This is a genomic window from Kitasatospora sp. NPDC001261 (genome assembly GCF_042896795.1).
Lineage (GTDB): Bacteria > Actinomycetota > Actinomycetes > Streptomycetales > Streptomycetaceae > Kitasatospora.
Genome location: NZ_JBIAXP010000015.1, coordinates 1 through 55,537, shown reverse-complemented (window position 1 = coordinate 55,537; position 55,537 = coordinate 1). Strand labels below are relative to the sequence as shown.

Genomic DNA, 55,537 nt, shown 5'->3' with positions numbered 1-55,537 from the left:
GCCGCCGCTCCGCCTCGCGCAGCTGCTCGGGCGTGGCGAAGCCCTCCGGCAGCCACTCCTCGGAGAGCACCACCCGGGCGGCGAGGTGGGCGACGTAGGCGTGCCGGACGGCGTCCACCGAGTCGAAGCCGGGCTCGCCGGCCAGCCACTCGTCCGGGACGAGCGCCGCCACCTCCTCCAGCAGCGGCACGGTGACCAGCGGCCCGAGCTCCTCGTCGGCCAGCCGGACGTCCGGGGCCGAGCCGCCGAGCGCGTGGGCGCTGAGGTCGTACCGCTTGCCGACCGAGGCCTCGGCCCCCGCCCAGCGGTGGTGGAAGATCAGCGCGGCGCCGTTGTCGATCAGCCAGAGCCGCCCGTGCCAGACCACCAGGTTGGGGTTGTGCACGGTGCGGTCGACGTTGCCGGTCAGGGCGTCCAGCCAGACCGCCCGGCCGGCCTCGGCCGAGTCCACGGTGATCATCCCCGGCCGGAAGTCCCGCGCGCCGGGCAGCAGGTCCATCCCGAGGTTGACCCCGGCGCTGGCCTTGAGCATGTCCTGGATCTCGGCGTCCGGTTCGTCCGCGGCGACGGCCGGGTCGAAGTCCACCAGCCGCAGCTCCGGCACCCGCAGGCCCAGCCGCCGGGCCAGCTCACCGACGATGACCTCGGCGATCAGCGCCTTGCGGCCCTGCGCGGCCCCGGTGAACTTGACCACGTACGTGCCTAGGTCGTCGGTCTCCACCACGCCCGGAACGGAGCCGCCGGCCCGCAGCGGGTCGACGTAGCGCACAGCAGTCACCAGATCGAGCACACCGGCCACCCTATCCCGCCGCGTCGCGGGCGGGACCCTGTGATTGGCTTGCCGGACAGAGCGGTTCCCACCACATGAGGAGAGCAAGGTCATGGGACAGGTGCAGGCCACCACCGAGCGGGTCTACGACGCCGCGCCCGAGCGGGTGTACGAGGCGCTGGCCGACTACCAGGTGACCCGCCCGAAGCTGCTGCCCGCGCAGTACAGCGAGTACGAGGTGCGGGTCGGCGGCACCGGTGCCGGCACCCAGGTGCACTGGAAGCTCCAGGCCACCGAGAAGCGGGTGCGCGACTGCCTCTTCACCGTCTCCGCGCCCGAGCCCGACCAGCTGGTCGAGAAGGACGCCAACTCCAGCATGGTGATCGCCTGGACCGTCTCGGCCGTCGGCGAGGGCCGCGCCAAGGTCACCGTGACCGCCACCTGGCAGGGCGCCAGCGGCATCGGCGGCTTCTTCGAGCGCACCTTCGCCCCGAAGGGCCTGAACCGGATCCACGACCAGGTGCTGGCCAACCTGGCCACCGAGGTCCGCTGAGGCCCACCGAGGTTCACGTGGGGCCGCCGGGGCCACCGCGGTCCGCCGGCCCCGCGGATTCGCCAACCGCGCGATTCGCGCGCGTAGATCCATCGAACCGCTCGAATCGCCCGGGGATTCGAGCGGTTCGGTCTCCCGTACGAGCCGAAAGCCGTACGGGTGGCCGAACCGCCACCTGCGGGTGACGGGGGCCGCCCGGCACCGGTGGGCCACCCTAGGCTCGCCGCCGTGCATATGACGATCCTTCACATTTCCCAACCGGTGGACGGCGGGGTCGCCCGCGTCGTCGCCGATCTGGTCCGGGGCCAGCGGGAGGCCGGCCACCGGGTGCTGGTCGCCTGCCCGCGCGGTGGGCGGCTGGCCGCGGAGGCCGCCGCGGTGGGCGCGCTGGTCCAGGACTGGCCGGCCCGGCGCCCGCCCGGCCCGGGCACCCCCGCCGAGGCCTGGCGGCTGCGCCGGATCGTCCGGGCGGCCGCCCCCGACGTGGTCCACCTGCACAGCGCCAAGGCCGGGTTGGCCGGGCGGCTCGCGGTGCACGGCACGGTGCCGACCGTCTTCCAGCCGCACGCCTGGTCCTTCGCCGCCGTCGACGGCGCGCTGGCCGCCGCCACGCTGCGCTGGGAGCGCTTCGCCACCCGCTGGTCGCACCGGCTGCTGTGCGTCAGCGTCCAGGAGCGGGCCGACGGCGTGGCGGCCGGGCTGCACGCCGACTGGGCGGTGGTGCCCAACGGCGTGGACGTGCGCCACTACGCGCCCGCCGACCGCCGCGCCGCCCGGATCGCGCTCGGTCTGGACCTGGAGGCCCCGCTCGCGGTGTGCGTCGGGCGGCTGTGCCGGCAGAAGGGCCAGGACGTGCTGCTGGCCGCCTGGCCGGAGGTGCTGCGCCGGGTGCCGAGGGCCCGGCTGGCCCTGGTCGGCGGCGGGCCGGAGGAGCAGCGGGTCGCGGAGCTGGTCCGGCAGACCGCCGAGCCCGCCCGGATCCGGCTGGTCGGGGACGTGCCGGACCCGCGCCCGTGGCTGGCGGCGGCCGACCTGGTGGTGCTGCCCTCACGCTGGGAGGGGATGGCGCTGGCCCCGCTGGAGGCGATGGCGGCCGCCCGTCCGGTGCTGCTGACCGACGTGCCCGGTGCCCGGGAGTGCCTGCCGCCGTCCGAGCTGGCGCACGCGGTGGTTCCGCCCGAGGACGCGCGGGCCCTCGCCACCCGTATGGGGGACGCGCTGTCAGATCCGATCGAATGCGAGCGGCGCGGTGCCCGGTTGCGCGAGCACGTGGTGGGCCGGCACGACGTGCGCACCGTGGTCGAACAGGTTGACGTCCTCTACCGCCACCTGCTGGGCGCGGGACCGGCGGCGGGGCGGCGCCGGGCCCGTGTCCCAGAGCGGATCTGATCGTTTCACATGCCGTGAATGCCCGCCGTTTCCGGCGTTGTCGTATTCGCACCCTCGGCCGGATAGGGAGGCGAGGCGTCAAATCCGAAATACCTATTAATGGGCGGCTGGAATGAATCGGCAAGTCAACTTCCGGCCTGTACCGCCCGGTTCTGTATTGTCGGATTTTGCCTGCTTCGTTCGGATTTCATGTCGGGAATTCACGGCTGGGCCCCTCGCGACCGACTTCTTCGTGACCAGTTCCTTTGCGATCGGCCCCGCCGCCGGACATCCGGAAGCCGCGAGCGGCAGCAGGTGCTGTCAGGACCGCGCCCACCGGGCCGGGACGGCCGCCCCGCGCCAACCGGTGCCGGGGCACCGTCACCCCGGGCACACAGCAGGGGAGATCGTGCGCTGATGACCATTGACCACGAGAGTGTGCCGCGATCGAGCGGACCCCTGTCCGGCCCCCGCCGGCCCGGCACCGGGCTGCTCGACCGGCCGGCGGGGGCGGCGCACCTCCGGACGGTCCCGCCGCAGCACCGGTCCCGTGGGACGGTCCGCTCCCGGCTGGCCCTGTCACTCGCCCTGGTCCAGGCCGACGTCATCGCGCTGTGCTCCGCCGGCGGCATCGCCAACCGCGCCTTCGACCCGGCCGCCCCGCTCGACCCGCTGCTCGGCGTCCCCGCCGTCCTGCCACTGCTGCTCCTGCTCAACCTGGCCGGCGGCCTCTACCGCCCCCGGCTCACCCTGTCCGTCCTGGACGAACTGCCCGCGCTGTCCGCCCGGGCCGTGGTCGCCACCGCCTTCGCCGTCACCCTGTCCGGCGGCCTCGGCGGCCACTGGCCCGACTGCGGCCCGGCCAGCCCGGCCCGGCTCACCGTCCTGCTCGGCGCCCAGCTGCTGATCGTGGCCGTCGGCCGCGCCGTCCTCTACCACCTGGTCCGGCGGATCCGCCGCAGCCGCCCCAGCCCCGTCCTGGTGCTCGGCGCCGGCCGGCTCGGCCGCCGGGTCGCCGCCGCCCTCCGCGCGCACGGCGAGTACGGGATGCGCCCGGTCGGCTTCCTCGACGCGGACCCGCCGCTGCTGCCCGGCGACACCGACCTGCCCGTGCTCGGCGGCCGCGAGGCACTGGAGCGCGAGGTGCGCCGGCACGGCGTCCAGCACGTGATCGCCACCGCCGGCGCCGCCGACGAGGCCGAGACCGCCGCCACCCTGCGCGACGCCGCCCGGCTCGGCTGCCAGGTCTGGCTGGTGCCCGCGCTGCGCGAGTACGGCTCGCTGCCCGCCGCCCCGATCACCGGCGGCGACCACCTGTGGGGCTTCCCCTGCCTGCGGCTCGGCAGCCCCGCGATGCGCCGCCCCGGCTGGGCCGCCAAGCGCGCCCTGGACGTCACCGCCGCCGCGGTCGGCCTGCTGCTGCTCGCCCCCGTCCTGGTGCTCTGCGCCCTCGCCGTCCGCTTCGACACCGGCCCCGGCGTGCTCTTCCGCCAGCAGCGCACCGGCCTGGACGGCCGGGTCTTCACCGTCCTCAAGTTCCGCACCCTGCGCCCGAGCAACGAGCACGAGTCCGCCACCCGCTGGAACATCTCCCAGGACCACCGGATGGGCGCCGTCGGCCGGCTGCTGCGCAAGAGCTCGCTGGACGAGCTGCCCCAGCTGTGGAACGTCCTGCGCGGCGACATGAGCCTGGTCGGCCCCCGCCCCGAACGGCCGTACTTCGTCATGCGGTTCGGCCAGGCCTACCCCGAGTACGCGGACCGCCACCGCGTCCCGGTCGGCCTCACCGGCCTGGCCCAGGTCAACGGCCTGCGCGGGGACACCTCCATCGAGGACCGGGCCCGCTTCGACAACCGCTACATCGAGAGCTGGAGCCTCTGGCAGGACGTCAAGATCCTGTGCCGCACCGCGGCCCTGATGCTCCACCCGGACGGGAGCTGACCCCTTCGTGGCCCTGACCCTCCCCGCCTTCCCCCGCCCGGCCTTACGGGCGGCCCTACCCGCGCTCACCGAGCGCACCAGCCCGCTGGCCGCCGCCACCGTCCTGCTGGTCTGCGTGCCCACCGGGGAGAAGGACGTCGCCGCCGCCGTCCATGTCACCGCCGCCGACCTCGCCTCGCTGGCCCTGGTGGCCCTCACCGCGCTCAACCTGCTGCGCGGGCGGCTGCCCGCGGTCAGCCGCACCACCTGCGCGCTGTTCGGCGGGATCGTGGTCGCCGCCGCCGTCGCCACCCTCGGCTCGACCGACCCGGCCGCCAGCGTCACCGGCTTCGTCCGGCTCGCCCAGGTGTTCGTCCTGGTCCCCGCCGCCGTCCTCTGCGCCCTGCGCGACCGCACCGACCAGCGCCTGGTGCTCGGCTCCTTCGTCCTCGCCGCGCTGATCCAGGGCGTGGTCGGCGCGAAGCAGTACCTCACCCACACCGGCGCCTCCTACACCGGCCAGCCGATCCGGGCCGTCGGCACCTTCGGCGCGCTCGACATCATGGCGATGTCCAGCGTGGTCAGCTTCGGCCTGCTCGCCGCCCTCGCCCTGGCCCTCGGCGAGCGGGGATCCGGGGGAAACGCCCGGCTGCGCCGCGCGATGTTCGCCGCCGCCGCCTTCCTCGCCTTCCCGCTGGCCGTCTCCTTCAGCCGCGGCAGCTGGATCGCCACCGGCCTCGCCGCCACCGTCCTGCTGCTGCGCGTCGACGCCCGGCTGCTGGTGCGCGGCGCCGTCCTCGGCCTGGCCGCCGCGGTCGTCCTGGTCGGCGGCCTCGGCCTCGGCGGCTCCGGCGTCACCAAGCGGCTCAGCTCGATCGGCTCCGTCTCCGCCGCCCCCGACCAGTCCGTCTCCGACCGGTACGACCTGTGGTCCACCGCCGGACGGATCTGGCAGGACCACCCCGTGCACGGCGCCGGCCCCAAGGCCTTCCAGCAGCTGCGCGACAGCCACGCCCCGCTGCGGCTGTCCTCCGGCAGCGACGCCGCCGACGCCACCATCGGCTTCCAGCGCGAACCCCTGCTCTCCCCGCACAACATGTACTTCCTGGTGCTCAGCGAGCAGGGCCTGATCGGCATCACCACCTACGCCGCGCTCTTCCTCGCCCTGCTGATCGGCTGCCTGCGCCACCGCCGCGGCCCCGGCCTCGCCGCCCTCGCCCTGCTCACCTGGGTCCTGGTCGACTTCCTGTACTCCGACATCGGCGGCACCACCACCGTGCTGACCTCCGTCGTCCTCGGGCTCGCCGCCCGCGCGGCCGCACAGCACCCCGGGCACCCCGCCGCCGGTCCGGCGACCACCGGAGCGGCCCGGTGACCACCGACCGGCCCGCCGCCGTCGCCTCCCCCCTCCCCGCCCCCCGCGGCGCCCCCGGCGGGGACCCGTCCGCCGGGCCCCACCCGGCCCCCCGGCGCGGCTTCCTCGCCAAGGCCTTCGGCATCACCGCCGTGCTCAGCGCCGCCGGCTCCGGCCTCGGCCTGCTGCGCGACCTCCTGCTGGCCCGCTACTTCGGCGCCAACCAGGGCACCGACGCCTTCCTGGTCGCCTGGACCGTCCCGGAGACCGCCGCGCCGCTGCTGATCGAGGACGCCATGTCCTTCCTCATGGTGCCCGCGTTCGCCCTCGCCCTGGTGCTGCGCGAGGAGGACCCGGACGCCCCCGACCCGGTCCGCCAACTGGTCCGTGCCACCCTGCCCTGGCTGCTGCTCGCGCTCAGCGGCCTCGCCCTGGCCGTCGCCCTGGGCGCCCCGGAACTGGTCGACCTGCTCGCCCCCGGCCTCACCGACCCCGGCCTGGCCGTCACCTGCACCCGGATCACCGCGGTCACCGTGCTGCCCTTCGGGGTGGCCGGCTACCTGGCCGCCGCGCTGCGCGCCCACCACCGCTTCACCGCCCCGGCCGGCATCTACGTCGCCTACAACCTCGGCATCCTCGCCGTCCTGCTCTGCCTCCACTCCTACCTCGGCGTGCGGTCCGCCGCCCTCGGCGTCGCGGGCGGCAGCCTGCTGATGGCCGGTCTGCTGGTCGGCCCGTTCCTGCGCCGGCTGCGCCAGGGCCCGCCCGGCACCGGCCGGGGCCGCCGCTCGCGCCGGGCCCTGGTGCTGATGCCGCTCGCCCTGCTGCCGGTGGCCGCCTTCACGCTCACCCGGCAGTCCCAGGTCTTCGTCGAGCGCTACCTCGGCTCGGCCCTGCCGCCCGGCACCATCTCGCACCTCAACTACGCCGCCAAGGTCTCCCAGCTCGCCATGACGGCGGGCCTGCTGATCTGCACCGTCACCTTCCCGCTGGTCGCCCGGGCGCTGGCCGCCGGGGACCTCACCGCCGCCCGCGACCGGGTGGAGAAGGACCTCGGCCAGGCGGCGGCCGTCGTCCTGTTCGGCACCGCCTTCCTGATGGCCTGCGCCCCCTCGGTGGTCTCGCTGCTGTTCGAGCGCGGCGCCTTCGGCCCGCACGACACCGCCGCCACCGCCGACGTCATCCGGGTGTACAGCTTCGGCCTGCCCGCCCAGGCGCTGATCGGCGTGATGGTCCGCCCGTACTTCTCGCTGCGCCCGGTGGTCCGCCGGGCCGACGACCCGGGCGCCGAGGACGGCCGCCGGCTGCTGGACTGGTACCCGGCCGCCGCGATGGTGCTCGGCCTCGGCGTCACCGTCGCCACCGGCCTGCTCGCCACGCCCCGTTTCGGCGCCCTGGGACTGGCCGCCGGCAACGCGGCCGGGATCACCGCCGCCGCCGCACTGCTGCTGCACGGCCTGGTGCTGCGCGGCATCCCGCTGCGGCTGCACCGGGTGCTCGGCGGCCACGGCCGGCTGGTGGCCGCCGCCGCCGGGGCCACCGTGCTCGGCACCGCCGCCGCCGGGCTGGCCGCCGACCCCCTGCTGTCGACCCTCCTCGGGGGCCTCACCGTGGCGCTGGCCTTCGCGGCCCTCGGCACCGGGCTCGGCGCCCGCGAGGTGCGCGGCCCGGTCCTCGCCCTCGCCCGGGCCCTGGGGCCCGTCCGGAACCCGCCAACCGCGGCCGAAGAAGGGAAGCGTCCCGATGGACAATGAACGGGGAACCGTCCGTTCGGCCCGGGCGGGCCTCCAGAGCGCACCGCCGGACCGGGCACGACCGCCCAGGAGCCGCCACCCGCTCGGCGCACCGCCGGTCCCCGGCTCCGCCTCGCCGTGGATCCTGATGTACCACTCGGTGGCGGTCGAGCAGGAGGACCCCTACCGGCTCACCGTCAGCCCCGAGCGGTTCGCCGAACAGATCGGCTGGCTGTACCGGAGCGGCCGGCGCGGCGTCTCCGTCCGCGAGCTGATGCGGGCCCACGCCCTCGGCCGGGACGACAGGCTGGTCGGCCTGACCTTCGACGACGGCTACGCCGACATCGCCCGGTACGCGGTGCCGACCCTCCAGGCGTACGGCTTCACCGCCACCGCGTACGTGGTCGCCGACCTGCTCGGCCGGGACAACGGCTGGGACACCGAGGGCCCGCGCAAGCGGCTGCTCACCGTCCAGGAGGTCACCGGGCTCGCCGGCGCCGGCTGGGAGATCGGCTCGCACGGCCTCGGCCACCGGGCGCTGCCCGGCCTGCCGCCCGAGGCCCTCGCCGTCCAGGCCCGGGAGAGCCGGCGGCTGCTGGAGGAGGCCGTCGGCGGCCCGGTCACCGGCTTCTGCTACCCGTACGGCGCCGTCGACCTGCCCGCCGCCCTGGCCGTGCGCGACGCCGGGTACGACCACGCCTGCGCCATCGCGCACTCCCCGCTCACCGGCCGCTTCGCCCTGCCCCGCTGCTACGTCGGCGACCGCGACGGCGCCTGGCGGCTGCGCGCCAAGCAGGGCCGGCACCGGTTGCGGGACGCCGTCACCGGGCTGCGCCACGCCCGCCGGGAGCCCCGGCCATGAGGGTGCTGCACATCGTCACCGGCCTGGCCGCCGGCGGCGCCGAGCGCCAACTGCACCTGCTGCTGCGGCACCTGCCGGCGCACCAGCAGTGCGAGGTGCTCGCCCTGACCAACCCCGGCACGGTCGCCGAGGCGCTGCGCGCCGACGGCGTCACCGTCCACCACCTCGGCATGCGCGGCAACCGGGACCTCGGCGCGCTGCCCCGGCTGGTCCGGCTGGTCCGGGCCGGCCGCTACGACCTGGTGCACACCCACCTGTACCGGGCCCAGCTGTACGGCCGGACGGCCGCCCGGCTGGCCGGGGTGCGCGCGGTGGTCTCCACCGAGCACTCGCTGCACGCCGGGGTGATCGAGGGCCGCCCGGTCACCCGGGGCGTCAAGGGCCTCTACCTGGCGGCCGAACGGCTCGGCAGCACCACCGTCGCGGTCTCCCGCCAGGTCGCCCAGACGCTGCGTTCCTGGGGCGTCCCACCGGCCCGGATCGAGCTGATCCCGAACGGCATCGACACCTCCCGCTACCGCCTCCCGCCCGCCGAACGGGCCGCCGTCCGCCGCCGGCTGCGGGCCGAGCTCGGGCTGCCGTACGGGGGCTGGGTGGTCGGCGGGGTGGGCCGGCTGGTGCCCGGCAAGCGCTTCGAGGTGCTGGTCGAGGCGCTCGCCGAGCTCGACCCGGCCACCCGGCTGGTGCTGGTCGGCGAGGGTCCGGAGCGCGCCGCGCTGGAGCGCCGGGCCGAGGAACTCGGCGTGCGGGACCGGCTGGTGCTCACCGGGGAGCGCGACGACGTCCCCGAACTGCTGGCCGCCCTGGACGTGCTGGCCGCCCCCTCCACCGCGGAGACCTTCGGCCTCGGCGTCCTGGAGGGCCTCGCGGCCGGGCTGCCGGTGCGCTACAGCGCCTGCCCGGCGCTCGACGAACTGCCGCCCAGGGCCGCCCCGCAGGCCCGCCGCGTCCCCTCCGAGCCCGCCGCCTACGCCGCCGCGCTGCGCGACCTGCGTCCGCTCAGCGGGCACACCGCCGACCCGCTGCCGCACCCCCCGGCCGTCGGCCACTACGACATCGTCCGGGTCGCCGCCGACCTGGGCGCCCTCTACGACCGGCTGGCCCGCGTCTGACCGCCCGCCACCGCCGGAACCGCCGTACCAGACCCAAGGAGCAACACCCATGACCACACCGCGCCGAAGCGCCCGCCGCCTGGTCCGCCGCTGGTGGCCGGTGGTGCTCGCGGTTCCGCTGGGCGCCGCGGCCGGCGCCGGGTACGCCGTCGCCGCGTCCCCGTCGTACGCCGCGAACGCCTACGTCCTCGTGGTCGCGCAGAACCCCGGGGAGGCCGCGATCGCGACCAACTTCGCCCAGGCGTACGGCCGGCTGGCCGGGCAGCCGCAGGTGCTCGGGGTGGCGGCCGCCGAGACCGGCCACACCCGGTCCGAGCTGGAGTCCCTGGTGCACGGGACGACCTCCCCGGACGCCCCGATGATCGAGATCACCGGGACCGGGGAGCGACCCCAGGAGGCCGCCCGGACGGCCGACGCGGTGGCCCGCTCGCTGGTCGCCTTCGCCAACACCAGCAGCAAGGACACCAACGTCCGGCTGGTGACGCTCTCCCCGGCCGCCGCGCCGGACAGGCCGACCACGCCGTCCGGGAAGCTGGACGTCGCGGTCGGCGGCGCGACCGGGCTGCTGCTGGGCGCGCTGGTGATGATGACCCGGCGCCGGGGTGCCCCGGCGGCGCCGGAGGCCGTCGAGAGCCCCGCGACGCCGCAGGAGCCGCAGGTGCCGCAGGTGCCGCGGGCCGCGCGGGTGCCGCAGGCCCCCGCCGCGTCCGCGCCGGTGGCCGTCCCGACGACCCCGCGCCCGCGCCGCGAGGAGCCGGCCGGGGCCGGGACCGAGCCCAAGCCCGACGCCGGCCCCAAGGCCGCGCCCAAGACCGAGGCCGAGCCCAAGGCCGAGCCCAAGGCCGAGCCCAAGGCCGGGACCAAGAGCGTGAAGGCCCCGGTGAAGGCCCCGGAGAAGGCCGAGAAGAAGCCCGCTGGGAAGCCCGTCGGGAAGGCCGACACGCAGGCCGCCGCCGAGCCCCCGGCGGCGGAGCAGCCCCCGGCCGAGGCGCCGGCCCCGGCCACCACTGAGCAGGCCCCGGTCGGGGGCGGTCGATGAGCACCGAGACCCGCAGAGGCGGCCTGCCCGCCCAGGCGACGGCGCCGGCCTGGACCACCGAGCTGCGCTGCGAGGACGACGCCCTGGACGCCCTCGCCGAGGAGTGGGACGACCTGGCCGCCCGCTGCCGGACCGCCACCTTCTTCCAGGCCGCGGACTGGCAGCGCTCCTGGTGGCGCCACTACGGCCGCCCCGGCGGCCTGCTCGTGGTGCTGGTCCGCCGGGACGGCCGGCTGGTCGGCGCGGGCGCCTTCGTGCGCCGCGGCGGGCCGCTCGGCGGCCTGACCGGCCTCGGCGGCGGGTTGGTCGACTACACCGACGTCCTGCTCGACGACGAGTGCGCCGACCGGGCCGCCGCCGAGTTCGCCGCCGCGCTCCCGCTCACTCGCCCCTGGCACTGGCTGGAGCTGCGCGAGGTGCACCCCGAGGCGGCGGTGCACCGGGTGTACGGGCACTGGCGCGGCAGCCGCCGCCGCTACCAGGACTCGCTCTGCCAGTACCTGCCGGCCGTCCCGATGGACCGGCTGCTCAAGCGGGTGCCCGGCAAGACCGCCCAGCGCAGCCGGGTGAAGCTCCGCAAGATCGCCGAGGCCGGGGTGGAGGTCCGCTCGACCCCGGTGGCGGAGGTGCCGCAGGCGCTGGACGCGATGCTGCGGCTGCACTTCCTGCAGTGGCAGGCGCGCGGCGTCACGCCCGAGCACCGCACCGAGCGGTTCGCCCGGCACCTGGCCGAGTCCAGCACCGGACTGGTCGCCGCCGGCCGGGCCGCCGTCCACCAGTTCCACCTGGACGGCCAGCTGGTCGCGGTCAACCTGCTGCTGCTCTGCCCGTCCTTCGGCGGGTTGTACATGTACGGTGCGCACCCGGTGCTGCGCGAGCGGCTGGACATCGCCGGCCTGCTGTTCAGCGCGGCGCTGGACGAGACGGTCGGCGCCGGCGTCCCGCTGCTCGGCCTGCTGCGCGGCCAGGAGCCGTACAAGCAGCGCTGGCGGCCGGACCAGCTGGCCAACCAGCGGCTGCTGCTCGGCCCGGCGGGGGCGGCACCGGCGGCCGCCGTCCGGGCCGGGGCGGTGCGCGCCCGGCAGGCGGCGGCGCACCAGCTGCGCACCCGCTTCCCCCGCCTCAAGGAGGCGCTGCTGGCCCGCCGCCGCAGCTGACCGCTCAGTGCCGGGCGTGCCGCGCGCCGCCCGTCGGCTTGTGCGTCGGCTTGGGGGCCGTCGGACGGGTCGACGGGCTCGCCGCCCGGCTCGGGGTGGCGCCACCCCCGGGCACGGCGGGGGCGGCGGGTACGGCGGGCGCGTCCGGCGGGTCCTCCGGAGCCGGTGCCGGGGCGGTGGGCGGCGCCGGCACCCCTTCCGGCGCCGGGGCCCCCTTCGAACCGGACATCAGCTGCTTGAACGTCGTCGCCGAGCGGGGATTGCGGTCGCACTCGAAGAAGCCGTGCGGACAGTAGTCGGTGACGGTCTGGTAGGCGGTGTCGTGGGTACGGATCCAGTCGACCATCCGGCGCACGTACTCGGGGTTGTCGCCGTTGCGGAACAACCCCCACTCCGGGTAGGAGACCGGCTTGCCGCGCTTGGCGGCGAACTCCACCTGGTCCTGGAGGCCGTACGGCTCGCGCACGTAGTCGTCGAAGGTGCCGCCGGCGGGCTGGTCGTAGCTGTCCATGCCGATGATGTCGACCACGTCGTCGCCGGGGTAGCACTTGGTCCACGGGACGGCGTCCAGGCCCCGGCTGGGGGCGAAGTCGAAGCGGAAGCGCTGGCCGGGCACCGAGCGCATCACCCCGACGATCCGCCGCCAGTACGCCTTCCACGCGGACGGGTCGGGCTTGCAGCGGTGGGTGTAGGTGGTGCCGTTCATCTCCCAGCCGAGCGTGAGCACGGTGTCCGCGCCGCCCAGCGCGACCAACCGGCGCGCGAGCTTGAGGAAGTGCGCGTCGAAGTCCCCGCGCTCCCCCTGGGCGAGCAGCCTGGCGACCTCGCCGTCCGGCACGTTCGCCTCGTTGGGCACCAGCATCGGCACGCCGAGCACCAGCAGCCGGGACGGGTCGGCCTGCCGCCACTGCGACCAGAGGCCGAGCACCATCGCCTCGCCCTCGATGTCGCTCCAGTCGTTGCCCGCCAGATAGGTGTGGCCGACCTGCATGTTCGCGTCGCCGAGCCACTGCGCGTACTGGCGGATCTGCGGGATGTGGTTGTCCCAGGAGCCGACGAAGGCGCCGAACGGCGGCTCGTGGTTCGGCCGCTGGACCGGAGGGCGGGGGGCCGCGCCGCGCGGCTCGACGGCGTCCGAGGAGAGGGTGTGCCGTTCGGTCTGGCTGAACGGCGTCCCCGCCGGGACGCTGGCCGTGGCCATCAGCAGCAGGGTGGCGGCGGCCAGCGTCAGGCGGCCGATTCGCATGGTGCTCTCCTCCGGACGTCGCGTGGGCGGGGCGCACGGTCTCGGCGTGGACGGACCGTGACGCCCCGCTGGCCGACAGTAGGCCCGAAGGGGGACGAAAAAGCCGAATGTCACCCTAAAGTGGGCGCCATTCGAACGCCGTCTGCCGCAACGACCGGTGGCCGGTGCTCAGGTATCAGATCTGTAACGGTCCGGCCGGGCCCGTCCGGCCCGCTCCGGCGGACCCGGCGGAGCGGCCACGGCCCCGACGGCGCAGGTGGGCGGGCGGGCGCGCGGGGAGGGCGCGCGGGGCCCGGCGGACGCCCGGCGGGGCCCGGCGGCGGCGGAACCGGGCTGACTCGCGTACCCGGTGAAAGGTACGCTCCGGCCGTGTCCTGGAAGCCTCTGCGTGTACTGACCCCCCGCTCGATCCTGCCTGCCTCGGCGGTGGTGCTGGTCCTTGCGGCCGGGGCGGCGGCGCACGCGAACAAGCCGGTGCCGTTCGGCGACCGGGTCGCGGGACCGGGCGACGCGGGGGCGACGCCGGTGAACTCCGAGTCGCTCGGCTCGGCCGACCTCGACCTGCGGGTGGGCCCGGGCCTGGAGGCCTTCCACCAGCAGACCGGCGAGCAGGCCTGGTCCTACCGCCGCGAGGGCGTCGAGGCGCTCTACCTGGCGATGGCCGGCGACAACGCGATCGTGGTCTGGGACGACGGCATGGTCACCTCGGTGCGCCCCGGCGACCACGAGGTGCGCTGGCACCGGGTGGTGCCCGGCCTGGCCGACTGGCTGCACGGCGACGGCGAGCCCGGCGCCGACAAGCGGACCGACGCCCAGCGCAAGGCGCTCGCCAAGCAGCGGGCCGCGGCCGCGCTGCACACCGTCCAGCGGGACGGCTCGCCCTGGCTGGCCCTGGTCACCCCGAACCTCACCATGGGCCTGCGCGACGCCGACGGCGACCTGCGCTACAACGACAAGCCCTCCGGCGGCTGCGTCTACGACCCGCTGCGCGCCGTCCACACCGACTACGCCGTGCTGATCCCGCGCACCTGCACCAACAGCGGCGGGCAGGCCGTCTCCGGCGGCATCACCGGCTACCGGCTGGACAGCAACGGCTGGTCGACGAGCACCGGCCCGACGGCCACGGTCAAGGTGCTGGACCGCAGCCGGGTGGAGATCACCGACGGCCCGGTCGTCCCGCCCCGGGTGTTCGACACCAAGGCGGCCGCGCCCGAGACGGCCTGCGGCAGTGTGGGGGCGCCGTTCGCGGCGGTCCGGCCGCAGGGCGGCTGCGCGGCGGACCCGGCCGCCGGCCAGGACCCGGCCGGGAACCCGGCCCCGGACGCCCCGGCGGCCGCCGGAGCCCCCGCGGGGGACCAGCCGGCCGGGCAGTCCCAGTAGCCGGGACGGCCCCCGGTCGGTGGGCCGGCGGGCCGGTGGATACCCCTGGGCGGTACTTCCCCGGGGGTGGTACGGGGCCCGGTAGACTTGCCGTCATGGCTATCTTCTCCGGGCAATAGCGGGCGGCGGCGCCGCGAGGGCCGCGCCGACCGCCGATGAAGCCCCCCTCATGCCAACCCGGCCCCGGGTCCGTCGCACCCGGCCGCCCGCCCACGTCCCAGGAGTAGTCCCCAGCCATGATTTCCGCCAACGCCCTCGAACTGCGTGCCGGTGCCCGGATCCTGATCGAGTCCGCGAGCTTCAAGGTCGCCGCCGGTGACCGGATCGGCCTGGTCGGCCGCAACGGCGCCGGCAAGACGACGCTCACCAAGGTGCTGGCCGGCGAGGGCCTGCCGGCCGCCGGAACCGTCACCCGTTCGGGCGAGGTCGGCTACCTCCCGCAGGACCCGCGCACCGGCGACCTGGACGTCCTCGCCAAGGACCGCATCCTGTCCGCCCGCGGCCTCGACACCGTGCTGAAGAAGATGCGCGAGAACGAGGACCGGATGGCCAACGGCCAGGGCGCCACCCGGGACAACGCGATGAAGAAGTACGCCCGGCTGGAGACCGAGTTCCTCACCAAGGGCGGGTACGCCGCCGAGGCCGAGGCCGCCACCATCGCCGCCGCGCTGGGCCTGCCGGACCGCATCCTCGCCCAGCCGCTGCACACCCTCTCCGGTGGTCAGCGCCGCCGCGTCGAGCTCGCCCGGATCCTCTTCTCGGACTCCGACGTGCTGCTGCTCGACGAGCCCACCAACCACCTGGACGCGGACTCGATCGTCTGGCTGCGGGACTTCCTGAAGACGTACAAGGGCGGCTTCATCGTCATCTCGCACGATGTCGACCTGGTCGAGACGGTCGTCAACAAGGTCTTCTACCTGGACGCCAACCGCTCCGCCATCGACGTCTACAACATGGGCTGGAAGCAGTACCAGCAGCAGCGCGAGGACGACGAGAAGCGCCGCAAGCGCGAGCGCGCCAACGCCGAGAAGAAGGCCGCGACCCTGAACGCGCAGGCCGACAAGATGCGCGCCAAGGCGACCAAGACGGTGGCCGCGCAGAACATGGCCCGCCGCGCCGACAAGCTGCTCTCCGGCCTGGAGCAGGTCCGGGTGAACGACAAGGTCGCCAAGCTGCGCTTCCCCGACCCGGCCCCCTGCGGCAAGACCCCGCTGACCGCCAGCGGCCTGTCCAAGTCCTACGGCTCGCTGGAGATCTTCACCGACGTCGACCTGGCGATCGACCGGGGCTCCCGGGTCGTCGTGCTGGGCTTCAACGGCGCCGGCAAGACCACCCTGCTGCGGATGCTGGCCGGGGTGGAGGCGCCGGACACCGGCGAGGTGATCCCGGGCCACGGCCTGAAGATCGGCTACTACGCCCAGGAGCACGAGACGCTCGACCCGGACCGCAGCGTCCTGGAGAACATGCGCTCGGCCGCGCCGGACACCGACCTGGTGCAGATCCGCAAGATCCTCGGCTCCTTCCTGTTCTCCGGGGACGACGTGGACAAGCCGGCCGGGGTGCTCTCCGGTGGTGAGAAGACCCGTCTGGCGCTGGCCACCCTGGTGGTCTCCTCCGCCAACGTGCTGCTGCTCGACGAGCCCACCAACAACCTCGACCCGGCCAGCCGCGAGGAGATCCTGGGCGCGCTGCGCGAGTTCTCCGGCGCGGTCGTGCTGGTCACCCACGACGAGGGCGCGGTCGAGGCGCTCGACCCGGAGCGGATCATCCTGCTGCCGGACGGCGTGGAGGACCTGTGGAACCCGGGCTACGCCGATCTGGTCTCGCTGGCCTGACCGGAAGTAGACGCGAGATCCGCTTTTTGGATGAGAATATCTAGTCCTTTCGGCGTGTCCGGGAATGAAGTAGACCTGGATTCCGTTTAAGGACTTTCCGTCGGCCCGCCACTTGATCGTGGTCGGGCCGACGCTGCTGATCAGCTCTTTTTCGGCAAACGGCGGCATCAGTCCGGGGGCGCGCACTCTGTGTGAGCGCCCTGCTGCGCTCGGATCACCACCGGTGGACCACGCAATTCCGACATCGACCTTGTCGAATGGGTGGCCAGGACGCGGTGGATGGGTGATCATGGGAATCTGACCGAGCAACGCTACGAGGAGGCACGGGTGGCCGAGACTCTGAAAAAGGGCAGCCGGGTGACCGGTGCCGCGCGTGAGAAGCTCGCGGCCGATCTCAAGAAGAAGTACGACTCCGGGGCGAGCATTCGCGCTCTCGCGGAGGAGACCGGTCGTTCGTACGGCTTCGTGCACCGGATGCTGAGCGAATCCGGAGTCATTCTCCGGGGCCGCGGCGGTGCCACGCGGGGCAAGAACAAAGCGACTGCCGGGGCCAGTTCCTGACGGTTCGTCAGCCATTGGCTGGATGACGCGGCGGCAGGACGCCGACCGAGGAGACGACGGTTGACCATTCAGCCGGGCGTCCGCCCTCGGGTCGTGTGGACCGGCCGCCGATCGTCATGTCCGGGGTGTCGTCCGTCCCCCGTTTTCCGAAGTCCGTTCATTTCTCCCGGGACCGTCGTCTTCGTTCCCCCGCCGAGTGCCCCGGGCCCCGTCGATCCTTCCCGGTCGGGGCCCCTGCCCTTGCGCGTCGAGGTTTGTTACTCTCCGGTAGCCACGTCCCTCGCCACCGGAGGTTCCCCGCATGACCGCTCCCGCCACCGACCCGCAGGCCCCGAGCTGGGAGCGGGACGGCGTCCGCCTGGAGATCGACGGTGAACTCGCCGTCGTGACCCTGTGCCGACCCAAGCGGCGCAACGCCCAGTCGCCGGCGCTCTGGCGCGCCCTCGCCGCCGCCGGGTGCGACCTTCCCGGCAGCGTCCGGGTGGTGCTGCTGCGCGCGGAGGGGGTCTCCTTCTCCGCCGGGCTGGACCGGGCCATGTTCACCCCCGAGGGCATCCCGGGCGAGCCCACCTTCCTCCAGCTCGCCGCCTCCACCGACCAGGAGCTGGACGCCGCCATCGCCTCGTACCAGGAGGCCTTCACCTGGTGGCGCCGCCCGGACCTGGTCTCCATCGCGGCGGTCCAGGGCCACGCCGTCGGCGCGGGCTTCCAGCTGGCCCTCGGCTGCGACCTGCGGGTGGTCGCCGAGGATGTCCGGTTCGCGATGAAGGAGACCTCGCTGGGCCTCGTCCCGGACCTGGCCGGCACCAAGCCGCTCACCGAACTCGTCGGCTACGCGCGGGCGCTGGAGATCTGCGCGACCGGCCGCTGGGTGGGGGCCGAGGAGGCCGCCGCGATCGGACTGGCCAACCTGGTGGTGCCGGGCGAGGAGCTGGACGCCGCCGCCCGGGACCTCGCGGCGGCGCTGCTGGCCGCTCCGCGCGGCGCGGTGATCGAGACCAAGGCGCTGCTGCAGGGCGCCGCCGGGCGCTCCTTCGACGAGCAGCGTTCGGCCGAACGGGCGGCGCAGGCCCGTCGGCTGCGGGAGCTCGCCGGGATCGGCGACTGACCGCACGGTGATGACGCGGGGCCCGGCCCGGGGGGATTCCCCCGGGCCGGGCCCTTTCCCGTGCCCCCGGCGGGCCGCCGGTGCTCGCCGGGCGGGGATCGTGGCGAAATGCCAGAGTTGGGGAGGTTTGCGATATAGCTGGTGCCGTACGACGGGAGAAGCACCCATGCCTGACACTCCGACGCCCGCGACCATGCCCAAGCACACCGGCAGCGGCAGCGCCCCGAACCCCGGTCCGCCGGGGGCCGGCGGCGGTGCCAAGCCGGTGGGGGAGCGTGGCCGCACCGCGCTGGCCGTCGGCGTGGTGGAGAAGATCGCCGGGATGGCGGCCCGCGAGGTCGCCGGGATCCACGCGCTCGGCTCCGGGCTCGCCCGCACCTTCGGCGCGATGCGGGACCGGGTGCCCGGCGGCAAGCCCAGCGTCGGGCGGGGCATCAAGGCGGAGGTCGGCGAGAAGCAGACCGCGATCGACATCGCCCTGGTGGTCGAGTACGGCGTGGTCATTCCCGAACTCGCCCGCCAGGTGCGGGAGAACATCATCAACGCGGTGGAGCGGATGACCGGCCTGGAGGTCGTCGAGGTCAACATCGCGGTCAACGACGTCCACCTCCCGGACGAACCGGAGTTCGAGGAGGAAGAGGAGCCGGTGGCGCCCTCCGGGCAGCGGCCGAAGCTCAAGTAGCGCGTTCGGCGGCGGGCCGACGGCGGACCCGACGAGGCAGCGGGACACGAGGGAGTAGCGGATGAACCTGGCCATCGTCGGCCTGGTGGTGGGCATGGCCCTCGGCTTCGCCGGGTACTTCGGCGGGTTCGCGGCCTTCCTGCTGGTGGCCGCGCTCGGGCTGGTCGGATTCGTGCTCGGGCGCCTGCTGGAGGGCGACATCGAGCTGGGCGAACTCGGGGACCTGCTCCGCGGCCGCGACCGGCGCCGCTGATGGCGGGCCCCGCGTCGGCTCCGGCCGCGCTCTCCGGGTCGGGTTCCGTGCCGGGCCCCGGCCCGGGTTCCGGTTCCGGTTCCGGTTCCGTGCCGGGGCGCCGGGGGCGGCTCCGGGTCGCCGACCGGGTGTACGCGCGGATCGCGGCCCGGGCCGTCCGGGAGGTGCTGACCGAGGCCTGGCCCGCCGGGCGGGCGAAGGGGGCGCCGCCGCACGTCTCGGTGACCGTACCGGGGAGCACGGTGACGGTCCGGGTGGCGGTCGAGCTGCCGTTCCCCTCGGACATCGCGGCGCTGGCCGGGGCCGTTCGGACGCGGATCGCGGAGCGGGTGGTGGGGCTGACCGGGACGAGGGTGTCGGAAGTCGTCGTCGTGGTCGAGAAGTTGGTGACGGGGGGGCACCTCGTGACCGAGGAGGTGCCCGGAACGGAGGCGGTGCCGGGGGCCCGGCCGGAGAAGGTCAGGCGGCTGCGGGCGCCCCGTACGGCCGCGGCGGCCCTGGTGGCGACGGCGGTGCTGGTGGTGGCGGGGGCGCTGCTGTACGACGTGGTCGCCGTACGGGTGGGGCAGCCGGCGCGGCGGTGGCGGGCGCAGATCGCGGACGAGCTGGCGACCCGCCACCTCGACGACCTGGCGGTGCTGGTGGGGGCCGGAGCGGCGACCGCGCTCGGCGGGTGGCTGCTGTGGCTCGCCGTCGCGCCCGGGCTGCGGCGGTGGCTCGTGCTGCGGCCCTACGGGGGGACGACCGCGGCCGTCGACCGGGCCGGGGTCGGACACCTGCTCGCGGACCGGGCGGCGGGCCTGGACGGGATCGACCGCCTGCGGATCCGGGTCGGGCGGCGGCGGGTCCGGATCTCGCTGGAGGGGGTGGCGGACCCGGCGCTGGTGCAGCGGCAGTTGCGGGACGAGCTGGAGCGGGTGGGGCTGGGGCGGCCGCTGCGGCTGGACGTGCGGACGGGGCGGGGGGCCGGGGGCGTGGTGGGGGAGGACCCGGGGGCGGGGACCACCGGGTCCGGGACGGGGGCCGGGGCGGCCGGCGGCGAGGGGGCGGCCGGGTGAGGAGGACGGTCGTCAACCGGGTGGTGCTGGGGACGGTGGGGGCGGTGCTGCTGGCGGCCGGGGTGCTGGTGCTGGCGGGCGGGCTCGACCTGTACCGGCGGCTGGGCGTCCACCCGCCGCAGTGGTGGCCGCTCACCTCACCCGACCAGCCGGTGGTGAGCGCGCGTTCCCGGGGGCGGTGGGTGGCGTCGTCGTGGTGGTGGCCGACGGTGATCGGCGGACTGACCGCCCTGGTGGCGGGGATGGCGTGGTGGCTGGTGGCGCAGCTGCGGCGCAGCGGGCTGTCGAGCATCGCGGTGCCGACGCCGGGGGTGAGCGGGCTGCGGCTGCGGGTCGGCGCGCGGGCGCTGGAGGAGGCGCTGGAGAACGGGACGGCGGTGCTGCCGGACGTCGAACGGGCCGGGGTGCGGCTGGTGCGGGCGCCGGGGCACCCGAGGCTGCGCGGTGCGGTGCGGTTGCGGCCAGGCGGGGATCCGGCCGCGCTGGTGGAGCACTTCGAGGACGGGCCCCGGACGGACGCGTGCGGGAGCCTGCGGCTTGCGGAGCTGCCGGCCGACCTGCGGATCCGGGTCCTCCAGGCGGCCCACGCCGAGCCGCGGCCCGGGCGGGGGCGGCGCGGTCGGCGGGGGCGCGGGCAGGCGCGGGTGGAGTAGGCGGGTCGGGCTCAGAGGCCGCGGAGGGCGCCGCCGTCGACGGGGACCATGATGCCGGTCAGGTAGGAGGCGGCGGGGGAGAGCAGGAAGGCGGCGACCTTGCCGAACTCCTCGGGGGTGCCGTAGCGGCCCAGCGGGATCGAGGCGGTGGCCTGGGCGCGGGCCGCGTCGGGGTCGGCGGCGAGGCCGTCGAGCTCGCGGACCCGGTCGGTGTCGATCCGGGCCGGGAGCAGGCCGAGCACCCGGATGCCGCGGGGGCCGAGCTCGTCGGCGAGGGCCTTGGCGGCCATGGCGAGACCCGGGCGCAGACCGTTGGAGATGCCCAGGCCGGGGATCGGCTGGCGGACCGAGCTGGAGAGCACGAAGGCGATCACCCCGCCGTCGGGGAGCGCGGCGGCGGTGGCGCGGGCGAGGCGCAGGGCGCCGAGGAAGACGGACTCGAAGGCGTCCCGCCAGGCCGCCTCGGGGGTGGTCTCCACGGGGCCGGCCTGGGGGCCGCCGACGCTGATCAGGATGCCGTCGAGCCGGCCGAAGCGGTGCCGGGCCTCGGCGATGAGGCGCTCGGGGGTGTCGGGGTCGGCGTTGTCGGCGACGAGACCGTGGGCGGTGCCGAGGGTCTCGAGTCCGGCGACGGCGGTGTCGACGGCTTGCCGGGTGCGGCCGCTGACGAGCACGCGGGCGCCGTCGGCGACGAGTTCGCGGGCGCTCGCGAGGCCGAGGCCCCGGGTGGCGCCGGTGACGATGTAGGCCTTGTCCTTCAGTCCGAGATCCATGGGGACATAGTGCCCGGTGTGGAGGGTGGGGAGCGGGTCGAGGGGGCTGGCGTTGACGCCGGGGGGAAGGTTTACGGTCGTCGTCGGAAGTGCGGGAGGAGTGGTTCGGCATGCGGATCGGGGAGTTGGCGGAGCGGGCGGGGACGACCACGCGGGCGTTGCGGTACTACGAGCAGTTGGGGTTGTTGCCGGCCCGGCGGGCGGGCAACGGGTACCGGGCGTACGACGAGGCGGACCTCAGGCTGCTGCGCGAGATCCGGATGCTGCAGGACTTCGGGTTCGGGCTGGAGGAGACCAGGCCGTTCGTGGAGTGCCTGCGGGCGGGGCACCCGGAAGGGGACTCGTGTCCGGCCTCGCTGGAGGTGTACCGGCGGAAGCTGGGGGAGCTGGACGAGTGCATCGCCCGGCTCCAGGACGTAAGGGCGCAGGTGGCGGGGCAGTTCGACCGGGCCGTACGGGCGCGGGACGAGCTGGCCGCCGTCGAGGAACCGCCCCATTGTGAACTGGCGAAGGAGTAGACGGTGGTGGAGATCGCGGGTGTGCCGGCGGTGACGGACGAGACGTTCGCCGCGGAGGTGCTGGCGGCCGAGGGGCCGGTGCTGGTGGACTTCACGGCGGACTGGTGCCCGCCCTGCCGGATGATGGCGCCGGTGCTGGCGGACATCGCGCGGGAGGAGGCGCACCGGGTGCGGGTGGTGAGCCTGGACGTGGACCACAACCCGCGGACCCAGGCGGCGTACGGGGTGCTGTCGATGCCGACGCTGATGGTGTTCCGGGGCGGGCAGCCGGTGCGGTCGGTGGTGGGGGCGCGGGCGAAGGCGCGGCTGCTGCGGGAGCTGGAGGACGTCCTCTAGGCGGGGACGGCGTCGAGCGGGACCTCGGCCTCGGCGGCCTGCTTGGCGCGGTCCTTGGCCTCGCGGCGGGCGAGGACCCAGACGCCGACCGGGATCATCGCGGTGAACAGCCACCACTGGATGGCGTAGGCCATGTGCGGGCCGATGTCGGAGTGGTTGGGCTCGGGGACCAGCTGGGGCTGGTCGGCCGGGGCCGGGGTGGTGCCGGCGAGTTCGAGGTAGCCGCCCAGGAGGGGGGCGCCGGTCCGCTTGGCCTGCTCGTCGGTGTTGATCAGGTTGAACTGGCGGTCGGGCAGGCCGGTGCGGTCCTTGATGCCGCTGGCGCCGTAGGTCTCCTCGGCGCGCAGGCGGCCGGTGAGGGCGACCTCGCCGGCCGGGGTGGCCGGGACGGGCGGGTACTCGGTGGCGCCGTTGCCGGAGGCGACCCAGCCGCGGTTGACCAGGAGGGTGCCCTTGCCGTCGGCGAGCCGGAACGGGGTCACGACGAAGTAGCCGATGGTCCCGCTGGAGTCGGTCCGCTTGCGGACCACGAACTCGTGTGCCGGGTCGTACTGTCCGGTGGCGGTCACCGTGCGCCAGGTGAGGTCCTTGGGGACCGCGAAGCCGGGGGTCGGCGACAGGGTGTCGAAGGGGACCGGCGCGGCCGTGAGGGCCTGGCCGATCAGCTCGTTCCGGGCCACCCGTGCCTCGTGGCGGTGAAGCTGCCAGAAGCCCAGCTTGATCGTCGCGGGGATCAGCAGCAGCGCGACCAGCATGGTGATCAGCCACTGTCGGGTCAGCAGAAAACGGTACACATGGGAACGGTACGCCGACCTCACAACGGGCTCACGCACCGGGGTGCGGGGCGACCTCGCGCAGCAGTTGGAGGAAGGCGTCCTCGCCGACGACGGGGGTGCCGACCTCGCGGGCCTTGCGGGCCTTGCCGCTCCAGCTGTCCGGCTCGTTGGTGACCAGCAGGCTGGTGAGGCGGCTCACCGAGGTGGCGATGTGCAGGCCGGCCTCGACCGCGCGGTCCTCCAGGACCTCGCGGTCGGTGGCGGTGTCGCCGGTGATGGCCACCCGCATGCCCTGGACCAGCGGCTTGCCGTCCTGCCAGCGCCCCGGGTTGGGGTACGGGCAGGGCGGGCGCTTCTTGGCCTGGCGGTACGAGGCGCCGGTCCAGTTGCCGCGGCCGGGGGCGGCGGGCTCCTCCTCGCCGAGGTCGGTGACCGCGACGCAGTTCTGCAGCGGCAGCGGCACGCCGCCGTCGCGGGCGAGGTGCAGGCTGGGGCGGAAGGCCTCGGCGAGCACCCGGGCGTCGTCCAGGGCGTTGTGGGCGTGGCGCTGCCGGACGCCGAAGTGGGCGGCGAGCGAGGACAGCTTGCCGTTGGGCAGCGGCAGGCGCAGGTCGCGGGAGAGGACCATGGTGCACAGCCGCTGCTCGACCGGGGCGCGCAGGCCGGCCCGGGAGAACTCGCGGGAGATCATGTTCCAGTCGAAGAGCGCGTTGTGCGCGACCAGGACGCGGTCGTGCAGGCGCGCGGCGAACTCCTCGGCGATCTGCGGGAAGGTCGGGGCGGTGGCGAGCAGCTCGGCGGTGAGGCCGTGGATCCAGACCGGGCCGGGGTCCCGCTCGGGGTTGACCAGGGTGTACCAGTGGTCGACGACCTCGCCGTCCGGGTCCAGCTGGTAGACGCCCGCCGAGATGACGCGGTCCGAGCGGCCGAGACCGGTGGTCTCGACGTCGACGACCGCGAAGCCCCCGGCGGGGGCGGCGGAGCGCTGCGCGGGGACCGGGGCGGTCCGCGGCGCTCCGTACGTCTCGGGCTGGATCGGTTGCATGGTCCAACAGGATAAGGGGCCGGGCGGGGGGCTCCGGCCGGAATGTTCCGACCGACCGGCCGGAATAGAGTGGTCAGCGGGGGTGTCGTACACCTGGTCGAGACCGTTCAGCTAAGGAACAGCGCATGCGTGCCACCGTGATTCACGGCCCCAACGACATCCGGATCGAAGACGTCCCGGACCCGGTGATCCAGTACCCGACGGACGTGGTGCTCCGGGTGGTGAACGCCTGTATCTGCGGCAGCGACCTGTGGGCGTACCGCGGGGTCGCGCAGCGGGTGGCCGGGCAGCGGATCGGGCACGAGTTCCTCGGCGTGGTCGAGGAGGTCGGCGCCGAGGTGCGCGGCTTCGCCAAGGGCGACTTCGTGGTGGCGCCGTTCGTCTGGTCGGACGGCGTGTGTGACTTCTGTCTCGAAGGCCTCCAGACCTCCTGCCCGCACGGCGGGTTCTGGGGGCAGGTCGGTTCGGACGGCGGCCAGGGCGAGGCGGTGCGGGTGCCGTTCGCGGACGGGACGCTGGTGAAGCTGCCGAAGGAGGCGGCGGGCGACGAGAAGCTGCTGCCCGGGCTGCTGGCGCTGTCCGACGTGATGTCCACCGGGCACCACGCGGCGGTCTCGGCGCGGGTGCGGCCCGGGGCGACGGTCGCGGTGGTCGGCGACGGCGCGGTGGGCCTGTGCGGCGTCCTGGCGGCGCACCGGCTGGGCGCGGGCCGGATCATCGCGCTGGGCCGGCACACGGCCCGCACCGAGCTGGCCCGCCGCTTCGGTGCGACGGACGTGGTGGCGGAGCGCGGCGAGGCCGCGGTCGAGGCGGTGAAGGAGCTGACCGGCGGGCAGGGCGCGCACGCGGTGCTGGAGGCGGTCGGCACCGAGGAGTCGATGCGGACGGCCGTCTCGATAGCCCGGGACGGCGGCGCGGTGGGCTACGTCGGGGTGCCGCACGGCGGCAGCGCGGGCGTCGACATCGGTCAGATGTTCGGCCGGAACGTTTCGCTGAACGGCGGCGTCGCCCCGGCCCGCGCGTACATCCCCGAGCTGCTGCCGGACGTCCTCTCGGGCGCCATCGAGCCGGGCCTGGTCTTCGACCGGACCGTCGGCCTGGACGGCGTGCCGGACGGCTACCGCGCGATGGACGACCGCTCGGCCCTGAAGGTGCGGATCGCCTTCTGAGGCGTCGGCCTCCCGGCTCCGGCCCGTGCCGCCCCGTTCGGGGTGCGGCACGGGCCGGAGCCGTTCTCCGGGGAGGTTCCGGGGGCCGATCGTGGGCGGTGCGGTCGCTGGGATGGGCTGTTTTTCGGCCAATCGGATGGTGCGAGGGGGTGAACGGTCGACTGATCGCGGTCAACCCCTTCCGGGGCGGGCAGGACGCTCCTAGCATTGCGCGGCGCACACCAGACATGTGACGCCCCTCACGTTCGATCGTTCCCCCCGTGTGACAAATACGCCGAAGGAGTGAGACAGCGTGGATTCGCCGCCGCTCACCACCACCGCCGCCACGGAAGCCCAACTCATCGACGACAGCGAGGAGTTCCGTACACTGCGGCGCTCGTTCCGGAGCTTCGCCTTCCCGGTCACCATCGGCTTCGTGCTCTGGTACCTGTTCTACGTCCTGCTCTCCTGCTACGCCCCGGGACTGATGCGCACCAAGGTCCTCGGGCACGTCAACGTGGCCCTGGTCCTCGGGCTGCTGCAGTTCGTGACCACCTTCGCCATCGCCGCCTGGTACGCCCGCTACGCGGACCGGCGGATCGACCCGCCCGCCGCGGCGATCCGCGAGGCGCACGGCGCCGTCGTCCACGCTCCCCGGGAGTCCGCCGAATGAGCCTGCTCGCCAGCTCCGCCACCGAGCACCGCGGCCTGACGATGGCCCTGTTCGGCGTGTTCGTCCTCGCCACCCTCGGCATCACCGTCTGGGCCGGGCGGCAGACCAGGAGCGCCTCCGACTTCTACGCCGGCGGCCGCGGCTTCACCGGCTTCCAGAACGGCCTGGCCATCTCCGGCGACTACATGTCCGCCGCCTCCTTCCTCGGCATCGCCGGGACCATCGCGCTCAGCGGCTACGACGGCTTCCTCTACTCGATCGGCTTCCTGGTCGCCTGGCTGGTCGCCCTGCTGCTGATCGCCGAACCGCTGCGCAACTCCGGCCGCTTCACGATGGCGGACGTGCTCGCGTTCCGGATGCGCCAGCGCCCGGTGCGCACCGCGGCGGGCGTCTCCACCATCGTGGTGTCGATCTTCTACCTGCTCGCCCAGATGGTCGGCGCCGGCACCCTGGTGGCCCTGCTGCTGGGGGCCGAGGGGGGCGCCGCCAAGCGCTGGACCATCGTCGGGGTCGGCGCGCTGATGATCGTCTACGTGGTGATAGGAGGGATGAAGGGCACCACCTGGGTGCAGATCGTCAAGGCGGTGCTGCTGATCGCCGGCGCCGCGCTGATGACCGTCCTGGTGCTGGCCAAGTACCACTTCAACCCCTCCGAACTGCTCGGCGCGGCGGCGAGCGCGAGCGGCAAGGGCGAGGCCTTCCTCCAACCGGGGCAGAAGTACGGCAGCGGCACCGCCAAGCTCGACTTCATCAGCCTCGGCATCGCGCTGGTGCTCGGCACCGCGGGCCTGCCGCACATCCTGGTCCGCTTCTACACCGTGCCCACCGCCAAGGCGGCCCGGAAGTCGGTGCTCTGGGCGATCGGCATCATCGGCGTCTTCTACCTGATGACCCTGGCGCTCGGCTTCGGCGCGGCCGCGCTGGTCGGCTCCAAGGCGATCAAGGCGGCGAACGCGGCGGGAAACACCGCGGCCCCGCAGCTGGCCGAGGCGCTCGGCGGGGGCGCCGGGAGCACCGGCGGCGCGATCCTGCTCGCGGTGATCTCGGCGGTCGCCTTCGCCACCATCCTGGCCGTGGTCGCCGGGCTCACGCTCGCCTCCTCGGCCTCCTTCGCCCACGACCTCTACGCCAACGTGATCCGGCGCGGGAAGGCGAGCGAGAAGGAGGAGGTGCGGTCGGCGAAGTGGGCCGCGGTCGCGATCGGGGCGGTGGCGATCGTGCTCAGCCTCTTCGCGGACAAGCTCAACACCGCCGCCCTGGTCGCGCTGGCCTTCGCCGTCGCCGCCTCGGCGAACCTGCCCACCCTGCTCTACTCGCTGTTCTGGAAGCGCTTCACCACCGTCGGCGCGGTCAGCTCGGTCTACGCCGGACTGCTCACCTCGGTGACGCTGGTGGTCTTCTCCCCGGTGGTCTCCGGCGCGAAGACCTCGCTCTTCCCGCACTCCGACTTCCACTGGTTCCCGCTGGAGAACCCCGGCCTGGTCTCCATCCCGGTCGGCTTCCTGGCCGGCTGGCTCGGCACGCTGCTGTCCAGGGAACGCCCCGACGCGGCGAAGTACGCTGAACTGGAGGTCCGCTCGCTGACCGGGCTGGGCGCCCACTGATCGTCCCGCGATGACTATGCTGGCCCGGCCCGCCGTGACGGTGGCCGGGCCGGCCGCATCTCGGGGAAGGACGAACGTGCTGCTCGACACCTTCGGACGCCAGGCCGTCGACCTGAGGGTCTCCCTCACGGACCGCTGCAACCTGCGCTGCACCTACTGCATGCCCGAGGAGGGCCTGCGGTGGCTGGCCAAGCCCGAGCTGCTGACCGACGAGGAGATCGTCCGGCTGGTCACCGTGGCCGTGCGCGACCTGGGCGTGCGCGAGGTCCGCTTCACCGGCGGCGAGCCGCTGCTGCGTCCCGGACTGGTCGCCGTCGTCGCCGCCTGCTCGGAGCTGGAGCCGCGCCCGGAGCTCTCGCTGACCACCAACGGCATCGGACTGGCCCGCACCGCGACGGCGCTGCGCGAGGCCGGCCTGGACCGGGTCAACGTCTCGCTGGACACCCTCGACCCCGAGGTGTTCCACACCCTCACCCGCCGCCACCGCCACCAGGACGTCCTGGACGGGCTGGCCGCCGCCGAGGCCGCCGGGCTGGCACCGGTGAAGCTGAACGCGGTGCTGATGCGCGGGGTCAACGACCACGAGGCGGCCGACCTGCTGGCCTGGTGCCTGGAGCGGGGCTACGAGCTGCGCTTCATCGAGCAGATGCCGCTGGACGCCCAGCACGGCTGGGACCGTACGTCGATGGTCACCGCGACGGAGATCCTGGACCTGCTGCGCACCCGCTTCACGCTCACCCCGGAGCCGTCCGCGAGCCGGGGCGCGGCACCCGCCGAGCGCTGGCTGGTGGACGGCGGCCCGGGCCGGGTGGGCGTGATCGCCTCGGTCACCCGGCCGTTCTGCCGGGCCTGCGACCGCACCCGGCTGACCGCCGACGGCCAGGTGCGCAACTGCCTGTTCGCGACCGGCGAGACCGACCTGCGCACCGCGCTGCGCTCCGGCGCGGACGACGCCGAACTGGCCGCGCTGTGGCGGGCGGCGATGTGGGGCAAGAAGGCCGGGGCCGGGATCGACGACCCGGAGTTCCTCCAGCCCGAGCGGCCGATGTCCGCGATCGGCGGCTGAGCGGGCCGAGCGGGCCGAGCGGGCCGAGCGGGTTGGGCCGGTTGAGCCGGTCGGGCAGGCGCTAGGCCGGCTTCCCGGAGCCCTCGGCGGGCTCGGGGGTCCAGTCGGCGAAGGCGACGACCTCCTTGAGGAAGCCGCGCACCGAGAGGAACTGGGACAGGTGCTCGCGGTGCCCGTCGCAGGCGAGCCAGGTCTTGCGGCGGTCCGGGGTGTGCAGCTTGGGGTTGTTCCACACCAGCACCCAGCCGGCGTCCGTCCGGCAGCCCTTGGCGGAGCAGATCGGCGTCTGCGGGGTGTCCATCGGGCCGTCCTCAACGATTGGCGGGTGGGTCTGCACCGCCAGTCTGTCACGCCCGTCCGGGCCGACCGGATCCGGGCATGGCGACGCCGGGCAGCCACGGGGGGAGCCGCCCGGCGTCGGTCCGTCGCTCCGACGGGGGATGCGGAGCGCGTACGCAGTATGTCACGCCAAGACCCTCGGATGGGGAGGTCTTGCATGATTAATCTGAGCTTCTTTTGAGCTTTCGCTGAGCCGGACGGGGGTGAAGCGGCATGAAACGGACGGTCAGTCCACGTCCTGTGAAGGATCGGTGGGAACGGCCTTTGCCTCTCCTGTACCAGCCTTCGCACCAGCCCCACCCGTCCCACCGGGGCCGAGCATCAGCGGGGTGTCCAGCGGGATGTCGAAGGTGCTCGGCAGCCCCGGGGCCCGCTCCCGGCCCGCGTTGGCGATCAGCACCGCGAAGTACGGCAGCAGGACGGCGCCCGCCAGCGCCGCGAACGCCAGCCAGCGCTGGACGTCCCACAGCACCACCGCGAGCAGTACGCAGACCGTGCGGAGCAGCATCGAGATGACATAGCGGCGCTGGCGTCCCCGGACGTCCTCGGTGAGGCTGCTGCGCGCCCCCGTGATCCGGAAGACCTGCCCGTCGTCGGCGCTCTTGCCCATGTGTCCTACCGCCCTCGTCGCGCACCCGCGCGCCTGGCCGCGCGGCCTCCTCACGGTACGCCCGGGCGCACCCGGCGACGAGACCGGGTGGGCCGCACCCACCCGGTCGGGTACGCGAAGGGCCTGTCCGGCGGAGCGGACAGGCCCTCGGCGGCGCGGCGCGGCGCTAGGAGCGGCGGGAGAGGTACCGCGGGGGCACGGCGTCGGTGAGCCAGACGCCGTTCTCGCTGAGCCGGAACTCGTGGCCGGCCGCCGTCATCGCCGCCGCGTTCACGGTCAGCACCACCGGACGGCCGTGCCGGGCGCCGACCCCGGTGGCCGTCCCGGTGTCCGCCGAGAGGTGGACGTCCTGGCGGGCCATCGGGCGCAGGCCCTCGCGGAAGATCGCCGCCAGGTGCCGGTCGGCGGTGCCGTGGTAGAGCACGGGCGGCGGCACGGTGGCGGTCAGGCCGAGGTCGACCGCCACCGTGTGGCCCTGGTTGGCGCGGATCGAGAGACCGTCCGGCGAGTAGCCGAAGCGGCGCTTGTTGTTGGTCGCCACGACGTGGTCCAGCTCGGCCCGGGTGAGCGGCCGGCCCCGGGCGGCGAGCCCGGCGAGCAGCTCGTCGACCCGGACCCAGCCGGACGCGTCCAGCGCGACCCCCGCCAGCCCGGGCTCGTGCCGCAGGATCCGCGACAGCATCTTGCTCGACCTGACCAGGCGCTTCTCGTCCATCATGTCTCTCGTATCCCCCGTCGGTCAGCGGCTAAGAGGCCTGGCTGACCGAACTCATGTTGAAGTCCGTGACACGCACGGGTGGCATCGCGGTGCGGGTGACGTTGTCGCTCCACTCGCGGGGCAGGCAGCGTTCGGTGCGGCCCACCTCGGTGATCCGGTTCAGCAGGTCCACCGGGGACTCGTTGAACCGGAAGTTGTTGACCTCGCCGACGACCTCGCCGTTCTCCACCAGGTAGACGCCGTCCCGGGTGAGCCCGGTGAGCAGCAGCGTCGCCGGGTCCACCTCGCGGATGTACCAGAGGCAGGTGAGCAGCAGGCCGCGCTCGGTGCGGGCGATCATCTCGTCCAGCGTCGGCGCGGACTCCTGGTCGGCCGTCTCCAGTACGAGGTTGTCGATCGCCGGGCGCAGCGGCAGGCCGGTGAGGGCGGCCGCCTGGCGGGTGGTGACCAGGTCGTTCAGCACGCCCTCGCGGATCCACTCGGTGGCGGTGATCGGCTGGCCGTTGTCGAAGACCGAGTAGTCCCCGCCGGAGGAGTGGGTGAGCACGAACGGCGCGGCCTCCAGGCCGGGTGCGCGCGGGTCGGAGCGCAGGGTCAGCGGCAGGGCGCTGAGCTTGTCGCCGATCCGGGTGCCTCCGCCGGGCTTGGAGAAGACCGTCCGGCCCTCCCGGGCGTCCCGGCCGCCGGAGGACCAGTTGAGGACGATCAGCAGGTCGGCGACGGCCGAGGGCGGCAGCAGCGCCTCGTACCGCCCGGCGGGCAGGTCCACCTTGCGGGCGCCCCAGCCGAGCCGCCTGGTCAGCTCGGTGTGCAGGCCGGCGACGTCGACGTCGGCGAAGTCCCGGGTGGAGGCGCCCACCCAGGCGGAGCTGGAGAGGTCGGCGGTCTTGGCGTTGATCTCGACCATGCCGGTGGGCTGGTCGTGGCGCAGCCGCAGGCCGGTGGAGCTGCCCAGGTAGCTGGAGGTCATCTCGTGCCGGGCGAAGCCGTACAGGAGCTGGCCCTGGGCCGCGGCGCGGGCGAAGGCCTCGCCGAGGGCCGGGCCGAAGGCGTCGAACACCTCGATGGAGGTCAGCGCGGGCGGCTCGGTGAAGTCCGGCGAGGAGGGCCCGCCGGCGATCAGCGGCTGGGCGTCCTCGGCCGGTCCGGCCGCGCGGGCGGCCTCCTCGGCGGCCCGTACCAGGCCCTCCACCTCCGCCGCGGTGACGGCCTCGCGGGAGACCACGCCGGAGGCGGTGCCCTCGGAGCCGGCCACGGTGGCGATCACGGTGAGGCGGCGGCCGCGGGTGACGCCGTTGGTGGTCAGGGCGTTGCCGGCCCAGCGCAGGTTGGCGGTGGACTCCTCGTCGGCGATCACCACGCAGCCGTCGGCGCGGGAGAGGCCGAGCGCCAGCTCGACGAGTTCGTGGGGCTGCTTCGCGGTCATCAGTGACCCGCCTCCTGCTGGGTGTTGAGCACGTTGACGTTGCGGAACAGCGCCGACGGGCAGCCGTGGCTGACCGCCGCGATCTGACCGGGCTGCGCCTTGCCGCAGTTGAAGGCGCCGCCGAGGAAGTAGGTCTGCGGGCCGCCGACCGCCGCCATCGAGCCCCAGAAGTCGGTGGTGGTGGCCTGGTAGGCGAAGTCCTTGACCTGGCCCGCGAGTTCGCCGTCCTTGATGGCGTAGGCGCGCTGCCCGGTGAACTGGAAGTTGTACCTCTGCTGGTCGATCGACCAGGAACGGTCGCCGACGATGTAGAGGCCGTTCTCGACCTGGCCGACCAGGCCCGCGGTGTCCGGGCCGTCGGCGGCCGGCCGGAGCGAGACGTTGGCCATCCGCTGCACCGGGACGTGCGCGGGGGAGTCGGCGAAGGCGCAGCCGTTGGAGCGCTCGAAGCCCTTCAACGCGGCGATGCGGCGGTCGAGCTGGTAGCCGACCAGGACGCCGTCCCTGACCAGGTCCCAGGACTGGGTGGCCACGCCCTCGTCGTCGTAGCCGATGGTGGACAGGCCGTGCTCGGCGGTGCGGTCGCCGGTGACGTGCATCAGCTCGGAGCCGTACTTCAGCGAGCCGAGCTGGTCGAAGGTGGCGAAGGAGGTGCCGGCGTAGGCGGCCTCGTAGCCGAGCGCGCGGTCCAGTTCGGTGGCGTGGCCGATCGACTCGTGGATGGTCAGCCAGAGGTTGGTCGGGTCGATCACTAGGTCGTAGCGGCCGGCCTCGACGCTCGGGGCCCGCATCTTCTCGGCCAGCAGGACGGGCAGTTCGGCGAGTTCGGCGTCCCAGTCCCAGCCGGTGCCGGTGACGTACTCGTAGCCGCGGCCGACCGGCGGGGCCAGGGTCGTCATCGAGTCGAAGGCGCCGGTGCGCTCGTCGACCGAGGTGGCCTCCAGGTCGGAGTGCACCCGGATCCGCTGCTGGGTGGTCACCGTGCCGGCGGTGTCCGCGTAGAACTTGTTCTCCTGGACGGTCCGCAGGGCCGCCTGGACGTGCGAGACGCCCTCGGCGGCCAGCAGCCGGGAGCTGCGCTCGGCGAGCAGCGCGGTCTTCTCGGCGTCCGGCACCTCGAAGGGGTTGACCTCGTACGCGGAGACCCAGGTGACGTCCCGGTGGACCGGCTCGCCGGCCAGCTCGACCCGCTCGGTGGAGCCGGCCGCCCGGCTGATCCCGCCGGAGAGGCGGGCCACCGCGACGGCCTGCTCGGCGACCCGGGCCGCCGCGTCGGGGGTGAGGTCGACACCGGCGGCGAAGCCCCAGGCGCCGTCCAGCACCACCCGGACGGCGAAACCGAGCTGCACGCTGTCGGAGGTGCCGGCCGGACGCGCGTCGCGCAGCCGCCAGGAGGCGCTGCGGATCCGCTCCAGGCGGAAGTCGGCGTGGCTCGCGCCCAGTTCGCGGGCGCGGGCGAGGGCGGCGTCGGCGAGGGGCCGCAGCGGCAGGGCGAGGAACGCCGGGTCGACGGCGCGCCCGTGCGGGGCACCGGAGCGATCGGCCGGAGGGATCGGAGGCAATCGGGCTCCCAGGTCGCGGAGGGTGGCGGTGCGGCGCCACAGGGGCGCCCGCACCGCATCATTTCCCGTCCACCGGGTTTCCGGCCAGCGCATTTCGACCGGTGCGCCGCAGTGAGGGACCGTCCGGTCGGGCCTCCGGTGCCCGGCTCCGCGGCCCTCGGGCCCGGGCCGTCAGCCGACGGTCTCCCACCAGCCGTCCAGCTCCGGCGGGTTGTCGACGTCGACCCGCTCGCCGGGGCGCGGCACGGCCAGCGGGACGGCCTGCTCCTTGGCGGCCTTCACCAGCCGTTCGATCGGCTCGGCCCACGGGTGCAGGCCCAGGTTGAAGGTGCACCAGTGGACCGGCACCAGCAGGCCGGCGGTCAGGTCCCGGTGCGCGAGGACGGCGTCCTCGGGGGTCATGTGGATGTCCGCCCAGGCCGCGTCGTAGGCGCCGATCTGGACCAGCGCGGCGTCGAAGGGGCCGTGCTGCGCGCCGATCCGGGCGTAGCCCTCGAAGTAGCCGGAGTCGCCGGTGTAGAAGACCTTGCGGTTCGGGCCGGCGATCACCCAGGAGCCCCACAGGGTGGTGTTGCGGGTCAGCCCGCGGCCGGAGAAGTGGTGCGCCGCGGTCAGGGTGAGCACCAGGTCGCCCAGGGTGCAGGTCTCGTCCCAGTCCAGCTCGATGATCCGGTGCTCGGGGACGCCCCAGCGGCGCAGGTGGGCGCCGATGCCGAGCGGCACCGCGAAGGGCGCGGACTGGCTGCGCACCAGGCGCTTGACCGTCGCCATGTCCAGGTGGTCGTAGTGGTCGTGCGAGATCAGCACCGCGTCGACCTGGGGCAGCTCCTCCAGCCCGACCGGCACCGGGTGCAGCCGCTTGGGGCCGACGTGCGCGGCAGGGGAGCAGCGGTCGCTCCAGACCGGGTCGAGCAGCACCCGGAAGCCCTCGATCTCCACCAGCGCGGAGGCGTGCCCGTACCAGGTGACCTCCACGCCCTCGGCGGCCGGCCCGGGCGGGGTGGCGGGGCGGACGGTCGGCACCGGGTGGGCGGGGACGCGGCCGGCCCGCTCGAACAGCATCCGGCGGGCGGTGGCGCCGTCGAAGCCGGGGGCGCCGGTGGCGCGGGCGAGCGCGGAGGGCGCGTTGTGGAAGACGCCGTCGCGGTACTGCGGGGAGTTGCGCACCCGCTCCTCGCGCTCGCCGTCCGGCCGTCGCCCGAACGCCGCCGGCAGGTCGCGCAGCGACCAGGCGGTCGCGCCCAGGCCGGCCGCCAGGGCGGTGAGGGCCAGCAGTCGTCCGCGTCGGTGGGTGCTCCCGGGCCGTGCCTTGGTCATCCGCTCTGCCTTCGTCGCTCGCCGGGATGGTCGGGGATCGGTACGGCCGGTCCCGGGCCGGCCCCGCACCACGGGGGCAACGGGTGCGCCCGCCCGTGTTGTTCCCGTACAGTCGCCCCGATCCGGGCAGCGCCCGGGCCTGGGCGGTCTCCGTCGCCGGGACGGCACGGACGGGTACGGATTGTCGGATTGCGACAGATCCGCCGGGGCGGCGCTGTGGGAGACCGATGCGCCGCCGTCGCCGACCGCCCGATAGCGTCACACTGCGTACGCATTCCGACGTACGCGCTCACTCACGGAGAGAGGTGGATCGTTGAGCCGCTCGGTTCTCGTCACCGGAGGAAACCGGGGCATCGGCCTCGCGATCGCCCAGGCCTTCGCCGAAGCGGGCGACAAGGTGGCCATCACCAGCCGCTCGGGCGAGGTGCCCGAGGCGCTGGCCAAGTACGACGTCCTCGCGGTGCGCTGCGACATCACGGACGCCGGGCAGGTCGACGCCGCCTTCACCGAGATCGAGCAGAAGCACGGTGCGGTCGAGGTGCTGGTCGCCAACGCGGGCATCACCAAGGACACGCTGATGCTGCGCATGTCCGAGGAGGACTTCACCTCCGTCGTGGACACCAACCTGACCGGCACCTTCCGGGTGGTCAAGCGCGCGTCCAAGCTGATGATGCGCGCCAGGAAGGGCCGCGTCGTGCTGATCTCGTCCGTGGTGGGCCTGTCCGGCTCCCCGGGCCAGGCCAACTACGCCGCCTCCAAGGCCGGCCTGGTCGGCTTCGCCCGGTCGCTGGCGCGCGAGCTCGGCCCGCGCAACATCACCGTCAACGTGGTCGCCCCCGGCTTCGTCGACACCGACATGACCGCCGTGCTCAGTGACGAGCGCCGCGCGGAGATCGTCGCGGGCGTGCCGCTGGGCCGCTACGCGGCGCCCGCCGAGGTCGCCTCCACCGTGCGGTTCCTCGGGTCGGACGAGGCCGCGTACATCACTGGAGCCGTCATTCCCGTCGACGGCGGATTGGGCATGGGTCACTGATCATGAGTGGAATCCTCGAAGGCAAGCGGATCCTGATCACCGGTGTGCTGATGGAGTCCTCCATCGCCTTCCACACCGCCAAGCTCGCGCAGGAGCAGGGCGCGGAGATCATCCTCACCGCCTTCCCGCGCCCGAGCCTGACCGAGCGGATCGCCCGGAAGCTGCCGAAGCCGGTCAAGGTGCTGGAGCTGGACGTCTCCAACCCGGAGCAGCTGGCCGGCATCGCCGACCAGGTCCGCGAGCACCTGCCGACCCTGGACGGCATCGTCCACTCGATCGGCTTCGCCCCGCAGGACGCGCTGGGCGGCAACTTCCTGGACACCCCGTGGGAGTCCGTGGCCACCGCGATGCACGTCTCGGCGTACTCGCTGAAGTCGCTGACCACGGCGCTGCTGCCGCTGATGCAGGACGGCGGTTCGGTGGTCGGCCTGACCTTCGACGCGCAGTACGCCTGGCCGCAGTACGACTGGATGGGCCCGGCCAAGGCCGCCCTGGAGTCGACCAACCGCTACCTGGCGCGCTACCTGGGCGACCGGGACATCCGCTGCAACCTGATCTCGGCCGGTCCGATCGGCTCGATGGCCGCCAAGTCCATCCCGGGCTTCGGCGACCTGGCCGACACCTGGAACCACCGCTCCCCGCTGAAGTGGGACCTGAGCGACCCGGAGCCGGCCGGCCGCGGCATCGTCGCGCTGCTGTCGGACTGGTTCCCGAAGACCACTGGCGAGATCATCCACGTCGACGGCGGTCTGCACGCCATCGGCGCCTGACGCTCCGCCCGTACGCCGCTGCCCGGCCCTCCCTCGCGGGGGTGCCGGGCAGCGGCGTTCCGGGTGGACGCCGGCGCGGTCAGACGTCCGCGGTGCCGCAGGCGCCGATGGCGCGGCCGGCCTCGACGGAGGCGCGCTGGGCGTCGCCGTCCCGGATGGCCTCCAGGATGGTGTGGTGGCCGATGTAGCGCTCGGCGATCAGCTCGGGGCCGACGTCGTGCCGCAGGTGCTCGCGGGTGACCTCGCCGAGGTCGGCGTAGACGGCGAGCAGGACGTCGTTGTGGGCGGCGGCCACCACGGCCTGGTGGAAGGCGGCGTCGGCCTGGACGAAGTCCTCGGCGTCGCCGGAGTGCCAGGCGGCCTCCCGGCGGGCCAGGGCGCCGTCCAGGAGCTCCAGGTCGCGCGGGGTGCGGCGGTGGGCGGCGAGGCCCGCGGCCGAGGTCTCCAGGGCCGCCCGCAGCTCGGCGACCTGGTCCTGGCCGGCGTCGGCGAAGCGGCGGTGCATCACGCCGGCCAGCTCGCTGGTGGCCAGCACGTACGTGCCGGAGCCCTGGCGGATGTCGAGCAGCCCGTTGTGGGCGAGGGCGCGGACGGCCTCGCGGACGGTGTTGCGGGCGACGCCGAGCTGTTCGACCAGGGCGGCCTCGGTGGGGATGCGCGAGCCGACCGGCCACTCCCCGGAAGTGATCTGGGCACGCAGCTGTGCGATCACCTGGTCGGACAGCGGGGTGCGCCTCGGCGAGGACAGCGCCACGGGGGACTCCTTGCGGCTACGGCTCGGGTGGGGCCTGGGTGGGAGGTGGCCGGTGGATGAACGGTCGGCACATCATGCCAATTCCAAGGTGCATCAATTCATCCCATCATTCTATGATGCTCTCTATGCCCGCAGCAGACACCACCGCTTCCTCCCGGACCGAGAGCCGGCCGCCGACCGAAGAGCGGCCCGCCGCCTCCGGCTCCGCCAAGTACCTCGGCGTGCTGTTCGCCGTCGCGATCGCCGCCGCCGCCTTCAACCTGCGCCCCGTGGTCACCAGCCTCGGGCCGCTGCTCAAGCAGGTCCGCGACGACCTCGGGATGAACCCGACGCTCGCCGGGCTGCTCACCGCCGTCCCGTCGCTCTGCTTCGGGCTGTTCGGCTTCGCCGCGCCCGCGGCGGCCCGTCGGATCGGTCCGATCGCGGTCGTCACGGCGGGCATGGGCGCCATCACGGCGGGCGTGCTGGCCCGCTCGTTCGCCGGCGGCACCGCCGTGTTCCTGCTGCTCACCGCCCTCGCCCTGGCCGGGGTGGCGGTCTCCAACGTGCTGCTGCCGGTGGTGATCAAGCGGTACTTCCCGGACCGGGTCGGGCCGATGATCGGCCTCTACTCGATGGCGCTGTCCGCCGGCACCGCGCTGGCCGCCGCCGTCGCCGTGCCGCTGACCAAGTCGCTCGGCGGCGACTGGCGCTACGGCCTGGGCGTCTGGGCCGTCCTGGGGGCGCTCGCCCTGGTGCTCTGGCTGTTCGTGCTGATCGCCAAGCGGGAGCGCGGCGAGCGGGCCGGCGGCGCCGCCGCCCCCGTCCGGCTGCCGATCACCCGCAGCCGGACCGCCTGGGCGCTGGCCGGGTACTTCGGCCTCCAGGCCACCGGCGCGTACGTGGTCATGGGCTGGATGTCGCAGATCTTCCAGGACGCCGGCATCGGCGAGGGCACCACCGGCGTGCTGCTCGCGGTCACCATGGTGATCGGCGTGCCGGTCTCCTTCGTGCTGCCCAACCTGGCCGCCCGCCGCGGCGACCAGCGGCTGTTCGTGGTGCTGCTGGCCTGCTGCGGCATCGCCGGGTACGCCGGTCTGGCGATCGCCCCGGCCGGGGGCGCCTGGCTCTGGGCGGTCCTGCTGGGCCTGTCCAACTGCGCCTTCCCGCTGGTGCTGACCATGATCGGACTGCGGGCCCGGTCCGCGGGCGGGGTCGCGCAGCTCTCCGCCTTCGCCCAGGGCATCGGCTACCTGGTGTCCATCCCGGGCCCGATCCTGGTCGGCTGGCTCTACGGGGCCACCGGCGAGTGGTACTGGCCGCTGGGCTTCCTGTCGCTGCTGCTGGTGCCGCAGATGCTGTTCGGCCTGCGCGCGGCGCGGGCCCGGCACATCGAGGACGAGGCGGTGCACCCGGCGGAGCGGGCCGCGGCGTGACGCCCCCGCCGGGGGTGTGAGGACGCGCGGGGAGGGCCGGGCCCCGACGGGCGGGTCAAGACCCGGCCAAGGGGGCGGGGTCGGCGGACGGCGGGCGTGTTCGGAGTGGGAGACTTCCGGACATGCCCGTTCTCGATCCCAACCCCACCGACGGCCGCAAGCAGCTCGGCCGCATCGCCCTCGCCTTCGCCGCCATCGCGGTGCTGGTGTCGATCATCGCCACCGTCGCCGCCACGATGGGCTGACGGACGGCCGTACGCCGGCTGACGCCCCGGTGAACGGGGCATGGTGACACGGGTCGTCCCTCGGAGTGGCGGCATCCCGGGGCATCGCGCCGCCGGGCCGCTTTTCTGCCAAGCTTGCTGGGTATGAGCGCCGACACGCCCCGCAGGATCATCGTTCTCCGCCATGCCAAGGCCGACTGGCCGAACGGCGTGGACGACCACGACCGGCCGCTGGCCGACCGGGGCCGTCACCAGGCCCCGGACGCCGGCCGCTGGCTGGTCGACTCCGGCATCAGCCCCGACTACGTGCTCTGCTCGACCGCGCTGCGCGCCCGCGAGACCTGGAAGCTGGCGGTGCACGAACTGCCGCAGCGGCCGCTCCGGACGGTGTACGAGGAGCGGGTCTACGAAGCCAGCCCCGGGGAGATCATCGCCGTCCTCCAGGAGACCCCGGAGGAGTACGCGGACGTGGTGCTGGTCGGCCACAACCCGGGCGTGCTGGGGCTGACCCAGGTGCTGGCCGGGGACGCGGGCGATCCGGACGCGCTGGAGCGGCTGCGCCTCGGGGGCTTCCCGACGGCGGCGGTCGCGGTGCTCAGCTTCAGCGGCTCCTGGAAGGGCGTCGAGCCGGGCGTGGCCCAGCTGGTCTCGTACCACACGCCGCAGGACTGACCGCGGGACCGTACACGAGGGGCGCGCGGATCGAATCCGCGCGCCCCTCTGGTACGTCCACAGGCCCTCTCCGGGCGGCCGCCTCACTCCATCGGCCGCCGGGCGGGCCCTACTCGGTCGGGGTGCCGTGCAGCGCGTCGGCGGCCTCGACCTCCTCGCGGGTGATGCCCAGCAGGTACAGCACGGTGTCCAGGAACGGCACGTTCACCGCGGTGTCGGCGGCCTCCCGCACCACCGGCTTGGCGTTGAACGCCACCCCGAGGCCAGCCGCGTTCAGCATGTCCAGGTCGTTGGCGCCGTCGCCGATCGCCACCGTCTGCTCCAGCGGCACCTTCGCCTGCTCGGCGAAGCGGGCCAGCCAGCGGGCCTTGCCCGCCCGGTCCACGATCTCGCCGACCACCCGGCCGGTGAACCGGCCGTCCACCACCTCCAGGGTGTTCGCGGCCGCGAAGTCCAGCCCCAGCTGCTCCACCAGGTGGTCGGTGACCTGGGTGAAGCCGCCGGACACCACCGCGACCTGGTAGCCGAGGCGCTGGAGCGTACGGATCAGGGTGCGCGCGCCCGGCGTGAAGCGGACCTCGGCGCGCACCTTCTCGGTCACCGAGGCGTCCAGCCCGGCCAGCAGCGCCACCCGGGCCCGCAGCGACTCGGCGAAGTCCAGCTCCCCGCGCATCGCCGCCGCCGTCACCGCGGCGACCTCCTCCTCGCAGCCCGCGTGGGCGGCGAACAGCTCGATCACCTCGTCCTGGATGAGCGTGGAGTCCACGTCCATGACCACCAGGCGCTTGGCCCGGCGCTCCAGCCCGGCGGCGACCACCGCGACGTCCACCCGCTGGGTGGCCGCCTCCTGGGCCAGCGCGGCCCGCAGCTCGTCGGTGGCCACACCGGAGACGGCCAGCTCGACCGCCGTCACCGGGTACTTGGCGAGCCGGAAGACACGGTCGATGTTGCCGTCCGAGGCGGTGATCCGGGAGGTGAGCGCGGAGACGGCGGCGGCGGTCAGCGGGTTGCCGAGCACCGTGACGTGCGAACGGCCCTCACGGCGCGGCCGGTTGTCACCGATGCCGGAGAGGATCTCGGCCTGGAGCTTCTGCTCGTCGGCCCAGCGGTGGACGGTGGCCCGCAGCCCGCCCTCGGCGCCGGGTGCGGTGGGCGGGGTGACCAGGGCGCACAGCGTGATGCGCCCACGGGTGACGACCTGCTCGATGTCGATGACGTCGACGCCGAAACCGGCCAGCGTCGTGAAGAGGCCGGCGGTGATGCCGGGACGGTCCTTGCCGAACACCTTGACGAGCAGGGTGCGCTCGTCCGCGGTCCGGTGCTGGGCGGCGGGGAGGGGCTCAGCGGCCAGGGGCGATGCGTTCATGGTGCCTCCCACGCTACCGGGCGCCCGAGGCCCCGGGAGCACCCGTCCCACCTCGCGGGACGCCGCAGGTCCGGGCTCGGTAGCAGCCTGGTCACAGTCGCCCGGGCCGACTTTCACCGGCGGTCGGAGGGCTGGAATGATTCCCCCGGCAGTCACAGGAACATCGCGGCCCCGGCCGGGGCCACAATTCGGGGGAACCGAGAGAGCGGGGCAGGCGAGCAGTGCCGCAACTCGTCATCGAGATCAACGGACAGCAGCGGACTCTGGAGCCCGGGCGGTCCTACACCATCGGGCGAAACCCGCAGTCGGACTTCACGTTCGACGACGCGAGGGTCTCCTGGCAGCACGGGACCATCGGCTTCAACGGCAGCGGTTGGCAGCTGGACGACCACGGCAGCACCAACGGAACGTACGTGGCCGGCGCCCGCACCCTCCAGGCCCAGCTGTTCCCCGGCGCCGTGGTGAACCTGGGCAACCCGGAGAACGGCCCCCGGCTCGGCTTCTCCGCGCCCGCGCAGGCCGCCGCCCCGCACGCCGCGGCCCCGCAGGCCACCCCGATGCACGAGGCCGCCACCAGCCGCGGCCCGGTGCCCACGCCCCAGCAGCCCGCCCCGCAGCAGGGCTGGCCGCAGCACGACCCGTACCAGCAGCAGCCGCAGCAGGCCTGGCCCGGCCAGCAGCAGGCCCAGCCGCCGTTCCCGCAGCAGCAGTACGCGCCGCCGCAGGACCGGCCGGCCCCGCAGCAGCAGCCCCAGCCCCAGCACGGCGGCTTCCCGCAGCAGGGCTTCCCGCCCCCGCCGCACGACGGCGGGCCGCAGCCGACCATCATCCGCAACCTGACCTCGGCGATGCGCACCGTCCGGATCGGCCGCGCGCTCGATAACGACATCGTGGTGTCCGACCTCCAGGTCTCCCGCCACCACGCCGAGCTGCGCCAGCTCCCGGACGGCCGCTACGAGATCGTCGACCTCGGCAGCCACAACGGCATCTTCCTCAACGGCCAGCGGGTGCAGCGTCAGCTGATGGGCCCGCAGGACCGGCTGACGGTCGGCCACTCCGGCTTCGTCCTGGTCGGCGACCAGCTGCAGGAGTTCGTCGACACCGGCGCCGTCTCCTTCTCCGCCCGCCACCTGACCGTCGAGGTCGACCACAAGGGCGGCAAGAAGGTCCTGCTCGACGACGTCAGCTTCGGCGTCCCGGAGAAGTCCCTGGTGGCCGTCATCGGCCCGTCCGGCTCCGGCAAGTCGACCCTGCTGCGCGCCCTCACCGGCTACCGCCCGGCCGACCGCGGCGAGGTGCTGTACGACGGCCGCAACCTCTACAAGCAGTTCGCCGAACTCCGCTCGCGCATCGGCCTGGTGCCGCAGTCCGAGATCCTGCACCGCGAGCTCACCGTCCGGAAGGGCCTCAAGTACGCGGCCCGGCTGCGCTTCCCCGGGGACACCGAGGCGAAGGAGCGCGAGGCCCGGATCGACGAGGTGCTGTACGAGCTGCGTCTCGACAAGCGCGCCGACAACAAGATCACCGCGCTCTCCGGCGGCCAGCAGAAGCGCGTCTCGGTCGCCCTGGAGCTGCTCACCAAGCCCTCGCTGATCTTCCTGGACGAGCCCACCTCGGGCCTCGACCCGGGCATGGACCGCGAGGTCATGCAGATGCTGCGCGGCCTGGCCGACGACGGCCGCACGATCCTGGTCGTCACCCACTCGGTGGCCGAACTCGCGCTCTGCGACCGGCTGCTGGTGATGGCGCCGGGCGGCTCGGTGGCCTACTTCGGCCCGCCGGACGAGGCGCTGCACTTCTTCGGGTACGAGACCTGGGCGGACGTCTTCCAGGCCTTCGAGAACTACCCGGACCACGACTGGGCCGGCCGCTACCGCGGTTCGGTGCACTACCAGCAGTACTCCGCCCCGACCGTCGAGGCGGGCGAGGTGCAGCACGTCCAGGTCGCCCAGGAGGCCGTCAAGCCGCCCAAGCCGCAGAGCTGGGGCTCGCAGCTGTGGACCCTGATGCGCCGCTACATGTCGGTGCTCGCCTCGGACCGCGGCTTCCTGGCCCTGTCGGTGCTGCTGCCCGCGGTGATCGGCGCGGTCAGCGTGCTGATCCCCAACGAACCCGGGCTCGCGCCCAACCCGAACACCCAGCTCCACCTCAACAACGGGGCCGCGACGATCCTGCTGATCCTGGCGATCGGCGCCTGCTTCTCCGGAGCGGCCAACTCGGTCCGCGAGCTGATCAAGGAACGGGCGATCTACGAACGGGAACGGGCCACCGGGCTCTCCCGCTCGGCGTACATGATGTCCAAGATCATCGTGCTGGGCTTCTTCAGCGTGATCCAGGGCGCGATCATCTCCGCCGTCGGCTTCCTGCCGCGCAAGCTCCCCGAGCACGGCCTGCTCGTCAAGAACCTGCCGATCGTCGAGATGACCGTCGGCATGATCCTGCTCAGCTTCGCCGCGATGATGTTCGGCCTGATGATCTCCGCGCTGGTGAAGACCGCCGAGAAGACCATGCCGCTGCTGGTCATGTTCGCCATCGTCCAGGTCGTCTTCACCGGCTGCCTCTTCCAGATCTTCAGCAAGCCCGGCCTGGAGCAGGTCGCCTGGCTGATGCCGGCCCGCTGGGGCACCGGCATCGTGTCCACCACGCTGGACCTGTCCACGCTCATGGGCCCCTGGAACAAGGACTTCCAGAACCCCAACTACGACCCGCTCTGGAAGCACAGCGTCGCCCAGTGGGCGATCGACGCGGGCGTGCTGGTGGCCATCTCGGTCGTCATCGGCGTCCTCGTCACCCGGCTCCAGCGCCGGCACGAGCCCGAGGTCATGCAGAAGGGCTGACCCCTTCCCCGACGTCTCGGACGGCAGTCCGAGGGGCGGTCCTCCCACCCGGGAGGGCCGCCCCTCCGCGTTTCCGGACGGGCCCTCCCGGGGCGCGGGTCCTAGGTCCCCGGACCCGGGCCCGGGGCGGCCGGGGACGGACGCGGCGGCCGTCACGGCGGCGGTAGTTTGACCGTATGCCCAGCACCACCGGAGACCACGCGGCCCACCACGGCCCGCTGCCCGCCTGCGAACCGTGCCTGGCCGGGATCGAGGCCGTCAGCCAGGCGCTGCTCGCCATGAGCCGGCACCTGGAGGTCCGCGAGGTGCTGCGCCGCATCACCGCCTCCGCCCGCGGCCTGCTCGGCGCCGAGTACGCCGCCCTCGGCGTGCCCGACGACCACGGCGGCTTCGCCCAGTTCGTCGTCGACGGCGTCACCGACGAGCAGTGGCGGGCGATCGGCCCGCTGCCCCGGCAGCACGGCGTGCTCGCCGCGATGCTGCACGAGACCGGCCCCACCCGGCTGGTGGACGTCCGCAAGGCGCCCGCCTTCGAGGGGTGGCCCGAGGCCCACCCCGACATGGACGCCTTCCTCGGCATGCCGATCCTGGACACCGACGCGGCCGAGGACGAGCCGCAGGTGATGGGCGTCATCTTCCTCGCCAACAAGCGCGGCGGCGGCCAGTTCACCGACCACGACGAGGAACTGCTGCGGATCCTCGCCGCGCACGCCGGCCTCGCCCTGTCCAACGCCCGGCTGTACGAGCGCAGCCGCGAGCTCACGCTGGCCGGCGAGCGGGCCCGGATCGCCCACGACCTGCACGACGCCGTCTCGCAGAAGCTCTTCTCGCTCCGCCTCACGGCCAAGGCGGCCGCCAAGCTCGTCGACCGCGACCCGGCCCGGGCCCGCGCCGAACTCGCCGAGGTCGCCCGGCTGGCCGCCGAGGCCGCCGACGAACTGCGCGCCGTCGTCGTGGAGCTGCGCCCCGCCGCCCTGGAGGAGGACGGGCTCAGCGCCACCCTCGCCTCCCAGGTGCAGGTCCTCGACCGGGCGCACACCGCCGACGTCGCCTTCGCCGCCGACGGCGTCCGGGCGCTGCCGCCCGCCCAGGAGGCCGCGCTGCTGAGGGTCGCCCAGGAGGCGCTGCACAACGCGCTGCGCCACTCCGGCGCCCGCCGGGTCACCGTCACCCTGGCCGGGACGCCCGCGCGCGGCGCCGTGCTGCGGGTGCACGACGACGGGCGCGGCTTCGACCCGGAGTCCGTCCGACGGGCCGGCCGCCACCTCGGCCTGGCCTCGATGCGCGACCGCGCGGCCGCCGTCGGCGGCACGCTCACCCTGGAGTCGGCCCCCGGTCGGGGGACGCTCGTCGAGATGGAGGTCCCCGGTGCCTGAGAGCACACCGTCGATCCGCGTCCTGCTGGTCGACGACCACCAGGTCGTCCGGCGCGGGCTGCGCACCTTCCTGGAGGTCCAGGACGACATCGAGGTGGTCGGGGAGGCCGCCGACGGGGCGGAGGGCGTCGAACGGGCCCGTGAACTCGACCCCGACGTCGTCCTGATGGACCTCAAGATGCCCGGCGTCGACGGCATCGAGGCGCTGCGCACCCTCAAGGGGGAGGGCAGCCGGGCCCGGATCCTGATCGTCACCAGCTTCACCGAGCACCGCACGATGGTCCCCGCGCTGCGGGCCGGCGCCGCCGGGTACGTCTACAAGGACGTCGACCCGGAGGCGCTGGCCGGCGCGATCCGCTCGGTGCACGCCGGCCACGTCCTGCTCCAGCCCGAACTGGCCGCCGCCCTGCTCTCCGACGACGGCCCGCGCGCCCCCCAGGGCCGCGGCGGCACGCTCACCGAGCGCGAGCGCGAGGTGCTCGGCCACATCGCCGACGGCCGCTCCAACCGGGAGATCGCCCGCAGCCTCCACCTGTCGGAGAAGACCGTGAAGACCCACGTGTCCAACATCCTCATGAAGCTGGACCTGGCCGACCGCACCCAGGCGGCACTCTGGGCCGTCCGCCACGGCGAGACCCGCGAGGCGTAGCGCGCCGGGGGTGCCCCTCCGCTCAGCGGTCGTCCCGCTCGTCGACGAGGGCGTTGTAGGCGGCCACCTGGGCGCGCCGGGCGGTGCGCCGCAGCGGGGCCAGGGCGGACTGCCGGGCCGCCATCTCGGAGGCGCTGACGGCGGCGCCGTGCCCGCCGGAGGCGATGGCGAGCAGGGCGGACACCTGGCGGGCCGACTCCAGGACGCGGACGGCCCGGGGCGGATAGCCGGGGGCCAGCGGCTCGCTGTGGCCGCGTCGGCGGTAGGCGTCGAGGGCGCGCAGGGCCTCGGGCCCGGCACCGGCCACGTCGAGACGGGTGAGCAGGACGGTCGCCTCCCGCAGCCCCTCCGCCAGCTCGCGCTCGGCCTCGTGGAGCGACGGGACGTCCGCCGGAGGTGTGTCGTTGACCTCATGGCAGCGCCACAGCACGGTGGCCGAGCGGTCGCCGGCCGGCCCGTACTCCTCCACCTCCGGCACCAGCCCGAGCGGTGCGCCGACGGCCAGGACGGCCTCGCCGGCCCGCATGGCCTGCTCGTTGAAGGCCTTCGGGCCGGTCAGTCCGAGCGGGTGCCCGGCCGAGGGCAGCGCGAGGCGCAGGCCCTTCACGCCGAGCACCCGCAGCCGCCCCAGTGCCCAGGTCAGCCCGTGCTGCTCGCCGGGCCCGTCGCCGGGCAGGCCGGTGACCCGGTGGCGCTCGTCGGCGCCCAGGACGGCCGCGGCGGCGTCGTCCGGCGGCACCAGGCCCGCCAGCTGGGCGTTGCCCCATGCGGTGAGCCGCCCCGAACGGGGCTCTTCGTACGGATTGTCGGCTGGAGTCACGAGCATCCGGCCAGCCTACGGAATCGCCGGTCATCCGCGTGGCGTAGGTTTGCCCATGCGTGTGCGGCGCACCCACCCCGTGCCCACCGGCTGCCGGAGTAGGCTCGCCGCCCGCACCGACGGCCGAGAATCTTGTTTTTTGGGGAAGGCATAGGCATGAGCGACGTGCTGGAGCTGGTTGACGTATCCGTGGTCCGGGAGGGGCGCGCGCTGGTCGACCAGGTCTCGTGGTCCATCTCCGAGGGCGAGCGCTGGGTCATCCTGGGACCGAACGGCGCCGGCAAGACCACGCTGTTGCAGATCGCCTCCTCGTACCTGTTCCCGACCTCGGGCAAGGTCACGGTGCTGGGCGAGAAGCTCGGCGAGATCGACGTCTTCGAGCTGCGCTCCCGGATCGGTCTGGCCGGCGCCGCCATGTTCGACAAGCTGCCGGCCGAGCAGACCGTGCTGCAGACCGTCCTCACCGCCGCGTACGGCATGACGGTCACCTGGCAGGAGACCTACGAGCAGTCGGACGAGTCCCGCGCCCTGGCCCTGCTCGACCGCCTCGGCATGGCCAACCTCACCGACCGGAAGTTCGGCACCCTCTCCGAGGGCGAGCGCAAGCGCACCCTGATCGCCCGCGCCCTGATGACCGACCCCGAGCTGCTGCTGCTCGACGAGCCCGCCGCCGGCCTGGACCTCGGCGGCCGCGAGGACCTGGTCCGCCGGCTCGGCGCGCTCGCCCAGGACGAGTTCGCCCCGGCGATGGCGATGGTCACCCACCACGTCGAGGAGATCGCGCCCGGCTTCACCCACGTCCTGATGATCCGTCAGGGCAAGGTGCTCACGGCCGGCCCGATCGACACCGAGCTGACCGCCCGCAACCTCTCCAAGTGCTTCGGCCTGCCGCTGACCCTGGAGCGGCACGGAGACCGCTGGTCGGCGCAGGGTCTGCCGCTGGGCTGAGGCCCCGTCCGCCCGTTCCTGTCGTTCATCCGGACGGCCGTCGGGAACCGGTCGCACGCGCGACCGGTTTCCGCCCCTCGACCTGCGGGAACTGTCCGCTTCGAAGGCCTTCGCTCCCTAGGATGGACATGTGGACAGCTGGATCTGGTGGCTCCTGGCCGCCGCAGGGCTCGGCATACCGCTGGTGCTCACCGCGATGCCGGAGTTCGCCATGTTCGCGGTCGGGGCGCTGGCCGCCTCCGGCGTGGCCGCGCTGGGCGGGGGAGTGGTCCTCGAGACCGTGACCTTCGTCGCCGTCTCGGTCGCCCTGGTGGTCTTCGTCCGCCCGATCGCCTACCGGCAGCTCCGTAGCGGGCCGCAGGTCAAGATGGGCATCGAGGCGCTCCAGGGCGCCACCGCGGTCGTCGCGGAAACCGTCGACGGGGAGGGCGGGAGGATCAAGCTGAACGGCGAGATCTGGTCGGCCCGCGCGCTCCACCCGGGCCAGGTGTACCAGCCTGGACAACAGGTCGACGTCGTCGAAATCCAGGGCGCGACCGCCCTGGTCGTCTAGGGGAGAGTCCGTGGAACCCGTCCTTATCGTTTTGGTCGTCCTGGTCGTGGTGGCCTTCATCGCGCTGATCAAGACGATCCAGGTCATCCCGCAGGCCAGCGCCGCGATCGTGGAGCGCTTCGGCCGCTACACCCGGACGCTCAACGCAGGGCTGAACATCGTCGTCCCGTTCATCGACCGGGTCCGCAACCGGATCGACCTGCGCGAGCAGGTCGTGCCGTTCCCGCCGCAGCCGGTGATCACCCAGGACAACCTGGTCGTCAACATCGACACCGTCATCTACTACCAGGTGACCGACCCCAGGGCCGCGACGTACGAGGTCGCCAGCTACATCCAGGCGATCGAGCAGCTGACCGTCACCACGCTGCGCAACATCATCGGCTCGATGGACCTGGAGTCCACCCTGACCTCGCGCGAGGTCATCAACGCCGGTCTGCGCGGCGTCCTGGACGAGGCCACCGGCAAGTGGGGCATCCGGGTCAACCGCGTCGAGCTGAAGGCGATCGAGCCGCCGACCTCCATCCAGGACTCGATGGAGAAGCAGATGCGCGCCGACCGTGACAAGCGCGCCGCGATCCTCACCGCCGAAGGCCAGCGCCAGGCCCAGATCCTCAAGGCCGAGGGTGAGAAGCAGGCCGACGTGCTCCGCGCCGAGGGTGAGGCACAGGCCGCGGTCCTGCGCGCCGACGGTGAGGCGGCCGCGATCCGGACGGTCTTCGAGGCCATCCACGACGGCGACGCCGACCAGAAGCTGCTCGCCTACCAGTACCTCCAGACGCTGCCCGAGCTGGCCAAGGGCGACTCCAACAAGCTCTGGATCATCCCCAGCGAGGTCGGCGACGCGCTCAAGGGCCTCGGCGGCGCCTTCGGCGGCCTGACCGGCGGGATGAACGGTGGCGCGGTCGCGGCGCCCACCGTTCCGCAGGTGGCCCCGGCGGCCCCGGCGGCCCCGGCGGCCACCCAGGTGCCGCTGGACCCGGCCTCCGGCCCGCGGCCGGTGGACACCGAGAAGGGCGCCGCCCGTCCCCGGGTGGACCCGGCCCGGGAGTACCCGAAGATCGACCCGGAGTGACCGACCCGGAATGACCGGATCGGAGTGACCGAGCCGGAGTGGCCGGTCGGACCGAGTTCCGTCGAGGGCCCGCTGCCGAGAGGCGGCGGGCCCTCGGCCTTGTGCGGCGGCGGTGGAGCGCGCGCACGTTGTGAGGTGCGTCCCGAATCGTGGGCGGGTCTGGTAGAGCCGCGGGGCCGTCCGGCATGATCCCCTCGGACAGGACCGAGAGGAGAGGTGACCCATGACGCTCTGGGAGTCGATCGCCGTCCTGGTGGCCGGCGTCGGCGCCGGGATGATCAACGTCATCGTCGGCTCCGGCACCCTGATCACCTTCCCGGTCCTGCTCGCCGTGGGCCTCCCGCCGGTCACCGCCAACGTCTCCAACACCTTCGGCCTGGTCCCCGGCTCGCTCAGCGGCGTGATCGGGTACCGCCGCGAACTGGCCGACCAGGGCCGCCGGGTGCTGCGCCTGGGCACCGCCTCGCTGCTCGGCGGGCTGGTCGGCGCGCTGCTGCTGACCAGGCTGCCGAGCGGGGCCTTCGACGCGATCGTCCCGGTGCTGATCCTGCTCGCACTCGTGCTGGTGGTGATCCAGCCCCGGGTGGCCAAGGCCGTCGCCGCCCGCCGCCGCCCCGGCGGCGATCCGGACGGCAGTCCGGTCCTGCTGGTCGGGGTGTTCCTGACCGGCATCTACGGCGGCTACTTCGGCGCCGCGCAGGGTGTGCTGCTGATGGCCCTGATGGGCATGCTGCTCCAGGAGGACCTCCAGCGGATCAACGCGGTGAAGAACGCCCTGGCGATGATCGTCAACGCCGTCGCCGCGCTCTTCTTCCTCTTCACCTCGACGGTGAACTGGACCGCCGCCGGTCTGATCGCGGCGGGCTCGCTGGTCGGCGGCCTGGTCGGCGCCAAGGTCGGCCGCCGCCTCCCGCCGACGGCGCTGCGCGGGGTCATCGTGGTGGTCGGCCTCGTGGCCGTCGCCAAGCTGCTGTTGAGCTGAATGACCGTCAGGCCGTCGGGCCCGGCAGGGTGTCGGAGCATCGGAACGTCGGAACATCGGAACGTCGGAGGAGTACGCCATGGCCCTGGAGATGCGTGAGAGCTGCGAGCGCTGCGCGGTGTCGCTGACCGCGGACGGCGGCGCCTCGATATGTTCCTACGAGTGCACCTTCTGCCCGGACTGCACCGAGGCCATGGCCGGCGGCTGCCCCAACTGCGGCGGCGAGCTGGTGACCCGTCCGCGCCGGAAGGCCGCCTGACACCGGAACCCCGGACGTCCCGGAAACCCGGACGCGCCGGAACTCCGGCACCCCGGACCGACCATCCAGCAGGAGCGCGGCGATGAGCAGCAGGGCACGGCTGAACGAGGACGAGATCACGGCGGCCCTGGCGGCGCTGCCCCGGTGGACGCGGGAGGGCGACAGCATCGCCCGTACCGCCGACGCCCCGGACTTCCCGGCGGCGGTCCGGGTGGTCGTCGCCGTCGCCGAGCAGGCCGAGGCGCTCGACCACCACCCCGACATCGACATCCGCTGGCGCACCCTGCGCTTCGTCCTGTCCACCCACAGCGCCGGCGGCCTCACCGGGCTGGACTTCACCCTCGCCGCCCGGATCGACGAGGCCCTGCGCGCCGAGTCGGCCTCCTGACGCCGCCGCAGGACCGGCCGGCCCGGGACGGTACGGGCGAGGGCCCGGGCCGCGCCCCCGGGCGGGCGTGAGATGCTGACTGCCGCATCGGCAGGCGGGCGGGGCTCGGGAGGGACGGAACGGATGGCGCAGGAGCCCTTCGGAGACGCCCACGACCGGCAGCCGTGGCCGCCCCAGAGCCACCCGGACTGGCAGAGCGGTGGGTACGGCGGGTACGCCGAGCAGCAGCAGACAGCTCAGCAGGTGCCGCAGCAGCCGTCGCAGTGGCCGTCGCAGCAGGGCTACGGCTCGGCCGAGTACGGGCAGCAGCAGACGCAGTCCGGCCAGGGCGGTTACGGGCCCACCGGCTACGACCAGAGCGGGTACGACCAGGCCGGTTACGAGCAGAGCGGTGTCGGCCCGACCGGCTACGTCCAGGGCGGCTACGTCCAGGGCGGTTACGTCCAGGACCCGTACGGCGGCCAGGAGCAGTACCAGCCGTACCCGCAGTACCCGGACCACGCGCAGCCGCACCAGCCCTACGCGCCGTACGCGACCCCGCAGCAGCCCGCCGACGAGGGGCTGTACGTCCCGGCGGGGGCGGAGTACTCGGCGGACGGCTACGTGCACATCGAGGAGGCCGGGCCGGCGCCCGTCCCCGAGGAGCCCGCGGCGACCACTCCGGTGCGGACCCCCGAGCCGCAGGCCGAGCCGGCCCCGCGGTCGAGGGCCGCGGCCCGTCGAGGGGGCGGCGGCGGTTCCGGCACGGGTGAGGGCTCCGGCTCCTCGCTCTCCGCCAAGGCCCGGAAGGCCGCCGACGCGGTGCTGACCGGGGAGCACATGCCCAGCCGCAAGGCCCTGCTGGTGCGGACCGGCGCCGGGGTGGCCGCGCTGGGAGTGCTGGTGGCGGCCGGGCTGATGGTCGGCGCCGAGGGCGGCGGCAGCGCGGCGGCGAGCAGCGGCGGCGAGCCGGGCTTCGCGGTGGCGCACGACCGGGTGTGGGCCGCGCAGCCGGCCGCGGCCGGTCCGTCCGGGGGCGACGACACGCTGATCGGCGGCTGGCTGCTGGCCGACGCGGTGGTCCGGGCCGACGGCTCGGGGGTGCACGCGTACGACCGGGCGGGCGGCAAGGCGACCTGGTCGGTAGAGCCGCCGGCCGCCGGGGCCGTCCCGTGCGGGCTGTCGGCGGGGGTGAACCCGGCGGGCCTGGGCGCGGCCCTGTTCCGTCCGCAGGCCGATCCGAAGAGCCCCTGCACGCTGGTGGCCGCCGTGGACACCAAGACCGGCAAGACCGTCTGGACCAAGAGCCTCTCGGACGCCAAGGGCGCCTACTCGGCCCGGGTCGGCGTCACCGAGGACAAGGTGATCGCCGTCGGCGACGACCGGGTGCTGGCCTGGGAGTCCGCCGACGGGAAGGACGTCTGGCAGTACACCGGGCAGGGCAAGTTCTGCACCCTGTCCGGCGGCGTCAGCGGCAGGACCGTGCTCGTCGCCTCCTCCTGCGCCGACTCGACCCCCGCCGACCAGGCCGTCGCGCTGAACACCGCGGACGGCAAGGTCGGCTGGTGGCGGGGCCTGAACAACCAGCCGAAGACGGTGACCGTGCTGTCGGCCGAGCCGTCCGTGGTCCTCACCACCGGCGGGAAGCCCGAGGACGACCGGGTGTTCGCCTGGGGCGCGGGCGGCGACCCGGCCGCCGAGATCCCGGTGGCCGTCGACGGCGGCCGGCTGGACGTCGCCCACGGTACGTTTTCGGCCACTCCCGAGGTGTACTTCGAGGGCCGCACGATGGTCACCACCCTGGCCCCGCCGAACGGCGGCGGGCCGGTGGCCGCGGTCGGCTACGACCTGGACACCGGCAAGCAGCGCTGGAAGACGCCGACCGCCGCCAAGGGCGCCGTCCGGGCGGTCGGCATCGACGGCGGGTCGCTGGTGCTCGCCGCCGACGAACGCCGCGACCAGCCCGCCCGCCTCAGCCGGTTCCCGCTGGCGGGCGGCCGGGAGGCGACCGGGGGCAACTTCCCGGCCGGCACCGGCTCGCTGCTGATCTCCGGGCGGGTGCTCATCGGCGGCGGGCAGGTGGTCGTGGTGCCCGAGCACTCGACCAACTACGGCACGGCGGCGGGGTACCGGGCGAAGGACTGAGGCCCTCCGCCCGGGTTTCCGGCCTCCTTGCGCCTCCTCGCGCCGCCTTACGCCGCGGAGACGGGCCGGCCCGGTACGGCCGGCAGCCAGTCGGCGAGGTCCCGGACCTCCGAGCCGCGCAGACCGAGCGCCAGCATCAGGCTGGCCTGCGGCGTCGGCTCGAACGGGCGGCGCAGCAGCTTCATCCCGGCCTGCTCCGGCGTGCGGTCCGCCTTGTGCTGGTTGTCCTCCGCGCACGCGGCCACGGTGTTCATCCAGCTGTCGGCGCCACCGCGCGACCTGGGCTGGAGGTGGTCCACCGTGGTGGCCCGCCGGCCGCAGTACGCGCACAGGTGCCGGTCCCGTGCCAGGACGCCGCGCCGCGACCACGGAGCCTGTTGTCGGAACGGCACCCGTACGTACCGTTGCAGTCTGATCACCCGCGGCACCGGGACGGCAATGCCCGTCCCCCTGATCGAGCGCAGCGGATGCGCCTGCTCCACCACGGCCTTGTCCTGGAGCACCAGGACGACGGCGCGCTGGAGCGACACCGTCGTCAAGGGCTCGTAGCTCGCGTTCAGAACCAGCGTGTTGCGCACTCGGCACACCCTTCCCGCGGGCGTGCCACGGCGGCACGACCGTCTCCACACACGTCACTGCCGCCGCACGGCGGTGGAACCACTCTGAATGGGCCCGTAGCCGTCGAACAACGGAATTTCCGGTATCGGGGAGGGGCCCGGGACGGCGGACCGGCCGACCGGGAGGGGTGCCTCGGGGAAACTCGCTGGCCGGAACCGCGTAGGCTCTATCAGGCTGGAGTCGTACCGACCCGGAGCCCGACCGAACCGGGCCAGCACTGGTCGGACGCCCGATCGAAGGAGAAGCGTGACCGTGACGGACATCGTCGACGAGCTGCAGTGGCGCGGGCTGATCGCCCTTTCCACTGACGAGGACGCACTGCGCAAGGCGTTCGCGGACGGCCCGGTCACGTTCTATTGCGGCTTCGACCCGACGGCCCCCAGCCTGCACCTCGGCAACCTGGTGCAGATCCTCACCATGCGCCGCATCCAGCAGGCGGGGAACCTCCCGCTCGGGCTGGTCGGCGGCGCCACGGGCCTGATCGGCGACCCGAAGCCCACCGCCGAGCGCGTGCTCAACGACCCCGAGACGGTGGCCGGCTGGGTCGAACGCCTGCGCGGCCAGATCTCGCGCTTCCTCGACTTCGAGGGCCCGTACGCGGCGCGCATGGTCAACAACCTGGACTGGACGTCCGGGATGTCGGCGATCAGCCTGCTGCGTGACGTGGGCAAGTACTTCCGGGTCAACAACATGATCGCCAAGGAGGCCGTCGCCCGACGGCTCAACTCCGACGCGGGCATCAGCTACACCGAGTTCAGCTACCAGATCCTCCAGGGCATGGACTACCTGGAGCTGAACCGCCGCTACGGCTGCGCCCTGCAGACCGGCGGCAGCGACCAGTGGGGCAACCTGACCGCCGGCACGGACCTGATCCGCAAGGCCGACGGCAAGTCCGTCCACGCGCTGGCCACGCCGCTGATCGTCAAGGCCGACGGCACCAAGTTCGGCAAGACCGAGTCCGGCACGGTCTGGCTCGACCCCGAGCTGACCACCCCGTACGCCTTCTACCAGTTCTGGCTGAACGCGGACGACCGGGACGTCCCCACCTTCCTGCGGATCTTCAGCTTCCGCTCGAAGGAGGAGGTCGAGGAGCTGGAGCGCGAGACCACCGAGCGCCCGGCCGCCCGCCTCGCCCAGCGCGCCCTCGCCGAGGAGCTCACCACGCTGGTGCACGGCGCGGAGCAGTACGAGCGCGCGGTCGCCGCGTCCAAGGCGCTGTTCGGCCAGGGCGACCTCGCCGACCTGGAGGCCCCGACCCTGGCCGCCGCCCTGGCCGAGGTCCCGAAGGCCGAGGTGTCCGAGCTGCAGACGGTGGTCGACCTGCTGGTCGCCGTCGGGCTGTCGCCCAGCCGTTCGGCCGCCCGCCGGACGATCAAGGAGGGCGGTGCCTACCTCAACAACGTCAAGGTGACGGACGAGGAGGCGGTGCCGACCGAGGCCGACCTGCTGCACGGCCGCTGGCTGGTGCTGCGGCGCGGCAAGCGGAACCTGGCGGCGGCGGAGCTGGTCGCCGCCGGCTGACCGCCGGTCGACGGCCGGGCCGGTGGAGGCTGCCGGTTGAGGCTTGGCTGAAAGCACACCTGCTCTGAGCTGCGGCTTCGAGCCCCGAGGGCCGGATCTGGACAGATCCGGCCCTCGACGTTTGACGATGTCGTCCAGGTGGCCTAGTGTTGAACGAGTCGCTGGAGCGGCCACCCCACTCAGCAAGACCCACTCCCACTCTGATTCCCATGAAAATGGGTTCGTCGGCATTGCCGTCTACGGGTGAGTGTGAATTTCGAGTGACACTCGGAATGCGGTAATGTGGTGGACGTCGCGAAAAGCGGACCCGGCCAGTTCGGGAAATCGGATGAATGAAACTCCGGAAAACGGAGCGGAAAACGTCTGATAAGCTGGAAACACGAAAGAACGAAGCCCGGAGGGTCCGCTGGAAGGCGGTCCGAAGGAAGCGTCCGTTCCTTGAGAACTCAACAGCGTGCCAAAAGTCAACGCCAGATATGTTGACATCCCCGGCCTCGGTCATTGCGACTGGGGTTGGAGATTCCTTTTGAAACAAACACTAGCGAGGACGCAGTGCGCGGGGCCGCCCTATTCCGGTGGTTGCCGTGCCGCTCAACGCGGGT

Annotated in this window: 54 protein-coding genes (1 of these 54 cut by a window edge); 39 read left to right on the top strand and 15 right to left on the bottom strand. The window is 73.8% G+C overall.

Going from position 1 to position 55,537, the window contains the following annotated elements:
* A protein-coding gene (locus ACFY4B_RS21120) for a HipA family kinase (RefSeq protein WP_387969797.1) crosses the window boundary here: on the bottom strand, positions 1–790 show its 5' portion. 110 nt of this gene lie to the left of the window's left edge; 790 of the gene's 900 nt are visible here — the first part of the coding sequence; it begins with the start codon at positions 788–790; the stop codon falls past the left edge of the window.
* Positions 791–881: 91 nt separating this feature from the next.
* Between ACFY4B_RS21120 and ACFY4B_RS21115 the strand changes: the two genes are divergently transcribed.
* The 9 genes from ACFY4B_RS21115 to ACFY4B_RS21075 all read left to right on the top strand — a co-directional run bounded on the left by ACFY4B_RS21115 (position 882) and on the right by ACFY4B_RS21075 (position 11,867).
* Positions 882–1,322 carry an SRPBCC family protein gene (locus ACFY4B_RS21115; protein WP_387969794.1) on the top strand — a complete coding sequence of 147 codons (441 nt, stop codon included), beginning with the start codon at positions 882–884 and terminating at the stop codon, positions 1,320–1,322.
* Positions 1,323–1,556: 234 nt separating this feature from the next.
* Positions 1,557–2,711, top strand: a complete 1,155-nt coding sequence (locus ACFY4B_RS21110; RefSeq protein ID WP_117490060.1) for a glycosyltransferase — start codon at positions 1,557–1,559, stop codon at positions 2,709–2,711.
* Positions 2,712–3,107: 396 nt separating this feature from the next.
* Entirely contained in the window at positions 3,108–4,631 is a 1,524-nt protein-coding gene (locus tag ACFY4B_RS21105) for a sugar transferase (protein ID WP_074001615.1), read from the top strand.
* A gap of 7 nt (positions 4,632–4,638) precedes the next feature.
* On the top strand, positions 4,639–5,985 hold the full coding sequence (locus tag ACFY4B_RS21100) for an O-antigen ligase family protein (RefSeq protein ID WP_387969790.1): 1,347 nt from the start codon (positions 4,639–4,641) through the stop codon (positions 5,983–5,985).
* The gene (locus ACFY4B_RS21095) at positions 5,982–7,718 is read left to right on the top strand and encodes a lipid II flippase MurJ (protein ID WP_074001613.1); all 1,737 of its coding nucleotides are present in this window, start codon (positions 5,982–5,984) and stop codon (positions 7,716–7,718) included. The genes ACFY4B_RS21100 and ACFY4B_RS21095 overlap by 4 nt, the downstream gene beginning before the upstream one ends.
* Positions 7,708–8,559, top strand: a complete 852-nt coding sequence (locus tag ACFY4B_RS21090; protein WP_079271934.1) for a polysaccharide deacetylase family protein — start codon at positions 7,708–7,710, stop codon at positions 8,557–8,559. The genes ACFY4B_RS21095 and ACFY4B_RS21090 overlap by 11 nt, the downstream gene beginning before the upstream one ends.
* Complete coding sequence (locus tag ACFY4B_RS21085; RefSeq protein WP_375873295.1) at positions 8,556–9,671, top strand: glycosyltransferase; 1,116 nt, start codon at positions 8,556–8,558, stop codon at positions 9,669–9,671. The genes ACFY4B_RS21090 and ACFY4B_RS21085 overlap by 4 nt, the downstream gene beginning before the upstream one ends.
* Positions 9,672–9,720: 49 nt before the next feature.
* Complete coding sequence (locus ACFY4B_RS21080) at positions 9,721–10,710, top strand: Wzz/FepE/Etk N-terminal domain-containing protein (RefSeq protein ID WP_387969787.1); 990 nt, start codon at positions 9,721–9,723, stop codon at positions 10,708–10,710.
* Positions 10,707–11,867, top strand: coding sequence for a GNAT family N-acetyltransferase (locus tag ACFY4B_RS21075; RefSeq protein WP_079271932.1), 1,161 nt, complete (start codon positions 10,707–10,709; stop codon positions 11,865–11,867). Before ACFY4B_RS21080 ends, ACFY4B_RS21075 begins: the two co-directional genes overlap by 4 nt.
* A gap of 4 nt (positions 11,868–11,871) precedes the next feature.
* Here the strand turns inward: ACFY4B_RS21075 and ACFY4B_RS21070 are convergent, their stop codons facing one another.
* The gene (locus tag ACFY4B_RS21070) at positions 11,872–13,113 is read right to left on the bottom strand and encodes a glycoside hydrolase family 26 protein (RefSeq protein ID WP_375873298.1); all 1,242 of its coding nucleotides are present in this window, start codon (positions 13,111–13,113) and stop codon (positions 11,872–11,874) included.
* 369 nt (positions 13,114–13,482) lie between these two features.
* Between ACFY4B_RS21070 and ACFY4B_RS21065 the strand changes: the two genes are divergently transcribed.
* The 8 genes from ACFY4B_RS21065 to ACFY4B_RS21030 all read left to right on the top strand — a co-directional run bounded on the left by ACFY4B_RS21065 (position 13,483) and on the right by ACFY4B_RS21030 (position 20,643).
* Positions 13,483–14,493 (top strand): hypothetical protein, encoded by a 1,011-nt coding sequence (locus tag ACFY4B_RS21065; protein WP_387969784.1) that lies wholly within the window; start codon positions 13,483–13,485, stop codon positions 14,491–14,493.
* A gap of 236 nt (positions 14,494–14,729) precedes the next feature.
* Complete coding sequence (locus ACFY4B_RS21060) at positions 14,730–16,328, top strand: ABC-F family ATP-binding cassette domain-containing protein (protein ID WP_049658446.1); 1,599 nt, start codon at positions 14,730–14,732, stop codon at positions 16,326–16,328.
* Between the two features lie 327 nt (positions 16,329–16,655).
* Positions 16,656–16,889, top strand: a complete 234-nt coding sequence (locus ACFY4B_RS21055; protein ID WP_049658450.1) for a helix-turn-helix domain-containing protein — start codon at positions 16,656–16,658, stop codon at positions 16,887–16,889.
* Between the two features lie 301 nt (positions 16,890–17,190).
* Positions 17,191–17,997: an enoyl-CoA hydratase/isomerase family protein gene (locus ACFY4B_RS21050; RefSeq protein ID WP_387969781.1), complete on the top strand. Its 807-nt coding sequence runs from the start codon at positions 17,191–17,193 to the stop codon at positions 17,995–17,997.
* A gap of 193 nt (positions 17,998–18,190) precedes the next feature.
* On the top strand, positions 18,191–18,679 hold the full coding sequence (locus ACFY4B_RS21045) for an Asp23/Gls24 family envelope stress response protein (RefSeq protein WP_074001607.1): 489 nt from the start codon (positions 18,191–18,193) through the stop codon (positions 18,677–18,679).
* 61 nt (positions 18,680–18,740) lie between these two features.
* Positions 18,741–18,932 (top strand): hypothetical protein, encoded by a 192-nt coding sequence (locus ACFY4B_RS21040; RefSeq protein WP_049658455.1) that lies wholly within the window; start codon positions 18,741–18,743, stop codon positions 18,930–18,932.
* 89 nt (positions 18,933–19,021) lie between these two features.
* Positions 19,022–19,990 carry a DUF6286 domain-containing Asp23/Gls24 family envelope stress response protein gene (locus tag ACFY4B_RS21035; RefSeq protein ID WP_387969779.1) on the top strand — a complete coding sequence of 323 codons (969 nt, stop codon included), beginning with the start codon at positions 19,022–19,024 and terminating at the stop codon, positions 19,988–19,990.
* Complete coding sequence (locus ACFY4B_RS21030) at positions 19,987–20,643, top strand: alkaline shock response membrane anchor protein AmaP (protein ID WP_387969776.1); 657 nt, start codon at positions 19,987–19,989, stop codon at positions 20,641–20,643. The genes ACFY4B_RS21035 and ACFY4B_RS21030 overlap by 4 nt, the downstream gene beginning before the upstream one ends.
* Before the next feature lie 11 nt (positions 20,644–20,654).
* Here ACFY4B_RS21030 and ACFY4B_RS21025 read toward each other — a convergent pair whose 3' ends face one another.
* On the bottom strand, positions 20,655–21,416 hold the full coding sequence (locus ACFY4B_RS21025; protein ID WP_387969773.1) for an SDR family oxidoreductase: 762 nt from the start codon (positions 21,414–21,416) through the stop codon (positions 20,655–20,657).
* A 110-nt stretch (positions 21,417–21,526) separates the two neighbouring features.
* On the opposite strand from ACFY4B_RS21025, the gene ACFY4B_RS21020 reads away from it, so the two are divergent.
* Positions 21,527–21,934 (top strand): MerR family transcriptional regulator, encoded by a 408-nt coding sequence (locus tag ACFY4B_RS21020; protein ID WP_049653502.1) that lies wholly within the window; start codon positions 21,527–21,529, stop codon positions 21,932–21,934.
* A gap of 3 nt (positions 21,935–21,937) precedes the next feature.
* Positions 21,938–22,270 carry a thioredoxin gene (trxA, locus tag ACFY4B_RS21015; protein ID WP_049653505.1) on the top strand — a complete coding sequence of 111 codons (333 nt, stop codon included), beginning with the start codon at positions 21,938–21,940 and terminating at the stop codon, positions 22,268–22,270.
* Here trxA and ACFY4B_RS21010 read toward each other — a convergent pair.
* Complete coding sequence (locus ACFY4B_RS21010) at positions 22,267–23,064, bottom strand: SURF1 family protein (protein WP_074001604.1); 798 nt, start codon at positions 23,062–23,064, stop codon at positions 22,267–22,269. The two genes, trxA and ACFY4B_RS21010, sit on opposite strands and share 4 nt — an antisense overlap.
* A 31-nt stretch (positions 23,065–23,095) precedes the next feature.
* Complete coding sequence (locus tag ACFY4B_RS21005) at positions 23,096–24,091, bottom strand: DEDDh family exonuclease (protein ID WP_074001603.1); 996 nt, start codon at positions 24,089–24,091, stop codon at positions 23,096–23,098.
* Between the two features lie 125 nt (positions 24,092–24,216).
* Here ACFY4B_RS21005 and ACFY4B_RS21000 point away from each other — a divergent pair, with 125 nt between their 5' ends.
* The 4 genes from ACFY4B_RS21000 to moaA all read left to right on the top strand — a co-directional run bounded on the left by ACFY4B_RS21000 (position 24,217) and on the right by moaA (position 28,582).
* On the top strand, positions 24,217–25,260 hold the full coding sequence (locus ACFY4B_RS21000; protein ID WP_074001602.1) for a zinc-dependent alcohol dehydrogenase family protein: 1,044 nt from the start codon (positions 24,217–24,219) through the stop codon (positions 25,258–25,260).
* Between the two features lie 292 nt (positions 25,261–25,552).
* Positions 25,553–25,912: a DUF485 domain-containing protein gene (locus tag ACFY4B_RS20995; RefSeq protein WP_049653515.1), complete on the top strand. Its 360-nt coding sequence runs from the start codon at positions 25,553–25,555 to the stop codon at positions 25,910–25,912.
* The gene (locus tag ACFY4B_RS20990) at positions 25,909–27,516 is read left to right on the top strand and encodes a cation acetate symporter (RefSeq protein ID WP_380737368.1); all 1,608 of its coding nucleotides are present in this window, start codon (positions 25,909–25,911) and stop codon (positions 27,514–27,516) included. The genes ACFY4B_RS20995 and ACFY4B_RS20990 overlap by 4 nt, the downstream gene beginning before the upstream one ends.
* A 76-nt stretch (positions 27,517–27,592) precedes the next feature.
* The gene (moaA, locus tag ACFY4B_RS20985) at positions 27,593–28,582 is read left to right on the top strand and encodes a GTP 3',8-cyclase MoaA (RefSeq protein WP_049653518.1); all 990 of its coding nucleotides are present in this window, start codon (positions 27,593–27,595) and stop codon (positions 28,580–28,582) included.
* Positions 28,583–28,643: 61 nt separating this feature from the next.
* Here moaA and ACFY4B_RS20980 read toward each other — a convergent pair whose 3' ends face one another.
* The 6 genes from ACFY4B_RS20980 to ACFY4B_RS20955 all read right to left on the bottom strand — a co-directional run bounded on the left by ACFY4B_RS20980 (position 28,644) and on the right by ACFY4B_RS20955 (position 34,554).
* The gene (locus ACFY4B_RS20980; protein ID WP_049653520.1) at positions 28,644–28,883 is read right to left on the bottom strand and encodes a hypothetical protein; all 240 of its coding nucleotides are present in this window, start codon (positions 28,881–28,883) and stop codon (positions 28,644–28,646) included.
* 264 nt (positions 28,884–29,147) lie between these two features.
* A complete protein-coding gene (locus ACFY4B_RS20975) occupies positions 29,148–29,531 on the bottom strand; it encodes a DUF3099 domain-containing protein (RefSeq protein ID WP_049653522.1) in 384 nt (127 codons plus the stop codon).
* A gap of 166 nt (positions 29,532–29,697) precedes the next feature.
* Positions 29,698–30,246: an RNA 2'-phosphotransferase gene (locus tag ACFY4B_RS20970; protein ID WP_074002096.1), complete on the bottom strand. Its 549-nt coding sequence runs from the start codon at positions 30,244–30,246 to the stop codon at positions 29,698–29,700.
* Between the two features lie 31 nt (positions 30,247–30,277).
* Positions 30,278–31,675: a metallopeptidase TldD-related protein gene (locus ACFY4B_RS20965; RefSeq protein WP_387969768.1), complete on the bottom strand. Its 1,398-nt coding sequence runs from the start codon at positions 31,673–31,675 to the stop codon at positions 30,278–30,280.
* Complete coding sequence (locus ACFY4B_RS20960) at positions 31,675–33,228, bottom strand: TldD/PmbA family protein (protein WP_259316932.1); 1,554 nt, start codon at positions 33,226–33,228, stop codon at positions 31,675–31,677. Before ACFY4B_RS20960 ends, ACFY4B_RS20965 begins: the two co-directional genes overlap by 1 nt.
* Positions 33,229–33,408: 180 nt before the next feature.
* The gene (locus tag ACFY4B_RS20955; protein ID WP_117490081.1) at positions 33,409–34,554 is read right to left on the bottom strand and encodes an MBL fold metallo-hydrolase; all 1,146 of its coding nucleotides are present in this window, start codon (positions 34,552–34,554) and stop codon (positions 33,409–33,411) included.
* Positions 34,555–34,867: 313 nt separating this feature from the next.
* Here ACFY4B_RS20955 and fabG point away from each other — a divergent pair, with 313 nt between their 5' ends.
* Positions 34,868–35,587, top strand: coding sequence for a 3-oxoacyl-[acyl-carrier-protein] reductase (gene fabG, locus ACFY4B_RS20950; protein WP_049652094.1), 720 nt, complete (start codon positions 34,868–34,870; stop codon positions 35,585–35,587).
* 2 nt (positions 35,588–35,589) lie between these two features.
* Positions 35,590–36,357: an enoyl-ACP reductase FabI gene (fabI, locus tag ACFY4B_RS20945; RefSeq protein ID WP_049652095.1), complete on the top strand. Its 768-nt coding sequence runs from the start codon at positions 35,590–35,592 to the stop codon at positions 36,355–36,357.
* A 79-nt stretch (positions 36,358–36,436) separates the two neighbouring features.
* Here fabI and ACFY4B_RS20940 read toward each other — a convergent pair whose 3' ends face one another.
* On the bottom strand, positions 36,437–37,111 hold the full coding sequence (locus tag ACFY4B_RS20940) for a FadR/GntR family transcriptional regulator (protein ID WP_074001597.1): 675 nt from the start codon (positions 37,109–37,111) through the stop codon (positions 36,437–36,439).
* 116 nt (positions 37,112–37,227) lie between these two features.
* Between ACFY4B_RS20940 and ACFY4B_RS20935 the strand changes: the two genes are divergently transcribed.
* The 3 genes from ACFY4B_RS20935 (at position 37,228) to ACFY4B_RS20925 (ending at position 39,422) form a co-directional block, all read left to right on the top strand.
* Positions 37,228–38,526, top strand: coding sequence for a CynX/NimT family MFS transporter (locus tag ACFY4B_RS20935; RefSeq protein ID WP_387969968.1), 1,299 nt, complete (start codon positions 37,228–37,230; stop codon positions 38,524–38,526).
* A gap of 122 nt (positions 38,527–38,648) precedes the next feature.
* Positions 38,649–38,771, top strand: coding sequence for an SGM_5486 family transporter-associated protein (locus ACFY4B_RS20930; RefSeq protein WP_255357429.1), 123 nt, complete (start codon positions 38,649–38,651; stop codon positions 38,769–38,771).
* A 123-nt stretch (positions 38,772–38,894) separates the two neighbouring features.
* Positions 38,895–39,422 (top strand): histidine phosphatase family protein, encoded by a 528-nt coding sequence (locus ACFY4B_RS20925; RefSeq protein ID WP_049652098.1) that lies wholly within the window; start codon positions 38,895–38,897, stop codon positions 39,420–39,422.
* Positions 39,423–39,531: 109 nt separating this feature from the next.
* Here the strand turns inward: ACFY4B_RS20925 and serB are convergent, their stop codons facing one another.
* Positions 39,532–40,788: a phosphoserine phosphatase SerB gene (serB, locus tag ACFY4B_RS20920; RefSeq protein WP_049652099.1), complete on the bottom strand. Its 1,257-nt coding sequence runs from the start codon at positions 40,786–40,788 to the stop codon at positions 39,532–39,534.
* Between the two features lie 221 nt (positions 40,789–41,009).
* Between serB and ACFY4B_RS20915 the strand changes: the two genes are divergently transcribed.
* The 3 genes from ACFY4B_RS20915 to ACFY4B_RS20905 all read left to right on the top strand — a co-directional run bounded on the left by ACFY4B_RS20915 (position 41,010) and on the right by ACFY4B_RS20905 (position 45,650).
* A complete protein-coding gene (locus tag ACFY4B_RS20915) occupies positions 41,010–43,625 on the top strand; it encodes an FHA domain-containing protein (protein ID WP_380778759.1) in 2,616 nt (871 codons plus the stop codon).
* A gap of 278 nt (positions 43,626–43,903) precedes the next feature.
* Complete coding sequence (locus ACFY4B_RS20910; protein ID WP_049652110.1) at positions 43,904–45,001, top strand: GAF domain-containing sensor histidine kinase; 1,098 nt, start codon at positions 43,904–43,906, stop codon at positions 44,999–45,001.
* Positions 44,994–45,650 (top strand): response regulator transcription factor, encoded by a 657-nt coding sequence (locus ACFY4B_RS20905; protein ID WP_074001595.1) that lies wholly within the window; start codon positions 44,994–44,996, stop codon positions 45,648–45,650. The genes ACFY4B_RS20910 and ACFY4B_RS20905 overlap by 8 nt, the downstream gene beginning before the upstream one ends.
* A 22-nt stretch (positions 45,651–45,672) precedes the next feature.
* On the opposite strand, the gene ACFY4B_RS20900 is transcribed toward ACFY4B_RS20905, so the two are convergent.
* Positions 45,673–46,476, bottom strand: a complete 804-nt coding sequence (locus ACFY4B_RS20900; RefSeq protein ID WP_117490087.1) for a hypothetical protein — start codon at positions 46,474–46,476, stop codon at positions 45,673–45,675.
* 150 nt (positions 46,477–46,626) lie between these two features.
* Between ACFY4B_RS20900 and ACFY4B_RS20895 the strand changes: the two genes are divergently transcribed.
* The 7 genes from ACFY4B_RS20895 (at position 46,627) to ACFY4B_RS20865 (ending at position 52,796) form a co-directional block, all read left to right on the top strand.
* Positions 46,627–47,418 carry an ABC transporter ATP-binding protein gene (locus tag ACFY4B_RS20895; RefSeq protein ID WP_049652103.1) on the top strand — a complete coding sequence of 264 codons (792 nt, stop codon included), beginning with the start codon at positions 46,627–46,629 and terminating at the stop codon, positions 47,416–47,418.
* Positions 47,419–47,548: 130 nt separating this feature from the next.
* Positions 47,549–47,971, top strand: a complete 423-nt coding sequence (locus ACFY4B_RS20890) for an NfeD family protein (RefSeq protein ID WP_049652104.1) — start codon at positions 47,549–47,551, stop codon at positions 47,969–47,971.
* Positions 47,972–47,981: 10 nt separating this feature from the next.
* Positions 47,982–49,043 carry an SPFH domain-containing protein gene (locus ACFY4B_RS20885; protein WP_387969763.1) on the top strand — a complete coding sequence of 354 codons (1,062 nt, stop codon included), beginning with the start codon at positions 47,982–47,984 and terminating at the stop codon, positions 49,041–49,043.
* Positions 49,044–49,266: 223 nt separating this feature from the next.
* Complete coding sequence (locus tag ACFY4B_RS20880; protein WP_049652106.1) at positions 49,267–50,025, top strand: sulfite exporter TauE/SafE family protein; 759 nt, start codon at positions 49,267–49,269, stop codon at positions 50,023–50,025.
* Between the two features lie 79 nt (positions 50,026–50,104).
* Positions 50,105–50,284 carry a DUF1272 domain-containing protein gene (locus ACFY4B_RS20875; protein WP_049652107.1) on the top strand — a complete coding sequence of 60 codons (180 nt, stop codon included), beginning with the start codon at positions 50,105–50,107 and terminating at the stop codon, positions 50,282–50,284.
* An 82-nt stretch (positions 50,285–50,366) separates the two neighbouring features.
* Entirely contained in the window at positions 50,367–50,672 is a 306-nt protein-coding gene (locus ACFY4B_RS20870) for a 4a-hydroxytetrahydrobiopterin dehydratase (protein ID WP_375877723.1), read from the top strand.
* A gap of 123 nt (positions 50,673–50,795) precedes the next feature.
* Positions 50,796–52,796 (top strand): PQQ-binding-like beta-propeller repeat protein, encoded by a 2,001-nt coding sequence (locus ACFY4B_RS20865; RefSeq protein ID WP_387969760.1) that lies wholly within the window; start codon positions 50,796–50,798, stop codon positions 52,794–52,796.
* A 47-nt stretch (positions 52,797–52,843) separates the two neighbouring features.
* Here the strand turns inward: ACFY4B_RS20865 and ACFY4B_RS20860 are convergent, their stop codons facing one another.
* Positions 52,844–53,374 carry an HNH endonuclease gene (locus ACFY4B_RS20860; RefSeq protein ID WP_049659779.1) on the bottom strand — a complete coding sequence of 177 codons (531 nt, stop codon included), beginning with the start codon at positions 53,372–53,374 and terminating at the stop codon, positions 52,844–52,846.
* Positions 53,375–53,666: 292 nt separating this feature from the next.
* Between ACFY4B_RS20860 and tyrS the strand changes: the two genes are divergently transcribed.
* Positions 53,667–54,935, top strand: a complete 1,269-nt coding sequence (gene tyrS, locus ACFY4B_RS20855) for a tyrosine--tRNA ligase (RefSeq protein WP_074002093.1) — start codon at positions 53,667–53,669, stop codon at positions 54,933–54,935.
* Positions 54,936–55,537 lie beyond the last annotated feature (602 nt).

Excerpts from the sequence above, each read along its gene's own strand:
- ACFY4B_RS21090 (WP_079271934.1), top strand. The coding sequence starts at position 7,708 with ATGGACAATGAACGGGGAACCGTCCGTTCGGCCCGGGCGGGCCTCCAG.
- ACFY4B_RS20870 (WP_375877723.1), top strand. The coding sequence starts at position 50,367 with ATGAGCAGCAGGGCACGGCTGAACGAGGACGAGATCACGGCGGCCCTG.
- ACFY4B_RS21020 (WP_049653502.1), top strand. The coding sequence starts at position 21,527 with ATGCGGATCGGGGAGTTGGCGGAGCGGGCGGGGACGACCACGCGGGCG.
- ACFY4B_RS20865 (WP_387969760.1), top strand. The coding sequence starts at position 50,796 with ATGGCGCAGGAGCCCTTCGGAGACGCCCACGACCGGCAGCCGTGGCCG.
- ACFY4B_RS21005 (WP_074001603.1), bottom strand. The coding sequence starts at position 24,091 with ATGCAACCGATCCAGCCCGAGACGTACGGAGCGCCGCGGACCGCCCCG.
- ACFY4B_RS20990 (WP_380737368.1), top strand. The coding sequence starts at position 25,909 with ATGAGCCTGCTCGCCAGCTCCGCCACCGAGCACCGCGGCCTGACGATG.
- ACFY4B_RS21025 (WP_387969773.1), bottom strand. The coding sequence starts at position 21,416 with ATGGATCTCGGACTGAAGGACAAGGCCTACATCGTCACCGGCGCCACC.
- ACFY4B_RS20980 (WP_049653520.1), bottom strand. The coding sequence starts at position 28,883 with ATGGACACCCCGCAGACGCCGATCTGCTCCGCCAAGGGCTGCCGGACG.
- ACFY4B_RS21075 (WP_079271932.1), top strand. The coding sequence starts at position 10,707 with ATGAGCACCGAGACCCGCAGAGGCGGCCTGCCCGCCCAGGCGACGGCG.
- ACFY4B_RS21115 (WP_387969794.1), top strand. The coding sequence starts at position 882 with ATGGGACAGGTGCAGGCCACCACCGAGCGGGTCTACGACGCCGCGCCC.
- ACFY4B_RS20930 (WP_255357429.1), top strand. The coding sequence starts at position 38,649 with ATGCCCGTTCTCGATCCCAACCCCACCGACGGCCGCAAGCAGCTCGGC.
- ACFY4B_RS21040 (WP_049658455.1), top strand. The coding sequence starts at position 18,741 with ATGAACCTGGCCATCGTCGGCCTGGTGGTGGGCATGGCCCTCGGCTTC.
- ACFY4B_RS21045 (WP_074001607.1), top strand. The coding sequence starts at position 18,191 with ATGCCCAAGCACACCGGCAGCGGCAGCGCCCCGAACCCCGGTCCGCCG.
- serB (WP_049652099.1), bottom strand. The coding sequence starts at position 40,788 with ATGAACGCATCGCCCCTGGCCGCTGAGCCCCTCCCCGCCGCCCAGCAC.
- ACFY4B_RS20875 (WP_049652107.1), top strand. The coding sequence starts at position 50,105 with ATGGCCCTGGAGATGCGTGAGAGCTGCGAGCGCTGCGCGGTGTCGCTG.
- ACFY4B_RS20895 (WP_049652103.1), top strand. The coding sequence starts at position 46,627 with ATGAGCGACGTGCTGGAGCTGGTTGACGTATCCGTGGTCCGGGAGGGG.
- ACFY4B_RS21050 (WP_387969781.1), top strand. The coding sequence starts at position 17,191 with ATGACCGCTCCCGCCACCGACCCGCAGGCCCCGAGCTGGGAGCGGGAC.
- ACFY4B_RS21080 (WP_387969787.1), top strand. The coding sequence starts at position 9,721 with ATGACCACACCGCGCCGAAGCGCCCGCCGCCTGGTCCGCCGCTGGTGG.
- ACFY4B_RS20965 (WP_387969768.1), bottom strand. The coding sequence starts at position 31,675 with ATGACCGCGAAGCAGCCCCACGAACTCGTCGAGCTGGCGCTCGGCCTC.
- ACFY4B_RS21000 (WP_074001602.1), top strand. The coding sequence starts at position 24,217 with ATGCGTGCCACCGTGATTCACGGCCCCAACGACATCCGGATCGAAGAC.
- ACFY4B_RS20900 (WP_117490087.1), bottom strand. The coding sequence starts at position 46,476 with ATGCTCGTGACTCCAGCCGACAATCCGTACGAAGAGCCCCGTTCGGGG.
- ACFY4B_RS20910 (WP_049652110.1), top strand. The coding sequence starts at position 43,904 with ATGAGCCGGCACCTGGAGGTCCGCGAGGTGCTGCGCCGCATCACCGCC.
- ACFY4B_RS21110 (WP_117490060.1), top strand. The coding sequence starts at position 1,557 with ATGACGATCCTTCACATTTCCCAACCGGTGGACGGCGGGGTCGCCCGC.
- ACFY4B_RS20970 (WP_074002096.1), bottom strand. The coding sequence starts at position 30,246 with ATGGACGAGAAGCGCCTGGTCAGGTCGAGCAAGATGCTGTCGCGGATC.
- ACFY4B_RS21085 (WP_375873295.1), top strand. The coding sequence starts at position 8,556 with ATGAGGGTGCTGCACATCGTCACCGGCCTGGCCGCCGGCGGCGCCGAG.
- ACFY4B_RS21060 (WP_049658446.1), top strand. The coding sequence starts at position 14,730 with ATGATTTCCGCCAACGCCCTCGAACTGCGTGCCGGTGCCCGGATCCTG.
- ACFY4B_RS20925 (WP_049652098.1), top strand. The coding sequence starts at position 38,895 with ATGAGCGCCGACACGCCCCGCAGGATCATCGTTCTCCGCCATGCCAAG.
- ACFY4B_RS21070 (WP_375873298.1), bottom strand. The coding sequence starts at position 13,113 with ATGCGAATCGGCCGCCTGACGCTGGCCGCCGCCACCCTGCTGCTGATG.
- fabI (WP_049652095.1), top strand. The coding sequence starts at position 35,590 with ATGAGTGGAATCCTCGAAGGCAAGCGGATCCTGATCACCGGTGTGCTG.
- ACFY4B_RS20975 (WP_049653522.1), bottom strand. The coding sequence starts at position 29,531 with ATGGGCAAGAGCGCCGACGACGGGCAGGTCTTCCGGATCACGGGGGCG.
- ACFY4B_RS20955 (WP_117490081.1), bottom strand. The coding sequence starts at position 34,554 with ATGACCAAGGCACGGCCCGGGAGCACCCACCGACGCGGACGACTGCTG.
- ACFY4B_RS20880 (WP_049652106.1), top strand. The coding sequence starts at position 49,267 with ATGACGCTCTGGGAGTCGATCGCCGTCCTGGTGGCCGGCGTCGGCGCC.
- ACFY4B_RS20935 (WP_387969968.1), top strand. The coding sequence starts at position 37,228 with ATGCTCTCTATGCCCGCAGCAGACACCACCGCTTCCTCCCGGACCGAG.
- ACFY4B_RS21105 (WP_074001615.1), top strand. The coding sequence starts at position 3,108 with ATGACCATTGACCACGAGAGTGTGCCGCGATCGAGCGGACCCCTGTCC.